This window comes from Mycoplasma sp. 332, from assembly GCF_052378275.1.
GTDB lineage: Bacteria > Bacillota_I > Bacilli_A > Mycoplasmatales > Metamycoplasmataceae > Metamycoplasma.
Map to the genome: position 1 here is coordinate 634,387 of NZ_CP198998.1, position 57,671 is coordinate 692,057.

General features: G+C 27.6%; 45 protein-coding genes (2 of these 45 only partly in view). 28 read left to right on the forward strand and 17 right to left on the reverse strand.

The genetic code is table 4. The annotated features are described in order from the left end of the window. Positions 1–1,390 carry the start of a hypothetical protein gene (locus ACT1UH_RS02595; protein WP_444704864.1) on the reverse strand. The gene continues 7,514 nt to the left of window position 1, outside the view, so the window shows 1,390 of its 8,904 coding nt (coding positions 1–1,390); it begins with the start codon at positions 1,388–1,390; its stop codon lies beyond the left edge, outside the window. Positions 1,391–1,407: 17 nt separating this feature from the next. Then, positions 1,408–1,632, reverse strand: coding sequence for a hypothetical protein (locus tag ACT1UH_RS02600; RefSeq protein ID WP_438340465.1), 225 nt, complete (start codon positions 1,630–1,632; stop codon positions 1,408–1,410). Positions 1,633–2,121: 489 nt separating this feature from the next. Here ACT1UH_RS02600 and gap point away from each other — a divergent pair, with 489 nt between their 5' ends. After that, entirely contained in the window at positions 2,122–3,123 is a 1,002-nt protein-coding gene (gene gap / locus ACT1UH_RS02605) for a type I glyceraldehyde-3-phosphate dehydrogenase (protein WP_444704865.1), read from the forward strand. A gap of 38 nt (positions 3,124–3,161) precedes the next feature. Here gap and lon read toward each other — a convergent pair whose 3' ends face one another. The 5 genes from lon to ACT1UH_RS02630 form a co-directional block, all read right to left on the reverse strand. Then, positions 3,162–5,672 carry an endopeptidase La gene (gene lon, locus ACT1UH_RS02610; protein WP_438340467.1) on the reverse strand — a complete coding sequence of 837 codons (2,511 nt, stop codon included), beginning with the start codon at positions 5,670–5,672 and terminating at the stop codon, positions 3,162–3,164. Positions 5,673–5,736: 64 nt separating this feature from the next. Further along, positions 5,737–6,555, reverse strand: a complete 819-nt coding sequence (locus ACT1UH_RS02615) for a nucleotide exchange factor GrpE (RefSeq protein WP_444704866.1) — start codon at positions 6,553–6,555, stop codon at positions 5,737–5,739. Then, positions 6,555–7,547 carry a heat-inducible transcriptional repressor HrcA gene (gene hrcA, locus ACT1UH_RS02620; RefSeq protein ID WP_444704867.1) on the reverse strand — a complete coding sequence of 331 codons (993 nt, stop codon included), beginning with the start codon at positions 7,545–7,547 and terminating at the stop codon, positions 6,555–6,557. Before hrcA ends, ACT1UH_RS02615 begins: the two co-directional genes overlap by 1 nt. A gap of 67 nt (positions 7,548–7,614) precedes the next feature. Further along, on the reverse strand, positions 7,615–8,292 hold the full coding sequence (gene plsY, locus ACT1UH_RS02625) for a glycerol-3-phosphate 1-O-acyltransferase PlsY (protein WP_444704868.1): 678 nt from the start codon (positions 8,290–8,292) through the stop codon (positions 7,615–7,617). 131 nt (positions 8,293–8,423) lie between these two features. After that, the gene (locus tag ACT1UH_RS02630; RefSeq protein WP_444704869.1) at positions 8,424–9,983 is read right to left on the reverse strand and encodes a M28 family metallopeptidase; all 1,560 of its coding nucleotides are present in this window, start codon (positions 9,981–9,983) and stop codon (positions 8,424–8,426) included. Positions 9,984–10,376: 393 nt separating this feature from the next. Between ACT1UH_RS02630 and ACT1UH_RS02635 the strand changes: the two genes are divergently transcribed. From ACT1UH_RS02635 to ACT1UH_RS02645, 3 genes are read left to right on the forward strand one after another with little or no spacing between them, the layout of a single operon-like run. Further along, positions 10,377–10,967, forward strand: a complete 591-nt coding sequence (locus tag ACT1UH_RS02635; RefSeq protein ID WP_444704870.1) for a hypothetical protein — start codon at positions 10,377–10,379, stop codon at positions 10,965–10,967. 1 nt (position 10,968) lies between these two features. Next, entirely contained in the window at positions 10,969–12,786 is a 1,818-nt protein-coding gene (locus tag ACT1UH_RS02640) for an MAG3240 family lipoprotein (RefSeq protein ID WP_444704871.1), read from the forward strand. Then, positions 12,773–13,555, forward strand: coding sequence for a hypothetical protein (locus ACT1UH_RS02645; protein ID WP_444704872.1), 783 nt, complete (start codon positions 12,773–12,775; stop codon positions 13,553–13,555). Before ACT1UH_RS02640 ends, ACT1UH_RS02645 begins: the two co-directional genes overlap by 14 nt. A 94-nt stretch (positions 13,556–13,649) precedes the next feature. On the opposite strand, the gene ACT1UH_RS02650 is transcribed toward ACT1UH_RS02645, so the two are convergent. Further along, entirely contained in the window at positions 13,650–14,165 is a 516-nt protein-coding gene (locus tag ACT1UH_RS02650; protein ID WP_444704873.1) for a hypothetical protein, read from the reverse strand. Positions 14,166–14,379: 214 nt separating this feature from the next. Between ACT1UH_RS02650 and ACT1UH_RS02655 the strand changes: the two genes are divergently transcribed. Next, positions 14,380–16,119, forward strand: coding sequence for an MIP family Ig-specific serine endopeptidase (locus ACT1UH_RS02655; RefSeq protein WP_444704874.1), 1,740 nt, complete (start codon positions 14,380–14,382; stop codon positions 16,117–16,119). Positions 16,120–16,190: 71 nt separating this feature from the next. Here ACT1UH_RS02655 and ACT1UH_RS02660 read toward each other — a convergent pair whose 3' ends face one another. From ACT1UH_RS02660 to ACT1UH_RS02680, 5 genes are all read right to left on the reverse strand, one after another. Then, the gene (locus tag ACT1UH_RS02660) at positions 16,191–17,114 is read right to left on the reverse strand and encodes a DpnII family type II restriction endonuclease (protein WP_444704875.1); all 924 of its coding nucleotides are present in this window, start codon (positions 17,112–17,114) and stop codon (positions 16,191–16,193) included. Positions 17,115–17,165: 51 nt separating this feature from the next. After that, positions 17,166–17,990 carry a DNA adenine methylase gene (locus ACT1UH_RS02665; protein ID WP_444704876.1) on the reverse strand — a complete coding sequence of 275 codons (825 nt, stop codon included), beginning with the start codon at positions 17,988–17,990 and terminating at the stop codon, positions 17,166–17,168. 146 nt (positions 17,991–18,136) lie between these two features. After that, entirely contained in the window at positions 18,137–18,535 is a 399-nt protein-coding gene (locus tag ACT1UH_RS02670; RefSeq protein WP_438340477.1) for a hypothetical protein, read from the reverse strand. Beyond that, the gene (gltX, locus tag ACT1UH_RS02675; RefSeq protein ID WP_444704877.1) at positions 18,526–19,917 is read right to left on the reverse strand and encodes a glutamate--tRNA ligase; all 1,392 of its coding nucleotides are present in this window, start codon (positions 19,915–19,917) and stop codon (positions 18,526–18,528) included. Before gltX ends, ACT1UH_RS02670 begins: the two co-directional genes overlap by 10 nt. Before the next feature lie 2 nt (positions 19,918–19,919). After that, positions 19,920–20,597, reverse strand: a complete 678-nt coding sequence (locus ACT1UH_RS02680) for a hypothetical protein (protein ID WP_444704878.1) — start codon at positions 20,595–20,597, stop codon at positions 19,920–19,922. A gap of 112 nt (positions 20,598–20,709) precedes the next feature. Here ACT1UH_RS02680 and ACT1UH_RS02685 point away from each other — a divergent pair, with 112 nt between their 5' ends. From ACT1UH_RS02685 to ACT1UH_RS02750, 14 genes are all read left to right on the forward strand, one after another. Next, the gene (locus tag ACT1UH_RS02685) at positions 20,710–22,725 is read left to right on the forward strand and encodes an Mbov_0121 family peptidase domain-containing ABC transporter (protein WP_444704879.1); all 2,016 of its coding nucleotides are present in this window, start codon (positions 20,710–20,712) and stop codon (positions 22,723–22,725) included. 46 nt (positions 22,726–22,771) lie between these two features. Next, a complete protein-coding gene (gene ybeY, locus ACT1UH_RS02690) occupies positions 22,772–23,224 on the forward strand; it encodes an rRNA maturation RNase YbeY (RefSeq protein WP_438340481.1) in 453 nt (150 codons plus the stop codon). A 23-nt stretch (positions 23,225–23,247) separates the two neighbouring features. Next, on the forward strand, positions 23,248–24,135 hold the full coding sequence (gene era / locus ACT1UH_RS02695) for a GTPase Era (RefSeq protein ID WP_444704880.1): 888 nt from the start codon (positions 23,248–23,250) through the stop codon (positions 24,133–24,135). Positions 24,136–24,217: 82 nt separating this feature from the next. Continuing rightward, on the forward strand, positions 24,218–25,780 hold the full coding sequence (locus ACT1UH_RS02700; protein WP_444704881.1) for a hypothetical protein: 1,563 nt from the start codon (positions 24,218–24,220) through the stop codon (positions 25,778–25,780). A 17-nt stretch (positions 25,781–25,797) separates the two neighbouring features. Then, positions 25,798–27,180 carry an ABC transporter ATP-binding protein gene (locus ACT1UH_RS02705; RefSeq protein WP_444704882.1) on the forward strand — a complete coding sequence of 461 codons (1,383 nt, stop codon included), beginning with the start codon at positions 25,798–25,800 and terminating at the stop codon, positions 27,178–27,180. Beyond that, on the forward strand, positions 27,170–28,033 hold the full coding sequence (locus ACT1UH_RS02710; RefSeq protein ID WP_444704883.1) for an ABC transporter permease: 864 nt from the start codon (positions 27,170–27,172) through the stop codon (positions 28,031–28,033). The genes ACT1UH_RS02705 and ACT1UH_RS02710 overlap by 11 nt, the downstream gene beginning before the upstream one ends. Next, positions 28,026–28,889: an ABC transporter permease gene (locus ACT1UH_RS02715; protein ID WP_438340486.1), complete on the forward strand. Its 864-nt coding sequence runs from the start codon at positions 28,026–28,028 to the stop codon at positions 28,887–28,889. The genes ACT1UH_RS02710 and ACT1UH_RS02715 overlap by 8 nt, the downstream gene beginning before the upstream one ends. A gap of 1 nt (position 28,890) precedes the next feature. Further along, entirely contained in the window at positions 28,891–30,645 is a 1,755-nt protein-coding gene (locus tag ACT1UH_RS02720) for a hypothetical protein (RefSeq protein WP_444704884.1), read from the forward strand. 145 nt (positions 30,646–30,790) lie between these two features. Continuing rightward, the gene (asnS, locus tag ACT1UH_RS02725) at positions 30,791–32,134 is read left to right on the forward strand and encodes an asparagine--tRNA ligase (RefSeq protein ID WP_444704885.1); all 1,344 of its coding nucleotides are present in this window, start codon (positions 30,791–30,793) and stop codon (positions 32,132–32,134) included. Positions 32,135–32,145: 11 nt separating this feature from the next. Beyond that, entirely contained in the window at positions 32,146–33,150 is a 1,005-nt protein-coding gene (locus tag ACT1UH_RS02730) for a hypothetical protein (RefSeq protein WP_444704886.1), read from the forward strand. Then, the gene (locus ACT1UH_RS02735; RefSeq protein WP_444704887.1) at positions 33,141–33,800 is read left to right on the forward strand and encodes an RDD family protein; all 660 of its coding nucleotides are present in this window, start codon (positions 33,141–33,143) and stop codon (positions 33,798–33,800) included. Before ACT1UH_RS02730 ends, ACT1UH_RS02735 begins: the two co-directional genes overlap by 10 nt. 89 nt (positions 33,801–33,889) lie before the next feature. Further along, entirely contained in the window at positions 33,890–36,103 is a 2,214-nt protein-coding gene (locus tag ACT1UH_RS02740; protein ID WP_444704888.1) for an ATP-dependent helicase, read from the forward strand. 14 nt (positions 36,104–36,117) lie between these two features. Next, positions 36,118–37,656 carry an MHO_4530 family protein gene (locus ACT1UH_RS02745; protein ID WP_444704889.1) on the forward strand — a complete coding sequence of 513 codons (1,539 nt, stop codon included), beginning with the start codon at positions 36,118–36,120 and terminating at the stop codon, positions 37,654–37,656. Between the two features lie 22 nt (positions 37,657–37,678). Further along, the gene (locus ACT1UH_RS02750; protein ID WP_444704890.1) at positions 37,679–39,589 is read left to right on the forward strand and encodes a M13 family metallopeptidase; all 1,911 of its coding nucleotides are present in this window, start codon (positions 37,679–37,681) and stop codon (positions 39,587–39,589) included. A gap of 42 nt (positions 39,590–39,631) precedes the next feature. On the opposite strand, the gene ACT1UH_RS02755 is transcribed toward ACT1UH_RS02750, so the two are convergent. Beyond that, positions 39,632–40,321 carry a TIGR01906 family membrane protein gene (locus tag ACT1UH_RS02755; RefSeq protein ID WP_444704891.1) on the reverse strand — a complete coding sequence of 230 codons (690 nt, stop codon included), beginning with the start codon at positions 40,319–40,321 and terminating at the stop codon, positions 39,632–39,634. Between the two features lie 282 nt (positions 40,322–40,603). Here ACT1UH_RS02755 and mnmE point away from each other — a divergent pair, with 282 nt between their 5' ends. Continuing rightward, positions 40,604–41,950, forward strand: a complete 1,347-nt coding sequence (mnmE, locus tag ACT1UH_RS02760; protein ID WP_444704892.1) for a tRNA uridine-5-carboxymethylaminomethyl(34) synthesis GTPase MnmE — start codon at positions 40,604–40,606, stop codon at positions 41,948–41,950. A gap of 13 nt (positions 41,951–41,963) precedes the next feature. Next, the gene (gene rlmD, locus ACT1UH_RS02765; RefSeq protein WP_444704893.1) at positions 41,964–43,331 is read left to right on the forward strand and encodes a 23S rRNA (uracil(1939)-C(5))-methyltransferase RlmD; all 1,368 of its coding nucleotides are present in this window, start codon (positions 41,964–41,966) and stop codon (positions 43,329–43,331) included. Between the two features lie 33 nt (positions 43,332–43,364). Here the strand turns inward: rlmD and ACT1UH_RS02770 are convergent, their stop codons facing one another. After that, a complete protein-coding gene (locus tag ACT1UH_RS02770) occupies positions 43,365–43,661 on the reverse strand; it encodes a hypothetical protein (RefSeq protein ID WP_438340497.1) in 297 nt (98 codons plus the stop codon). Between the two features lie 422 nt (positions 43,662–44,083). On the opposite strand from ACT1UH_RS02770, the gene ACT1UH_RS02775 reads away from it, so the two are divergent. Further along, positions 44,084–45,721: a hypothetical protein gene (locus ACT1UH_RS02775; RefSeq protein WP_444704894.1), complete on the forward strand. Its 1,638-nt coding sequence runs from the start codon at positions 44,084–44,086 to the stop codon at positions 45,719–45,721. A 203-nt stretch (positions 45,722–45,924) separates the two neighbouring features. Here the strand turns inward: ACT1UH_RS02775 and ACT1UH_RS02780 are convergent, their stop codons facing one another. Further along, entirely contained in the window at positions 45,925–48,852 is a 2,928-nt protein-coding gene (locus ACT1UH_RS02780; RefSeq protein WP_444704895.1) for an AAA family ATPase, read from the reverse strand. Positions 48,853–49,234: 382 nt separating this feature from the next. Here ACT1UH_RS02780 and ACT1UH_RS02785 point away from each other — a divergent pair, with 382 nt between their 5' ends. The 6 genes from ACT1UH_RS02785 to rnc all read left to right on the forward strand — a co-directional run bounded on the left by ACT1UH_RS02785 (position 49,235) and on the right by rnc (position 54,777). Then, a complete protein-coding gene (locus tag ACT1UH_RS02785) occupies positions 49,235–49,756 on the forward strand; it encodes a hypothetical protein (protein ID WP_438340500.1) in 522 nt (173 codons plus the stop codon). Between the two features lie 81 nt (positions 49,757–49,837). After that, entirely contained in the window at positions 49,838–51,094 is a 1,257-nt protein-coding gene (glyA, locus tag ACT1UH_RS02790; RefSeq protein ID WP_444704896.1) for a serine hydroxymethyltransferase, read from the forward strand. After that, the gene (locus tag ACT1UH_RS02795) at positions 51,094–51,414 is read left to right on the forward strand and encodes a hypothetical protein (RefSeq protein ID WP_444704897.1); all 321 of its coding nucleotides are present in this window, start codon (positions 51,094–51,096) and stop codon (positions 51,412–51,414) included. Before glyA ends, ACT1UH_RS02795 begins: the two co-directional genes overlap by 1 nt. Next, on the forward strand, positions 51,401–53,047 hold the full coding sequence (locus ACT1UH_RS02800) for a DAK2 domain-containing protein (RefSeq protein WP_444704899.1): 1,647 nt from the start codon (positions 51,401–51,403) through the stop codon (positions 53,045–53,047). The genes ACT1UH_RS02795 and ACT1UH_RS02800 overlap by 14 nt, the downstream gene beginning before the upstream one ends. A gap of 10 nt (positions 53,048–53,057) precedes the next feature. Further along, positions 53,058–54,077, forward strand: a complete 1,020-nt coding sequence (gene plsX, locus ACT1UH_RS02805; protein ID WP_444704900.1) for a phosphate acyltransferase PlsX — start codon at positions 53,058–53,060, stop codon at positions 54,075–54,077. Continuing rightward, positions 54,067–54,777, forward strand: coding sequence for a ribonuclease III (gene rnc / locus ACT1UH_RS02810; protein ID WP_438340505.1), 711 nt, complete (start codon positions 54,067–54,069; stop codon positions 54,775–54,777). The genes plsX and rnc overlap by 11 nt, the downstream gene beginning before the upstream one ends. A 66-nt stretch (positions 54,778–54,843) precedes the next feature. Here rnc and ACT1UH_RS02815 read toward each other — a convergent pair whose 3' ends face one another. Next, positions 54,844–57,671: the 3' portion of a PolC-type DNA polymerase III gene (locus tag ACT1UH_RS02815; protein WP_444704901.1), read on the reverse strand. The gene runs 1,507 nt beyond the window's last position; 2,828 of the gene's 4,335 nt are visible here — the last part of the coding sequence; the start codon falls outside the window, past its right edge; its stop codon occupies positions 54,844–54,846.

Sequence of the window (57,671 nt, forward strand, 5' to 3'; positions counted from 1 at the left end):
CATATTCAAAGAAGCCAGCACTACTTTTGAATTCTTGATTTTCAATTTTGTCAATAAGTGCTTGCTTAAAATTTGCATCTTGAATTTTATTAATTTCTTCCTTCGCATCATTAAGTAATTTATTCGCAATAGCTATTTCATTTAACGCCCTATATAAATCGGAATGAATTTTATATGCTGGAGTTTTTAATTTGTTGGTTGAAGGGTCTGTATCTTTAACCTTATTATTTGCTTGAATAATAGCAAAATCAATAGCACCAATAAACTTGCTATCAACCTGTTGTTTAATTTTATCTGCTTGTGCAATTAAGTCTTTTACCTTGTTTAAGGTAGCTTCATCACTGCCAAAATAGTCTGATGTTTTGTTGATTATTGTTGATATATAGTCACTTATAACTTGTGAAGCCGTTATTTTTTTTGAATCTTGCAGTCCTATAACTTCAAATGATAGATTTCCTTTATTTTCTATTACAAACTTCTTAATAGCATCTAGTTCATCATAAATGATTTGTTTTATTGTCTGGTCTAAATCCATTGTTGCAACTTGGTTTTTTGCCTCAACAATTTGTGAATAAATTTTTTGAATTTCACCTTCATTATTAATTGATTCATCTTTAAATAAATCATTACTTTGTGTTGTGAACAATGTATCTAAGACATCAACAACACTATCCCTAGATAAAACATTTTGTTCAAGTTTTCCGTTGATAAAATCAATTAATTTTAGAACCTTAACATTCTTAATACTGATATTAAGTCTATCTGTTTTTTGAATATTCTTTAGGACAAAAACATTCATTTTTAATTCTAGATCAAATGCTATCTTGTCTTGCTTAGCAATTATTTTTTCAACCTCATCAGCAAATTTTTGTTTATCATCATAAGTTTGCTGACTAGCATTATAGATGTCTAGTTGTTTATTAAACTCATTTTTTAAATCTGGTGACTTAACTAAATTGCCTAGTTGTTCTATAGCATCACGTGCTATTTTTGCACTGTTTGAATCAACAAGCATTAAACTGCTTACCATTCTTCTTAAAATATTTCTTTGATCAAGCATATTTCTAATGGCCGAGACAGCATCAGCTGTTTGATTGCTAATTTTATTTGCGATTAATTGATTTGCATAGTTAATTGCTGTTTGTAATTTATTTTTTGATTGCTCCGAAAGCATTTCATCATACTTATTTAAAAATATTCTAGCCTTCTTTTGCTCTTGAACCAAGTCATCATGAGCTTTTGTATCTATTGACTTATATTCAGTATTATGAAGAAAAGGAACAATAGCAGCTAAGGTAATAGCCGGTATTGCAGTTAATAAAGAAGTTACAATAACACCTTTTTTTACTTTTCTATGCTTCTTTTCTAAATCTAAATTTCTTTCATTCATGTTTCCTCCTTTATTATTTAACCAAACAAGTTAAATAAACCTTTACTGCGTTGTGCTACGGTTCATAATAGCCCATCACTATCTGTATTCATGTAAACCAAGTAATCTGCTAAATATGCTATTGCTACACTTAACAAAGCAAGAAATAAAAGAATAAAAATTGTTCCAATGATTATTGATACCTTTATTTTTCGATTTATGGCTTTTTCGCTTGCTAAATGAACAGGCTTTACATTGTCCATAATTTTGCCCTCCTCCATTATTTAAATTGAAAATTTAACTGTTATTGAATACAATAAAATTTTTGTAAATTCATTTAATAGTTTAAACTAAAAAACATATTTTTTAAATAAATACTTATTTAAGTTCGCATTTTTTTGCTTATTTTAAGCGCTTTTTTTAAAAAAATAATTAATTTTTGGGTTAAAAAATGTTTTTTTTTTTTTTTTTAGAGCTTAATTTAAGTTGAAAAATAATTATTTGTAATAATAAAATACTTAATAACAAAAAACAAAATATTTTTTTCTTTTAAAATATAGAATTTATAATTTTTAAGACAAAATTGCTAATTTTGTTAAATTTTAATGTTTAAGAATATAACATAATTTAAGGAATTATCTATATTATAAAAATCCCTAATATTTTGTTTTTTTAAGTTATTTTAGAATTATTTAGAATTATAATTATTAATATTAAATTAATTATTTTATTATTTATGGAGTATAAATAAAATGAAGGCAAAAATAGCAATTAACGGCTTTGGTAGAATAGGCCGCTTAATCTTTAGAAAAATATGAAATGATGCAGATGTTGAAATTGTTGGAATTAACGACCTAACTGATGCAAAAACATTAGCACACTTATTAAAATACGATACAGCTCATGGCGTGTTTCCATTTAGTGTTTCAAACACTGAAAAATCAATAATTGTGGAGGGTAAAGAGTTTCCAATATTTAGTGAAAAAGATCCTGCTCAACTCCCTTGAAAACAGTTGGCAGTCGATGTGGTGGTTGAAGGTACAGGTAGATTCTTAACAACTGAACTAGCCCAACTGCATATTAATGCTGGAGCAAAAAAAGTTTTAATTACGGCCCCTTCAAAAAGTGCAGATGTAAAGACTATAGTTTATTCAGTTAATGAAAATATTTTAACAAAAGACGATGTTGTTGTTTCTGGGGCATCATGTACAACAAACTGTCTAGCACCTGTTCTAAATGTTTTAGAAAATGAATTCGGTATTGAAAAAGGCTTCATGACCACTGTACACTCATTCACTGCAGACCAAAGATTACAAGATGCACCTCATTCAGATTTAAGAAGAGCGAGAGCTGCTTCCTCAAATATGATTCCAACCACAACAGGTGCGGCTAAATCGATAGGTAAGGTTATCCCAACGCTAAAGGGTAAAATGAATGGTATTGCTTTAAGAGTTCCAACTATTACAGGGTCAATTATCGATGTTACTGTTGAACTTAAAAAAGATACAACTGTCGAGGAAATTAATAAGGCAATGAAAAATGCAAGTTCAGAATCTTTTTTCTATACTGAAGATCCTATTGTTTCTAGTGATATTATTGGTTCAACCGCTGGTTCAATATTTGATGCTCAATTAACTCAAGCATTAGAAGTTGATGGCAAAAAATTATACAAAGTTTATGCATGATATGATAACGAATCGTCGTTTGTTAATCAATATATAAGAACATTAAAACATCTAGTTAACATAAAATAAACAATAAAAAACCTGCTTTAAAGCAGGTTTTTTTCTAATTATTTTGTCTTAAAGATATCATCAAATATTTCTTCATAATACTTCACAGGCACAAAAGTAACTTCTTTTTTAACTTCCTCTGGTACATCAACTAAATTTTTTATATTGTCATATGGAATAAATATTTTTTTAATTCCAAATTGACATGCAGCTAATGATTTTTCTTTCAGTCCACCAATTGGTAATACTTTACCTCTCAACGTTATCTCGCCAGTCATACCAATATTTGCGGGAACGGGTTTTCTAGTTAGCGCACTAATTATAGAAGTAGTAAATGTAACACCGGCTGATGGTCCGTCTTTTGGAATAGCGCCCGCTGGTACGTGGATGTGAATTGCCTTATTATCAAAATCAAAATTAATTCCAAATTTTTCAGCATTTGCTCTCACATAACCTAAGGCAATTTGCGCAGATTCCTTCATAACTTCCTTTAAATGACCGGTTAATTTTATCCCATCTTTACCCGGAAATGTAGTAACCTCAATAGCTAGTGTAGAGCCGCCAAAGCTTGTATATGCAAGGCCATTAACAACACCGATTTGATCTCTATTTTCGTTTTCATCATCTTCGAATCTAATTGGGCCTAAGAAATCAACAACAACATCTTTAGAAACTCTAAATTCATCCTTAATTTCATTATCTAATATTTTCACAACTATTTTACGAGCTATATTATCTAATAAACGTTTAAGCTCACGGACACCACTTTCTCTTGTATATGAAAGAATTATAAATTTTATAATCTCATCATCAATTTGGATTTGCGATTCCTTAAGCGAATTCTGTTCTAAAACTTTGGGCATTAAGTGTGCTTTAGCTATTTCTAATTTTTCGGCAGTGGTATATGTTGACAATTCTAGTAATTCAACACGATCAACTAATGCAGGTGGGATCGAATCAAAATAGTTGGCAGTAGCTATAAATAAAACCTTTGATAAATCATATTCAAGGTCAAGATAATGATCTTGAAAATTAGCATTTTGTTCAGGGTCAAGAACCTCCAACATAGCGCTAGTTGGGTCGCCTCTAAAATCAGAAGACATTTTGTCTATTTCGTCAAGAAGAATAACTGGGTTAGAAACACCTGCCTTTTTAATAGCGGAGATAATTTTCCCAGGCATTGCCCCAACATAGGTTTTTCTATGCCCTCTAATTTCACTTTCATCTTTTACACCACCAAGCGATACCTTGATAAATTTTCTTTTTAAAGCTTCTGCAATGGATTTTGCTAATGTGGTTTTTCCTGTTCCTGGAGGACCGATCAAGGTTAAAATAGGGATATTATTAACTGGATTATTCAAGGTATCACCAGTTTTATGAACGAATAATTTTGTATCAATAAAATGGTCAGAATCATTTTTAATAGGCAAATAATCACCAGTTTCTTTTTGATTTTGTTTGTGAGTAAGAACTGAAATAAATTCTAAAATTCTCTTTTTTGGTTTTTCAAGTCCAAAATGGTGTTTATTTAAAACTTCTCTAACATGATTTATATCAATTAATTCTTTGCTTACTTTTCTTCATGGTAATGCCAAAATTAAATCAATGTATGTTTTAGAGATATTTGCCTCTGGACTCGAAGCCATCATGGCAGCCAAGCGAGCTTGTTCAGTCTTTAATGCTTCGATTACATATTTAGGAAACTTGCGACTAGTTTCTGGGTCTTTTTCCATATTTTCGGCATTATTTTGTGATTCATCATTAAGCATTTGTCTTAACTGCTTCATCTTTTCGCGAAGAAGAAAATCTCTTTGTGAGCTTTCCATTTCTTCATTTAATTTCTTAGTTATTTCTATGTCAATATTTGTTGACTCTTTTTTTCAAGCTAATCTATCAGCGATATTTTTAATAAGATCGTAAATATCTAAAGACAAAAAACCTAATAGTTCATCTCGGGTAAAGGCTTCTCTAATAATTGCGAAATTTTTTCATATCAATTCATCGATTTTTTCTTCCTTGTTATATTTAACCAGTGAATTCATTTGCATTGCAAAATCTTTGACTTTTTCAAAGTTAAATACCTGTTTAGAAATTGACGAAAAATTTTTATCTGTTTGCGGTTCAAGTTTTAAAACAAAATTATTTAAGTATTCAATAGAATTTTTTATTTTTTCAATATCAACCTTTTGCCCTTTTTCATTTTTGTATTCAAATGAAGCATATATTAGCGGTGCTTCCGGGTTGGTATCAGACGAATGAATTTCATTGATTTTAACAATTTTATCTGCATCAAGGCTTATTTTATAAACACCTTTATTTTCCGATGATTCTTTGATAAGAGCTACAATGCCATAATCTTCTAGCATTGACGAAGAGGTAATTACTTCGGCATTTATATATTGCTCCTTAATAAAAGTTATTAATATCTTATTATTAGATTCCTTACTATCCAATGCACTTTGTAAGGCAAGAACCGAATTTTTCTTTCCTACTCTTATTTCATCCATTGATTGTGGCAGTATTATCTGCTTCTTAACTGGTATAAAAGGTAATTGCATTTTTTTCCTCATTTCATTTTATTAAATTCTATTTACGTTATTATTTTTATTTGCTAATTTAGGAAAAAATAGCGAATTATTTTGAAACAATAACTAATGCCGGTTTAATAGTTCTATCATTTAGTTTATAACCAATATTTTTTACTTCTAAAATTGTATCTTTTTCTAAATCTGATGCAACCAATTCATAAACTTGATGAATATTAGAATCAAACTTATCACCAACATTTGGAATAATTTTATTCAATCCAAAATCAAACAGAATATTTTCAACCTGATTATATAACATATGAAATCCGACGATAAAATTTTTCAATGTATCATTATCAATTTTTTTAGCAGCAAGAATTGCTTTTTCAAAATTATTTATAGGTTGAATTATATTTTCCATAAAAGATTGAAGTGCATATTTCTTTGCTTCAGCAATTTGTTTTTCTTGATGATCATTATTTTTTTGTTTATGATCACTAATTAAATCTTGGGCCTTCTTTTGAATTGCAATAACCTCATCCTTAAATTTATTAGCTTCGATTATTGATTTAACTCTTAACTCCTCTTTTTCGTTGTTAATTTTTTCGATAGTTTCTTCCAAAGATTTAATTCTATCTTTTTTTTCTGAAAGTTCATTTGTAAGAATGGCATTTTTTTCAATTACTTTTTTTGTTCAATCATCTAGACCAACGACTGAAACCAATTTAAGAACATAACTTTTTTTCTTAATCCTATAACTAAGTAAATCATCAGCTTCACTCTTACCTTTGTTTAATATTTCATTAATAATAGGATCAACATCATCATAATCTCAAACGTATGAAAAGTGTGTTATTTTTTCTTTGTGATTTTCTTTCTCACATAGCTCAAAATTTACTTTTTCGTATTTTTTAAAATCTCACATTATTTATCTCCTTTTTGCACTATTTTTGCCAATATGTCTAACGTTTCTAATGATTCATCAATATCAATATTTTTAGGCCCCATAATTGAGATTTCCTTAATATTTTTATCGTTCTCAAAGTCAATTTTTTTACTAATAATATTTAAATTTTCTCTTGAAAAATCAAGCTTAATTTTATTGTCTTCATCCAAATTATTTTCAATCATTGATCATACCGAATGTTTTTCGATGAGATCTAATAAGTCAACTAATTCTTCACGAGATATATCTTTTGATAAAATCATTGCGTTTTTGTTATAGGTTTTATTTTGAATCTTTTCTTCAAAAACGAAAATAGTTTTTACAAACTTTTCTAATATTTTTTCATAATTGCCTATTCTTTCTTTAAATAAAGGTAACAAAGCCTTAGCTCTTTCGGCCAATTCAATTAAAGGCGTATCAATTAGTCTTTCTTTAAATAGTCGCACAGCAATTCTCAAATCATTTAAAGCAATATCATCGCTAAAATCAAAAATTTTATTTTGCACATTACCACTGCTGGTAACAATAACAATAACTGCTGAAGACGTATCAAGAGGTGTCAATTGAATACTTTTTAATTTTTCATCTTTATTATTAGAAGTTGCAACAACAGTAAAATGTGCCATTTTACTAATCAAATTAGCAGCTTCATCTAATGTAGAATCTACACTCAATCTTTTCTTTGCAAGAATGTCACTCAAACTTTTATTAAAAAACTTTTTTGGATTATATGCAATATATTTCGTATAGTATTCAAGACCTTTAGTTGAAGGTATTCTTCCACCGGATACATGCGGTTTTTCTAGAAAACCAATCTTTTCAAGATCAGACATAATATTTCTAATAGTTGCAGATGAAGAAGTCAAGTGTTTTGATTCAACTAATTTTTTAGATCCAACAGGTTCTCCTGTCTCAAAAAATTTTTCAACAATCATCTTAAAAATTTCTATGTGGCGTGCCTTTAATTCCATAAAACAAAAAACACCTCCTTAAAATTTAATAATATATATTTTAGCACTATTTTAGCACTTTATAAAGTTAATTGCTAATTTTACTACTAAATAAGTTAAGTTTCTTTTCTTCTTTATTTGATAATCTAATGTAATTTGGGATGTGTTTCAACAAAATTAATATAGAAGCAAAAACTAAAATGTAACTATGTGATCATAGTGGAATATTATGGTTTATAAACGAAAGAATTCAAGATGTATAAAAATAAGGAATAAATGAATAAAAAGCAAAAATAATTGATATAACCACGGATGAAATCGAAATATATCTTATGATTAAAACTAAGGTTATATAAACCAATACAAGCAATAAAAATGTTGGAAAATCAAATGCCAAAATCATTCCAAAAAATGAAGCAACACCTTTGCCGCCTTTAAAATTAAAGTAACAAGGAAAAATATGTCCTATTAATGCTCCCAAACCTGCAAATAAAGGAATTATAAAATTACTATTTACTCCTTTTTTGATAGCAAAAACAATGATTGTGGGAATAAAAGACTTAAAAATATCAAAGCAAAAAACAAATAATGCAAATTTAAAACCAAAGACTCTTAAAGCGTTTGTCGCACCTGCATTTTTTGAACCAAAATTTCTAATATCACGATTTTTTCTTTTTGAAATAATTATGCTAATATTAATCGAGCCAATTAAGTAGCCTAGTATTAAAATTATTAAATTAACTCACACGTATTTTCAATTGAACATAAATAAAATAATACATTATTTTAGTAAATCATTATTCAAAATTAAGACAAGTATACACCAAAAAAAATTAAACAAAAAACATTACCTGCTTAGTAATTAGGTAATGTTTTTTGAAAACAAGGATTTTTAGCTTATAGCTTAATGTAACTAAAGTTATTTCCTTCAATTTTATGTAATGATGTTACTGTTGCCTTTAAAGTTTGAAATACAGTATCTAGTTGTTTATAAAATTTTGGACCAATGTTATCATTAACCCATTTTAGAGTATCTAAATCACTGTGTCAAATATCTCCAAGGATCGCAAAATCTTCTTTCTTTAATCCATCAGGTCAATCATGAACAATTTGGCCATTTTCTAATTTTCTTTCTTTTAATTTTTCTATTGTTTTACCGTCTTTTAATACCCAAGCCTTAGGATTAATAGTTTGAGCATATCCATCATATAAGCCTGATTTTGCCTTAATTGCAAAGTTTGTTGATTCAACATAAGCCACTGGTAACTTAGCGATTTGATAGAATGGAGCATGGTCTGATCAGTCTCCAGTTTCGCCTTCTTTATATTCGGTTTTAACAAATTGCGGATGAATTTTTAATTCTTGATCAGCATCCTTTATTTTGTTAGCTCTTTCTTTTGAAAGCATGTTGATGTGGTTACGTAGTAATGGAGATAAATTTCATTCATCCTTTTTAACCTTGCCATTGTCATTCAGAGCATCAACAGTATTAGGAGAGTGAATATACATATAATCACCGCCTGCAACTGTATCCATATTAATCATTCCTAATGAATTATCACGTAATTCATTTTTTTCGCCAGTTAAGAATTGTTTTACGAATGCTTCTGAGCCTAGTTTTCCAAGCTCTTCACCATCAACAAAAATTAAATGTAATCTAACACTTAGATTATCTCTATTTTTAGGATCTGAGAAATACTTTAATAAATTTAAATTAACAGTAACACCGGTAGCATTATCAGTTGCACCTCATGAAATACCTTCTGGTCCTACATTATTCATTGAGTCATAATGAGAAACAATGTAAAAATCTTTAATTTTTCTTTTACCATTATCAGTTAATTTAGCACTTGGGTTAATTGTTACCACAATATTATTACCCACATTATTGTATCCATTATTTGCAAATAAAAAACCTTGTGTAAAGAAGCCATCATTCTTTAAATTTTGCTTCATTGAATCAACTATTGCTTTATCTTTGGTTTCATCGTATTGCACAGTTCTTGCATGAGCATATTCAGGATATGTGATTCCATTTGGAGTGTAATTAGTATAACCCATATCTGCGATTTCTTTAACTAAATATTTATATGCATAATAGCTACCATAATTATTAACTTTTTGATCTACTTTTTCGCCAAATTTGTATAGTAAATTCTTTTCAACTATTTCTGTTGTTAATCTTTTATCTTTTTCTAACTTTATTCCATCATTCAAAAGTTTTTTAGGGTTGTACTTAAGAGTTGTAGTTGCTAATGATGCTTTTTTAAAGTTATTATCATCTCCTGCTTTTCTACCATGAACAGTAGTCAAGAAATTTGTAAATGTATTTCTTAGCCCTACTTCATCAGTGGATTTTGGATTATTTGGATTTGAACATGAGATTGCCATTATTGGTAGTGCAATGCCAGTTAGTGCCCCCCCCATGGCAATTAGTCCCTTAATTGAACGTTTCATAAACTATTTCCTTTCTTAATTTGTTTTATATTTGTACAAAATAACATTCAGCAATTTGTAAAATATAAATATATTTTAAACTATATTATTTTTTTATACACAAAAATCGACCAGATTAAACAAAAAAATATTTATAATAAATATATTAATAATAACGATTTTTCAATTAAAATTAAGATATCTTTTAAAAAAGCATGATGCAAACTTCTTAATTAAATTAAGCAATATTCGTTTTCCAATATAAGATTTACATAATAAAAATATTAACAGTTTGACAAATATAATCTAGTTGTGCTTTAATAAATAATGCAAATTTTCCAAAATTTCAGTGTTTTATTTTTTTATATATCTTTTCTAAAAAGTTTATAATTATGTTAAAAGAGGTATTAAATTATGAAAACATTTAAAAAGAAGAAGACTATATTGAAACTTTTTTTATCTGCAACGCCTGTTATTACAGGAGCTATTTTGCTAACTAGCTGTAGTCAAACTACAAATAAACAAGAAAAAGATAGTGGCGTTCAACAAAGTAATAGCATTGATGCTTCTATTAATCGCGATGGTTCCTTAATTGGGGAAGAATTGCGAGCTAAAGTAAATGATACAATTGCTAACGCTAACTTCACTATGACTGACAAGGCTAGGGATGAGTATAGCAGCCTTACTGACGATATTGCAAGAGATGAATATATTAATGGTTTATGAGAAAAAATTATAAAATGATTCTCTAAAAATCAAGATTCAGATGATAAAGATAGATTCTTTTTTACACCTGAAGACTTACGCAATGCAGATTTTAATGAATACATAAAAGTTTATATTCCTAATTTAGAATATTTTGCTGGAAACCATAATGTAAAATGCTACTTCGGTTATAATAGCGAAAAAAGAAATATTTTTTACTTCTTTAAAATTAAATGTTTGGATGGAAAACAAACTGAAGGGCATGGTTTTGTAGATTTAACACTACCTATTGATAAATAATATGAAAACAAGTAAATTAATACTTGCTGGAATAATTGGAAGTTTAGCGCTTCCAATTATTTCTATATCATGCGCAAGACAACAAAAAATTCTAATTGATGAATCAAAAATTAACACTAAATACTTAACAAAACTAAATGCTCAACAACTAGCATCACTGCACAATTTTGAACCCATTTTTATTAATCAAAATCAATCTAGCAAAACTTATTTAAAATATTTGGGTCAAGTTAAAAAGGTTACAAATAACAATGAATTAGAATTTAACCCCACTCTCAAATTTAAACCAGAATTCAAATTGCAAAAATCGTGAAAACAAATAAGAACCAAATATGATAATTACAAAATAGAACGGACAAATAACTCTACTTTTAAAAATTTTGATGACTTATTTACTCAATATGACTTTAAGGAAATAAGAAAAGCAGGAGGATATTCTAACCTTTGATTTTATTTCCTTGCTAACAAAAACAAAGATACAGATTATTATCGCGTTTATGATCCATATTTTTTTGATTTTCAAACAGTAATATTTCGTCTTGTTAACGATATAAAAACAAACAGTGGATTAATGAATAAAAATTCCCTTTTAAATAAAGCAGGTGAAGCCTTTATTACGCGTAATATTTTTAACAATGAATTCATTCAAGCCAGTTCTTGATTAAGGCCTGAAAATGAAATTTTTAGAAATACATTTATTAATTTTCTTATTTTATATTTAAATAAATTTGACCTTAATATTAAAAAAATTAACATAGATTGAACAAAGGCAAGAGTTCAGGAAAATGATTTTTCAAACCAAAGTTTTATTAGTTTTCAAATTGAAGACATTATTGATTTTGATGATAAAAGCATTATAAATAATGCAATTAAAAATAAAACCTTTTATATTAATGGTTTTAGAAATTATGCCACTGAACAAAAGTTCGGTGTTGGCAATAATGGCCTTAGCGAAACACTACCTTTATTTAATGATTATGTAAAAAATCCATTTTTAATCATAAAACAAAATGAAAACATAAACCTAGGAAAGGATATAAATTCATTTATCAAAGGCTATAATAGCATCGATTATTGAAACTCGAGAGGTTTGGTATATTTATTTTCTAATTTTAAAGATTACCTAGAATTCGATATTCCAGACATATATAAAAATATTGATGAAAAATATAAAGTAATAGATATTCAATTTACAAATTACTATGAAACTAGCCAATTAATCAAAATGATTATTAGGGTTTTTAAAAAAGATAAAACAACAAAAGACTACGTACTATTAAGTTCAAACTTTGACGACCATGGACACTTTTTAAAGGCTATATCAACTAAGCTGGCAGCTGTTGATAAATTAGAAAGTAGTGACTATGCAATATATAGAAAAGAAAAAAAACCAACCTTCAACGGCATAAAACTAGAAGATTTTGTTAATAACCCCTTATTTAATTCGCTAATAAATTATGCCTTAATAAATTGAAAAAAACACATTGTTAATCCGAATAGCAATACACAGGATCAATTAAAACTCTTAACTGCTTATTTAAACAATTACCTTCTTGCATATGCTCTCGAAATTCAAAATTCAAATCTTAATACCGGAATCAAAAAGATAGAATTAGCTAAAAATGAAACCGTTGGAGATGAAACTACTTTAAAATTTTATTTTTACAAGTTTAACTCAGAAAAGGATTTTCTTTACAAAAACAAGGGCGAGAAACCTTTTTATTATATAGATATAAAAGTAAAAAATTTATTTGAATTTAGTAACGAAACACCAGTTTTTACAATTGTTTCTAAAGGACACTATAATGAAAAAATATAATATTTTAGCTTCCCTATTAATTCCTTCAATCGGGTTACTAACTATCTCATGCAACGCAACAAGCACCGAAATAAAATCGTCAAAAAATTTACAAGGTTTTAAGGCAAATGAAGATCTCAATCCCTTAGAAATGCAATTTGATAAAAAAATAACAAAAACCGCTTTAGAAATAAAAAAAACAATGCGGGCTTTTAATTATGCTTACTATACCTTTTTTGAAAACTATGATATAGTCAAAGATAAACTAAAAGAATTAATTGAAGAGCAAAGCATAAGTCAAAATAAAGATGGGCTAACAAAATATTACAATTCTTTTTGACATAACAAAAATCCTGAATTACTCAATGATTTTTCAAGGCTACTTGATGATTTTTACAATCTTTTTAATTCAGCTATTAAATCTCTATCAAATCTTAATTTTTATTTGGAACAATTCAAATTTGATAATGATAACTTAAAAAAACTGACAAAAGACCAATATACTAACAAACTAGATGATGATTTTAAACAATATATCTATAACAAGGATTTTGCTGATAACATTTACACAGCTAAAAAAATACCAATTAAAAATTTAATGATTGCCTTAAAAGAAAAACTAGCGCAAATATCAAACATGATAAAGAAACAAGAACTTAAAAACTTCTTAAATGAATATCACAAGGCAAAAATTTTCATTTATGACAATATCAACCATGTAAATCTTGACGTTAATATTGATTTAATAATTTCTAATCTTGAAGAAAACAACCAACAAGAATTCTTTTAACTTCTACTATAGGTCTAAAAAATTTATTAAATATAGCTTGTAGTCCAATTGACTACAAGCTATTAAAATAAATAAAAAACTTAAGAGAAAAAACTTAATCAATTTCCATTGGGATTTTTGCATTAACTTCCTCGTTAACACGTAAATCAAAACAAATTACATCATAAAATAAATCGATCTGTCTCGTAATAGTATCAACCTTAAATCTAATATCAATCCGATGAGATTTGCTAACTTTTGTTATATCGGGTTTATGAAGAAAAAAATACTTTTTAAATTCAACATCATTAGCAATCTTATCACCATCATCATGTTTCTTATTATTGTATTTTTTGTTAAGCTTTTCTATTACTTGAATAAATCTCGCCATTGCATTATCTTGCTCGGCATTATATTCTTTTTGTGCTTCATCAGATAACTTAAAAACAAATTCATTTCTAATGCTTGATAGTTGCGAAGCATTAAGTAACATAGGTTTTTGTCGCTGACTATCATCTATTTTATTAGAATTAGCACATGATATCAAAACAGGACTAATTGCTATGCATAACCCGATCGATAAAAAACTTAATTTTTTATTAAATAAAGATTTTCTTATTATTGATTTCATAACACATATTTTAATACAACAAAAAATTATGTTTTATTTTTTTTAAAAAGAGCATACTTATGTTTTTATTTAAATAATTTTTAAATACTAAAATATTTTTATTAATTATTGTGTAAAAAAATAAGATTAGCCAAATTAAGGAAACCTAAATTATTTTATTAGAAAAAATAATATAAAATTATTGTAAAAAATAATAAGTAAAAATAGGAGCAATATGAAAAAGAAATTATTATTACTTAGTTGAATTCCTACATTAGCACTGTTAACCACTTCATGTATCGAAACTAAACAACCAAACCATGAATCGAAGTCTGAAGATGATAATAAAAAAGAAAAAAATGATAATTCAAATACTGATTCTATAAATTCAAACAAAAAGTCAGAAAACCAAGAACCAATTCCGTTACCGTTGCCAACACCTAAGCAACCCGAAATTTCTAAAGAGCAATCTTCGCCGGAAAATCCATTAAATCCGCATAGTAAAAAAGACAATAGCACCCCTCAAATACCTCAATTCCCTATAATACCGCCAAACTTCCCAGGATTGCAAAAACCAAAACCAGCAATTAATAAACCGGAGTTAGAGATAAAACAAACTGAAGCATATAGAAAAATATTAGACAGATCTTTTGCTATTTCATTTAATACGATTACACAAAGTCTTGATGATGGAAAAAGAGATAAGGATGAAATTCCTTTCTTATCAACTGGAACTGGTTGAATACTTGATTATGCTTGAAAAAATGGAGTTGAAAATTCTGAAGAACTAATGTTATATATAGCAACAAATGCTCATGTATATCAATATGCATACAATGCATTAGACAATAAATTAAAAGAAACGTTTCCGGAATATTTTACTAGCGAAGAGCAAAAAGATGCTAGAGTTGTTTCATTTGGTATTGGCATACCTTTAGGTGATGCTAATTTAGAACCTATCGAGTCAGGAAAACACGAAGGCAATGAAAATATTGTTAGCTATTTTATAAATTCAAATGATCAAAAATATAAAAAAGATGTAAGAGATGTAAAACTTGTTGGAGATCAAATTTTTTCAAATCCAAAAACTGTTTTTGTCGCAACGGACTTCTTTGATAAGAAAACAAATGAAGAAATATTAAAGAAGCATCCAAACTATCAACCTAATATCAATAAAACCCAAAGAATTGGAAAAGACTTTGCTGTATTTGCTATAAAAATTAAATTCAACGAACTTAAAAAACAAGCCGAAACAAATCAAGATTTAAAGAAATTACTAGAACATATTAATAAAGGCATCAACAGCATTAATAATGATGTAACATTATTTTCATCAAAGCAATATCCTAACCATGATAAATCAAAAGTTCCCTATATTGCATATGACTACTACTCAGTCTATCTTCACAAGGAACAATATAAAAACCTTGATAGCGAAAATGAAATTTTAAGTCCAAATGCAAAAAGAATATATATAGCAGGTTTCCCTTCTGATAATGATAGTGGAAATAATCAATACTTCTGAAAAAACTATCCTAAGAACATAAAAATCGAAGATTACACTTTCACAAATAAAAGCTTCTTAAGTAGTGCGCCAGTTGAAAATCTATTATCTGAAAAAACCATATCATATGGCATCGGTGTACAGGCACAAGTTCTAAATAGCAGTTTATATTATGGGGCAAGTGGTTCTCTTGCTGTAAATGAATTTGGAATGCCTGTTGGAATATATTCATCTCTTTCAGCACTAACCCCCAACATTAAAGATACAACAAAATGAGGCGCCTTTACTTTCTTAGTTCAAAATTCAAATGATTTATTCTATGGACCAAAACATAATTTAATAGATGGAAGTAATAAAGAGTTATATCCAAACCAAGAAAAATCTTTCAGACAAAATCTTAAAATTTTATCTGAACAAGATGATTTCTTTAAAGGTTTTAATAAAACGGTTTTATTTGAAAACGGTGTATAGTTTCTTATAAAGACTAAAAAACCAATCATAGCTTTTATGTTTGGTTTTTATTTTAAAAGTTTTTATAATAATTAATCCAATTCAAAAATTTTCTTAATCATATCAATTAAATAGCCCTCACTTGCCATCTTATAATTTATTAGTTTAATATATCTAAAAGCTTTATTTAATTGACTCTTATTTTCATCTTTCCAACAGTTGCCATCAGTAATTAATATAAAATCAATATTATTAATATTTAAATCTTTTTGCCTATTAATATAGCTATCAATAATTTCCTCGGGTTTTGAACCAGGACCATAAAAATAATTTGTTTCAATATTCAAAGCTTTTTTATCCTTGACTAATATAAAATCAGCCTTTCGATTAGCAATATCATCACCTATATTAAAACCGTATTCTTTTAATACATTAAATTGTTTTTGTAATAAAAGCGTAATACCATAATTCTTGCAAACTGAAGCAACTAACCTCTCACAAATTTTTTCAAAAGAGCTACCACTTCTATTTTTTCTGCCGTTAGAATCTAGACCAACTAAAACGCCCACAATATAATCGTTGCAACTTTTTTCAATAAAATTGTCAAATAGTTTTTTTAAACCAGTATTTACAAAAAAACTATAATATTGTTCTTTTTCCACATCACTTATTTTTTCATTATTTTCTTTAATGCAAAAAGAAAAGCTTTCAATTTTGTTTTTTAAATAATTATTTATTAATAAACTTGTTTTTCCTTTTTTTAACTTTTCCCTTTCTATTTTACTAACTGCAATAAGTAGTGGAAATGTAGTAATTATAGAAGGGACTTTATCTAGTAAATCAAAAAATCTTTCCTTAAAATTATGGCTTTTAATTAATGAATCCATTGCATGCAATTCAACTGCATATTTCTCAATTTCACTAATATTTTCTCAATCCACAAAAAAGTCATATCCTCGATTAGTAACTAGTAATCTATCAATAAAAATTTCTAATAGTTCATTTTTTACGTTCATTATATTTTTCATCCTCTTTCTACAGCAAAGCTCTAAACAAATTTTAATGATTTAATAATTAGTTATAATCACTTCTTTGCCGACTCTTTTATTACCGTTGCTATTTATATTTCGTTTTACATTAACAACCTTAATATTAAATTTAGAATATAAATCTCTAATTAAATCTGTGTCGTGGTTAGTTAACATTAGGAAACATCCTTTTTTATCTAAAATTCTAAACACCTTAGCAAGTCTAATATGACAATCTTCACCAAATTTTTCCTTTGTGTAGGATTCGAAGGAAGTTGGATTTAATGGTACATAAGGACTATCGATAAATACAAAATCCCCTTTGTTAGCTTTTTTTAAACTCTCTTCAAAATCAAGGTTTTCAATTTCCACATTTTTAAGGTATTGTGAAATCTCTAAAATATTATCCCTATTATAGGAATCACATTTAATTTTATTATTAAATGGAACATTAAAAAAACCGTTTGAATTTACTCTATATAGTCCATTGAAACATCTTTTATTTAAAAAAATAAATAATGCGGCTAATTCTAGATCATACTCATTTAATTTTAATTTATTATTAAATTTGGTCCTTAACTCATAATATTCTTCTTTTTTGCATTCCTTTTGATCTAATACATTAAGAATTTCTATCATTTGTTGTGGTTTATTTTTTATCATATTATATGCATTAATAAGAACTCTATTAATATCATTTATGTGGGCTTTTTGCGGTTTAAGATAAAACAAAACCGCGCCACCGCCAACGAAAGGTTCATAATAATCGTTGAAATATTTGGGCATTCGTTTTTTAATTTCATCTATAAGTTGGCCTTTCCCTCCGACTCATTTTACAAATGGTTTAATTTCTTTTTTTTGCATATACTGGGCCTTATATAAAATTCTAAATAATAAATATTATTTTAGCAAGTTTTCAATATTTTAAAAATGTTTTTTCTTTGAAAATTAATTTAGGCAAAAAATTAAAAAAATAAAAATCTAATCGGAATTATCGATTAGATTTTTGTTTATTCAAAGACTAGTTTAACAGTGTTTCTTACAAGAATTTTTTTTGATTGTAAAATGTCATACATAAATGATATTTCTTTATTAGATATTTTTGTTTCAATTAAATATATATCAATATGAATTTGCTGAATGTTATTTGTCTTATTCTTTGGATCAAATGAAACAATAAGTTTATTGGGCACAAATTCATTCTGCTTCATTTCTAAATATTGACCGGCATATGAGATTCTTACTTCATCATTTTTAATATCTAAAATACAGTCCATAACTTTTTCATCAGTAAATTCAATATGTGTAAATTCAGTGCTATTACTTTCTTTAAAATCGACAAAATCAGTCTCCACTTTGCTTAATATTTCGCCTTCTTGTTCTGAAATTAAAATATATTTTAGCTTCATTTTTTTAGTCTTTCAAATACAATGTCTTTGCCAAAAAGATAGATAGCCTTAGCTAATTCTGGTCCATGCTCCTCATATGTTGCAGCAATTCTAATAGGCATAAATAAATCCTTACCTTTTACATTTAATTCCTGCTTTGTGCGTTCAATACACATTTGAATGTTTTGAATATCAAAATCATTTTGATGCAATAATTTACTAAATGTTTTTACAACATCTATATTGGATATCACCAATGTAGTATTATCTTTTGGCTTGGTATATATTTTTAAATTATTTTTGATCTCGTTGATTGTTGACGCTGATTGCTTGTAAGTTTCAACAAATAAATTGTTTCATTCGTCAGAAAATGGTGAATTAATTAATTTTATAATTTCTTGGTTTTCCACTTTTTTCATATATTGTTTTGAAAATCAATCCATCTTAACTATATCAAATTTAGAAGGTGATTTAGATAACCTTTCTGGATCAAATTTTTCAATTAATTCCTCATGACTCATTATTTCCTGGCTATCTTTTGAAGTTCAACCTAATAAAGATAAAAAGTTAAAAATTGCATGGCTGTTATATCCCTCATTCTTGTAATCTTCAATAAATTGCTTCAAAGTTTTATCTCTTTTTGAAAGTTTTTTACCTTCCATATTAGTAATAATGGTTAAATGTCCGAATACAGGAGGAGTTCAATTTAAAGACTCATATATTGCTAATTGCTTAGGCGTATTTGTTATATGTTCTTCGCCTCTTAGAACATGGCTAATTTCCATTTGGTGATCATCGACGACAACAGCAAAGTTGTATGTCGGATAACCATCGCTCTTAATAATAACAAAATCACCAATATCATCGCTATTAACTTCTATTCAACCTCTAACTAAATCGTTTCATCCATAAATAGTATTTTTTTTCAATCTTAGCCTTATTGAATATTCATTATTCTCATCCCTGCGTTTCTTTTCTTCATCAGAAATTTTCAATCAATTAGGGTCATATCTAAACGAAGCAATTTTAGCTTCCTCTTGTTCTTTATGCTGTTGCTCTAATTCCTGCGAATTATCATATGCCTTATAAGCGAAACCTTTGGCAATTAACTTATTAGCGATGTCTCTATAAATTGCTAATTTTTCAGATTGTCGATAATTGCCGTATTTTTTATTAGGTTTTAGCGGGCTTTCATCTGGTATTATACCCAGTCAAGCAAGGTTTTCAAGCTGACTCTCTTCCCCACCCTCGACATTTCTAGCAACATCAGTATCTTCTAATCTAAAAATAAAAGTTCCATTAAAATGTTTTGCAAATAAATAATTAAATAGAGCGGTTCTAGCACCGCCAATATGTAAATAACCTGTTGGACTTGGGGCGTATCTTGTTCTTATTGTTTTCATAATTATTCCTCTTCAAAAAGTAAAACTAATGGTTCAGTAACATCTTGTCAAAAGCCTTTTAACGAAGGTGAAGTATTTCTAACGAAAGCTCATGGTGCTTCTTCGATTTCAGGGCGAGATTCTGGAAATCGAGATTTTGATGGACTAATAACATCATTAATAAAATTAGGTGCTGCTTCAACATTTTTTCTAATTCAATATAACATAATAAAAACTGCCTTAGGGTTATGTTTATATTGAGAATATTTGGGAATAGCAGCGCCAGGAATGTTTGCGACTAATTCATCATATCTAAATGAAAAAAGGCGATAATCATATTGACCGGATAAATTAGCAAATTTTAAAAACTGAAAATCAGGTTTAATCTTATAAACATGAGATGTATCATGTGTATTATTTAATTTCCTATCATTTGTGAATAGCCTATATTTATCATCAAACTGGCTAATTGGATTAAATAAACGTTTTGAATTTAATTCGTAAAATGAACTAGCACTACGTTTTTTAATTATTTTTTCTCCTTTTTCATTTATGCTAACAAAATTTGGATCATCAACAATTGATATAACCGGTAAATCAAACGTGCAAGCCGCTGATAAAACAGAGGGAGCTAAGACCGCGCCCAATGATCCTAATAAAGAAAAAATTAACATTTTTCTTTTAATTTTAGATTTTTTCATAATTATTAATTTTACTAAAATTTAAAATTTTAATGTTGTTAAGTAATTAGAATTTCTCTTTTTTTTCTTTATTTAGACATAGTTAAAATTAAATAATGAAACAATTGAATATATGAAAATTCGGTTCCAAGAAGATATTAAAGATTGTGGACTTTATGTATTACAATCATTACACAAATTTTATTGAAAAAAATGAGTTGATATAAATTTTTTAAAATATGAATCAACCTATTCTGAGGATGGGATTAATATTACCAATCTTTGTTTGTTGGCTAGTAAAATTGGCCTTCATACAGAAGCATTTAAAATTGAATGAGAAGAAATATTAAAACTCAAAACTTCTTTTCCATTAATTGCTATTTCAAAGATAGACAATTTTCTACATTATGTAATTATTGAAAACATAAGTGATAATTTTGTATTTACTTTAGATTCAACAAAAGGAAAAAGAAAAATAGAGATTAAGCAATTTAAAAAACAATTTACTGGCCTAATTATAATAGTTAAAAAACAGCAAGAATGTAATCAAAAAAATATTTATGAAAAGTTTTTTTCTTTTAAATTTAAACTTAATTTAAAGCCCTTAGTCATTGGTGTCCTATTTAGTTTCATTACTATCTTTTTAAATTTTTTACTTTCATTTATTAATAAAAATATATTTGCAAGTATTCAACAAATAAAAATATCGGAAGGACAAAAAACAATAATGTTTTTCTTTTGAATTTCAACGGTTTTGCTTGTTGTTTCCTTATTAAATAATTTTTTATTAACAAAATTAAAAAATTTAATATCAGCAACAATAAAAGAACAATTTATAAATAGCATTGAAGGAGCGGAATACAAACAAATTTTAAAAATTAGTAAGAATGAAATTCTCTTAAGATATCTATCAATTGAATCAATGGCCGGTTTTTTATCGTTTATGATTTCTTTTATCTCTTCCTTTTTATTTTCTATTATCTTAGTTATACCTTTATTATTTTTTATAAAAATAAAATTCATATTAATAGTAATACTTGTTAATATAATCAAGACCATGGTTAGCTATTTTATAAACAATAAAATTAGCCTTTTATCAAAAAAACTAACGCAAAAAAGCATTGAAGAAATAAATGAACTTTCGTTTATAGTAAAAAATGAAGATTCTTATGGACTAATGCTGTGAGAAAATCTTGAAAAACAAAGTTTTTTAAACAATATAAAAAGTTACAGAAATGATGATCTTAATATCAATAAATTAAGTTCAATAAAAAATTTAATTTTAAGGTTTTTAAATTTGATGACAACAATAATAATTTATTGCTTTTTTTTATTACAAAAAACATCTGACCTAGGCCAATTATTTTTTATTTTGCAAATACAAACAATTATTTCTGAACCAAGCAATAATCTTCAAGAATTTTTTATAGGATGAAAAATCTTTAGGAATGGTTCAACTAGATTAAATTTTATAATCAATATTCCACAATCAAGATTAAGAAATTCTATTAATAATATAATAGATTTAAAAACAATTAAATTCAAAGGGCTTTGCTTTGGATTTGAACGTCGCAATATAATTAATGATTTAAATTTTATTATTGATAAAGGTGCGAAATTGCAAGGACCAAACGGTTCCGGAAAAAGTACTTTGTTTAAATTATTAAGTGGATTTTATTTAAATTACAAAGGGTCAATTATTTTTAATAATATTGAAATCAAAGAGATAAATAAGTCTTGATTTAAGGAAAAAATTTATTTTTCAGGCAATGAATTTAATATGCCAAACATAGATTTATATACATATTTATTTTCAGATGTTAATAATAAGGAAAAAGAAAAAATATTAAAAGATACAGATTTCATCAGTGTTATAAATTCGCTAAATATAAATATATTTTCTAATCTACTTTTAAACTCAAATAAGTTTTCTATGGGACAAAAACAAATTATAAAATTATTGCCTCTATTAATAAAAAAATATCAATTGGTTTTGCTTGATGAAAGTTTTGAATTTTTATCACAGCAAATGTTTGAACTTATATCTAGATTAATATGTAAAAAACAAGAAAATTCTATTATTATTGAAACAAGCCATAATAAAAGATTTTTACTAAAAAATTCCCCAACTATTTTTCTAAAAAAATAAAATTCAATTTTTTTCATTTTTTTTGTGTTAATTTATAATTATTTTTATGAATAAATTAACCATTAAAAATAACAGTTTTAGCACGTTTAAATTTGAGAAGGATTTTTGCAATATACTCAATGAAGCAAAGGTAGAGTTTAATAGTACAAAAGATTTGTCTGTTGACCTTCTTTTTGTTAATAGATTCAAAATGAAAAAACTTAATAATTTGCATAGAAACAAAAACTATACAACTGATATTTTAAGCTTCCCACTAGAAGCAGCTAATGAGTTAGATTTTCTTGAAAATTTAGAGCTTGGTCAAATAATTATTTCGCCATGAAAAATTAAAAAACAAGCAAAAAAATTTAATCATAGTTTAAAAAGAGAATATTGCTATATTTTTGCCCATGGAGTTGCACACCTTTTTGGTTTTGACCACCAAACAGAAGCAGAAACTTTAGTTATGAATACACATGTAGAAAACATTATGAAACGTTTAAACATCACTAGATATTAATAAAATTTTTATGAGGTTTATAAATGAAAAAAATTTGTTATGTTGGTTTAGTAGGAAGACCAAATGTAGGAAAAAGTACGCTAATAAATAACATTTTAGATTTTGAGTTAGCAATAGTTTCCAATGTTGCCCAAACAACAAGAGATAATATTAAAGGTATATACAATGATGATGAAGTCCAAATAATTTTTATTGATACCCCTGGAGTCCATAAAGCAGAATTCTTATTATCAGAAAAGCTAAATCAAAAAAGTTATGAGACAATGAAGGCTGTTGATATTGTCTTATTTTTAACGCCAGCTAATGAAGAAATAGGAAAAGGCGATAAATTTATTATTAACAAAATTAAGGAAACAACAGATAGCGAAATAATAGCAATAATAACTAAAATTGATTTAATTGATAACAAAATAAAATTAGATGAAAAAGCTCATGAATTAAAAAGTTTGGGAATTAATACCGTTTTGGGTATTGGCAAAGATTATAAGCAATCCTATATTGATTTAATTGATGAAATTAAAAAATATTCTTATGAAGATGATTTGCCTTTTGAGGAAGATCAATTAAGCGATGTCTCTCTTAGATTTATAGCTAAAGAAATTATTAGAGAATATGCAATTAAAAATTTATATCATGAAGTGCCGCATTCAATCGCTGTGCTAATTGATGAATTTAAAGAAAATGATAGCGAAACAATTCCGTATACAATTTCAGCTACTATTTATGTAAAAAGCGAATCACAAAAAGGTATTGTAATTGGTAAAGGGGCGCAAAAAATAAAAACAATTTCAATGTCTTCAAGAGAAAAAATTGCTAGTGTTTTAAAACATCCTATTAATTTGTTTTTAAGAGTTAAAGTTGATGAGGATTGAGTGGATAAAGAGGAAAAAATTAAGAAAGCTGGATATTAAAATGAAAATTCAAATAACTCATAAATTAAAGCTTTCACTCCTCTTTATTTTAATTAGCATTATTTTTGTGTTTTTTATTATTATGCTTTTTTTAAAAATAAGCAACCCTTATAAAATAAGTATTTATAACTATGAATCATACCTTAATAAAAATACTATTAACAAGATCAAAAAAAACTATTCATATCATACATTTAAGAATCTTGATGAATTTACAAGAGCAATAAAAAATAAAAAAGCTGTAGCAGGGGTAAATTCTGATTATCAAATAGCTCAACTTATCGTTGAAAACAAATTAAAAAAGATTAATTTTAAAAAAGTTTTTGATGTTAATTATGATGCAAAAAATAAAAAAGAGATCATATTAAATCTTTATACTAATGACGTAAAAAAACAATTTGATTTTTTTGATAGTTGAATAATAAAGGAAATAAAGAGAATTAATCCAAATAATAAAATTGACAAGTTAAACTTTAAACCTTTTCTTTATTATAAAGATAAGGAAGTTATTGGCTTCGAAGCAGATAATAAAGAAGGTATGGACCATTTTTATGAATTTTTAATTCCTTATTTTACTCTTGACAAAGGTATAGCCTATAATCCTGAAAATTCAGAAATTTCAAAATCTACAAGAAATAATATTAAGGAAAATGCTGATTTTAGTGATATTAAAGACGGAAAAAATTGATTTGATCTAATAAATTCATTATCAAAAAAATATAAAAATCCAAAATTTTACTGAACTGATTGATTTCTTGACAATGCCATGATTGGTCAATTTTATAAAAATCTAATTGACAATGGAAGCCAAAAAAACTCATTCGGAAAATGAAAAGATTTAAACAAAGAGAACTACAAAAATATTATTGATCACTTTGCGAAATTTGTCAATGTTTCAACTGGCAATAATATAAAAGACACAAAAAGAAATAAACTTATAACTGATGGACAGGAAATTGTATCGGGCATAATTGAGCCAGCACGTGGAAAAGCTGATGTTGCAATAATGTATAATGGTGATGCACTTGATGCTTATTATGGAAAGGATAACTTTGCAAATTTAAATCAAAGTAATAATATATCGTTTGTTCGGCCTAAAAATACATATAAAAATATTGATGCATGAATCATTTCACAAGACACAGATGATAAAGAATCAGACGCTCTTCTGGAAACACTAAAAAACCTTGTTTTTGGGGATGTTAGTTTAAGCTACCAACAAATATATAATAAATACATAAATAATGTTTATAAAGAAATTAAAAATAGTGGGATTTCAGAAGAAGAAATAGAAAAAAATCTTTTTAACAAAAAAGATAAAAATAAAATTGCCAAATCATTAAAAGACATTGATTTATCATTTTATAAAAAATACTATAGATTTTTTAGAAATGCCTTTTCAAACGAAAATTTACAAAATGTTGCAAACTTTGATGTAATAAATTACACACCTAGTTTTAAGACTATAAAGTTCTTTTTATTAGAAACTTATTTCATTGATAGCAATAAAAATCAAGATCAAAAAGCAATTTCTATTTTTGATATAAAAGAAAACAAAGACATAAATTTTAGACCATATCAGCCGCTCAATCCTGAATTGAGAACAAAAATGATTGATTACTATTATCAAATAACCAAATCATAATGGTGAAAGGAATAATTATGGAAAAAAAGAAAGTTAAAAAGACAAACTCAGCAATCATTGAACTTGTTGATGTTGTTAAAGAGTTTGAAGACAAACTAGTTTTAGACAATGTCAATCTTAGTATCGAAAAAGGTGAATTTATTACTCTTTTAGGACCTTCTGGATCTGGCAAAACTACTATTTTAAGAATTATTGGTGGTTTTGAATGGGTTACTCGTGGAGAAGTTAAACTTCATGGCAAAGATATTAAGGATCTTTCCCCACATAAAAGGGATGTTTCTACTATATTCCAAGACTATGCCCTATTTCCGCACTTAAATGTTGAAAACAATATTAAATACGGTCTAAGACTTAAGAGAATTAACAAAGAAAATCTTCCAAAATCATTTCATAATAAATTAACACTGCAAAGAAGAAAATGAAGAAAATTTGCCGATCAAAAAATGAAAAATCTCGACAAAGAATTCGAATTATATGAAAGAGAATTAAATAATAATTCATCGCTTTCAAAAAGAAAGAAACAAAAATACCAACAATGAATTGATGATATGGACTTTAAATATTCATATTGAGAAAACTATGTTGACTTAAAAACTGAGGCATTTGAAAAAAGATACCTAACTAGAAAAATTACTAATGAAGAAATGGACAAAGAAGTTAAACAAATTATGGATCTCGTTGGCTTAAGCGGCAACGAAAAGAAAAACGTTAACTTTTTATCAGGTGGTATGAAACAAAGAGTAGCGCTCGCAAGATCACTAGTTATTGAACCCGAAATTCTCTTATTAGACGAACCATTAAGTGCTCTTGATGCTAAAATAAGAGAAAAAATGCAAACTCTTTTAAGGGATATTCAACAAAAGCTGAAACTTACTTTTATTTTTGTAACTCATGACCGAAATGAAGCACTGCAACTGAGCGATAGAATTGCTGTTATTCGTGATGGAAAAGTAGAACAATTTACCACTCCGAAGGAACTCTATGATTTTCCAGTTAATAAATGAGTAGCAAACTTTATTGGAGATTCAAACTTTTTTAACGCTACTTTCATAAAAGCAAACAAGGTAAAATTTATGTCAAGGACTTTTGACACTATTCATGACGAATTTGAGCCCGGGGAAAGTTTGGATGCCCTAATAAGACCAGAAGATATTATTATAACAAGAGTAAAATCAAAAGCTAAACTAACGGGAGAAATTATAAAATCAACCTATGGAGGCAGCTACTATAATTATGAGGTTCAATGTAAGGATAAAATTATTTATGTAGAAACTTCTTCAAAATACGCTGTCGGCAAAGAGGTATTTTTGGATTGGGATATTGATGCTATCCACCTAATGAAGAAAGATAAAAAACTTGAATTATTAGAAAATGAATTAGGTCAAACAAATGAAGTCTAGTACAAGAAATGTAAAAAAAATCAAAAAACTTTCTTCACCGATGTCAAAATTGCAATTTACATTTATAGTTCCATATGTTGTTTTTGCAGTTTTATTTATTATCCTACCTATGGTGTTTGTATGCATTTATGCATTTAAACCGTTAGAAGGACAAACAAAACTAGAAAATTGAGAAATTGCTCTAAAACCTTCAACATGGGTAATAATAGGAAGGTCTCTGCTGACTGGATTATTTGCTGCAACTGTATCACTAATAATCGGTTTCCCGTATGCATATATTGTTTCAAGATCTAAATATAAGATTATTAAAATATTGGGTTTAACTCTAATTCTTAGTCCCTTAGCTATTTTTACAATATCAAAAGCTTTAGCAGTTAGAGGTTTATTCTCGGCAATTTTCGATGAAAATCAGTTAAATAACAATTTCTTTATTGTTTTTGGTATGGTTTATCTTTATCTACCATTCATGGTTCTACCATTGTACCAGGTTATTAAAGATATGCCAAATAACATTTTGGAAGCCTCGGAGGATTTAGGGTATTCAAAATTTAAAACAGTTTTTAAAGTTATAATTCCTTACACATCCAAAGCAATATTAAGTGGTTTCGGAATTGTTTTAATGATATCTGCAACCTCTATTATTATTTCAGACAAACTCTTACCAAATGGCAGTCAAAAACAACTAATTGGTAACCTAATAAACCAGTTTGCCAACACAGCCAACCCGTTTGATTTAGCAAATTCTTCAACATTAGTTATTATCACTCTTGCAGTCCTATTATCAATATATGCAATCATTTATGGAATACCATTCTTAATTAGAAAAAAAAGACAAGGAGGAAATTATGACTAAATTTAAAAACTTTTTAAAATATTCATATGTTTTTGTGATTCTTGCTTTTCTTTATATACCAATAATTTTTGGAACGATTTACAGTTTTAATTCTCCTTCAGATAAAGGAATTTTTTCAGTAACAACTTGAAATAGAACTTCTTTTGATGCATACAAGGAATTGTTTTCTAAATCACATAGTCTAGCATTTGTTAACTCATTTCTTCTTGGGATCGCAACTTCTGTCCTTGTTATTAGTATCTCCTTACTAACTGTTTTTGCTCTATGAAGACACAAGAATAAAGGGGCAAGATCTTTTGTGCAAGCAACCTCAAATGTGCCTATGATAAATCCTGACGTTATTACAGGATTGACACTTGCTATTGTTCTAAACTTCTTATTTTTTGGAACCCTAAAAGCAACGAGTGAAGGTTTTTTTAGATCTATTATTGGACATACTGTTATGTGTCTTCCATACGGAATTTTAATAATGCTACCTAAAAGCGATAAATTTTCCAAAAATATTTTTGAAGCAAGTCAGGATTTAGGATATTCAAAATTTAGAACATGATTTAAAACATATTTTATTTATATGCTAGGATCTATAATTTTTACATTTGTTATGACTATGACTTTGTCATTTGATGATTTTATTATTACAAGAATTGTTTCTAATACAGAAACGTTAGGAACACAATTGTATGAAGGTCAATTTCAGGCATGATCGCTGGCTATTGGTGCAATATCACTTCTAATAGTAATATTTATAAATACACTATATATTATTTTTAAAGGAACACAAAATAAATTAGCTAAAAAATCCCTAGTTTTAAGTAAAAAACAAGCACAAAAGGATTTTTATAAGGAGGTCTTATAAATTGAACAAAAGAATTTTTAAGGTCTTAATATTTATACTTTCCTTTTTTGTTATAACCATAATTTTTATTTTTGCAATCTCAATTAAACTTTCAAATAAGTACCGGCCAAGTATTTATAATTACGAATCTTATTTAGCGCCTTCTATAAAAGAAAAACTAAAAAAAGACTACAACTATAAAGAATTCAAGGAAATCAACGAATTTACCCAAGCATTAACCCAAGACAAAGCGATTGCTGGTGTTGGGAGTGATTTTCAAACAGCACAACTCATTATAGAAAAAAAAGTCAGAAAAGTTGATTTTGCTAGATTATACGGAAAAAGTGATGCCAATGACTGAAATGTTAGAAAGTTTTTTTACACAGAAAATGTTAGAAAACACCTTGAAAACTTTGATAATCTAATATACAATAAGCTAGTAAACCTACCTAAACACGAATTAGATTCAAAAGGTTTTATTTTAGACAAAAATAAAAAACTTTGAAAAAGTAATACTAGCACCCAATGAGAACATTTTTATGACTTCTTTATACCTTATTATGCGCAAGACAAGGGAGTTGCATATAATGTTAATAAAAATAGTAGACCTAATTTAACACTAAACAATTCCTCAATTCAAGAATTAGAAAATAAATCAATGCAACTCGATTGAAATCAAATTTTTGATACCCTAAAGGAAAATAAATATCAACACATTGGTTGAACTAATGCGTTTGTTGATAACTTAATGATTGGGGCCATCAATTATAAATCGCGAGACAACAAAAATTGAAAACAATTATTCACCTTCAATGGAGAGGGAAAACTCTTTGACTTTAACGAGAATAATTACAAGCTAGCAATTGATTCTTTCGTAGAATTTGTCAAAAATTCTTCTGGTTATGATATTAAAAACACAGCATATAATCACCTAAGTGGCGATGGATTAGAATTGCTTAACTACCTTATTGAACCAAAACAAGGACGCTCAGATTCATCAGTTATTTATAATGGCGATGCCTTAGACGCTTATTATTCAGAAGATAATTTTGCTTCAGTTGAAGAAGGAACAATTAGGTTTGTGCGCCCTAAAAACAATTATTACCTTGTCGATGGTTGAATTATATCCCATAAGCTAAGCGATGAAGACACTTCCAAATTTTTAGATAGCATTAGCTCTTTGATATATAATAACAACAACGTTATTATCAGATCGGCCGAGAGCATTGAAAAAAGATTGAAATTACTAGAAAAGCGTTTCTTTGAAACATTAAAAAAATTCCTGACCAATGAAGACCTAAATAGTTCCATCGATACTTTAACGTTAATTTTCAACAGTGATAGCAGACAAGAAATTATCAAACTTCTTTCAAAATCACAAAAATTAAAAAGTATTGATTGAAACAATCTGGAAAATTGAAAAAAATTCTTAAGAAGTTTTAAAAGTAAAATTACTGAGGATAATATTGAATTTTTACGAATTATAAGAAATAATTCTGATAAGGGAACAGATATTTTTTCAGATAGTTTTGAAGAAGTTTTTACTAAAAGCGACTTAGGTGAACTAATAAACTTTGAATATATTTCATATACACCAACAGATCTTTTAACATATAAATTTTTAGATGAATGGTATTTTGGAAATGATGAAATTGCCAAATCTATTTTCAAGCAACCCTCGACAAATGAGAATTATCATTTATTCACATATCCAATTATCGAAAACAACCTGCGAACAAAGATTGCAGCCTACTATTTCGAAGCAACAAAATCATAAATAGGTTAATCCTATTTTTTCTTTTAAATTTAAGAATAAAAACATTTAAACATTTAATAATGTTATCAAAAATTAAATAGTAACAAAATTTAAGTATAATTATAAATTATAAATTAGATTAAAAGAATTGGTTAGGAGCAATGTTATGACAATTAAAAAGTTATTACAAAACATTGAAACAATAAGAGAAAATGAAAAGTTTGAGGTTAAAGGTTGATTAGTTTCTAATAGAGGAAATGAAAAAATTAGATTCTTAACTATTAATGATGGGAGTACTGTTGCAACATTACAAATAGTAGTTAAAGGAGAAATGATTCAAAAACTCAATGTCGCGCAAATTTCACTAGGAACCTCATTAATTGCTAGAGGAATTATTCACCTCACACCAGATGCCCAACAACCGCTTGAACTTATTTTAGAAACATTAATTGTTATCAATCAAGTTGACAACGATTTTCCTATACAAAAAAAAGAAACTTCACTTGATTTTTTAAGAGAAATTCCTCACTTAAGAAATAGAACAAGCTTATTCAAAAGTATAATGTTAATAAGAAATACTCTTTCTTTTGAAATCCACAAATATTTTCAAGAACACGAATTTCTTTACATGGCATCACCAATTATCACTTCAAATGATGGTGAAGGAGCTGGCGAAACTTTGTTGGTTGATGATGAAACAAAAGAGTACTTTTTCAAGCAAAAAGCATTCCTAGGAGTTACGGGGCAACTTCATGCTGAAGCATATGCGGCTAGTTTTAAGAAGGTTTATACCTTTGGGCCTACATTTCGAGCCGAAAATTCGCACACATCACGCCATTTAGCTGAGTTTTGAATGATTGAACCTGAGGTTGCTTTTTATGAATTAAAAGATATTATTAACCTTGCAGATGATTTATTAAAAACTGTCATTAAAAACACCATAAGCAAACATTTAGATGAAATGAAGGTATTGCAATCTTACAATCCTGATCTACTAGAAACATTAAACAGATTTCTTGATAACAAACTAACAGTTATTGATTATAAAGATGTGGTTGAAAAACTTAAACCTTTTAGCGACCAATTTGAAGAAAAAAACATTTTTTTTGGTATGGATCTAGCTTCAGAACATGAAAAATTCCTTTCTGAAAAAATTGTAAATGGGCCAGTCGCTGTTACAAATTATCCAAAAGATATTAAAGCTTTTTATATGTACCAAAATGATGACAACAAAACTGTTGCAGCTTTTGATTTATTAGTTCCAGGGATAGGGGAATTAATTGGCGGTAGTCAAAGAGAATCAAGATATAGCAAACTTGTTCAAAGAATGCATGACTTAAAAATTTCACAAGAACCCTTGCAATGATACATAGACTTGCGTAGATTTGGATATGCACCATCAAGTGGTTTTGGCATTGGTTTTGAAAGACTAGTGATGTATGTGACAGGTATTGCTAACATTAAGGATGTCATCCCCTTCCCAAGAGTTGCTGGACAAATTAAAATGTAACAAGGATATTAATGAAAAAAAATCTAACTATAATTATTCCTATTTACAACGTAAAAATACCTCTAAATGAAATTTTTTACAATATCTATAAACAAAAATCACAAAATTTTAATATCATTTTGACCTTTGATAGACCGAAAGAAAAGGATTATATAGAAATTGATAAACTACAATCAAAGCTAGGCGAAAGATTAAAAATTATCTTTAATTCGGGCCATCAACATTTCGATGTTGTAATAAAACAAGCTTTAGATCTTATTGAAACCCCTTATACGTTTATTCTTTACTCATATGCCAATTTAAAAAATGAGTTTATTCAAAGATTTGATAATTTTATTAAATCTTCGCCCAAAAAAGCAGATTTCATACAAGTTCCCGGATATAACCAAGTAATAAACAAATTATTATTTAAGTCAGCCCACTTATCAATGTTAGGTTTAGTCAATTTAGAAACCAATAAACTACCTTTTATATTAACTAGCCCTTTTATGTTCAATTCAATTGTTAAGACAAATATTTTAAAGAAAGTTTTTTTCTTACCTAAAACAAAGGATCTCAATCTAGAATATTCACCCAATCCTGTTTTTCAAAGCCTTCTTTATTCAAAAACATATGCTTTTTTCGAAGACACATGAATCATTAATAATAATGATAATCCATTAATTTTTAACCCTAAATCCTTGACTCGCAATTGAAATAATATATTCAATTCCTTTAATACAATAGATATTGAAACTAAAAATGCTCTTGAATTGGCTAAATGTCTAAATTATTGCTATTATATTGCTGCAATTGTCGGCTCATTAAAACATAATAAGAATCCATTAGATGAAAAAACACTAATTAGCATTAAAAACTCTCTTATTCAAGAAATTTCAATACTAAGACCTTTTTGAGTAGAGCAACTCCAAATAAATCACTTTTTTAAAGAATTTAATATTCAAAAACTTTATGATTTAACGTCTGGTTTTAGTAAAAAATGAGACCACATTATTAAAAAATTTATATGACCATAAAGCAAAATGTTAAGGCTAATTTTTGAATAAGATTATTAGCTACATTAATTGATCTTCTTATTTTCATAGTTTTAATTGTAGCGACTTCTTTTATAATATTCAATTACAAAAAAGCTGAATTTCGCACACAAAGTACCACACTAAAAGAAATATACTTTCGCCTTTGACTATTATTGATGATTTTTTTATGTATATTTGAATACATTGTTATTCCAACAATACTAAAAGGCCAAACAATTGGAATGTTAATATGTAAAATCAAAATTCTTTCCGATGAAGAAAAAAGAAGAACTTCTAAATTTATTTTTGATCGGCAAAGACTATTTGCATTCTTATGAATTTTTGTTTTTATGAGTTTCATGTTAATGTCTACTGATGCATTTTTAAAAGCTGCTCGCGGTGGAAAATTAAATAATGTTGAAAAGCTTGTTGTTATATTACCAACAGCACTAGCTACGATTTCTATAAATCTTCAAATACTGCTAATTATTTCTGGTATTTCATCAACAAGACTAAGTTGAAATGATAAATTATCGCGAACAAAAACCGTTTGAAAAAATAGATATGAAGATATTATTGAAGATGAAAATTTAATGTTTAAAATTAAACCAAAAAAACGTGAACTTCCTAAAATCAATATCACAAAATAGCCAAAAATTAAGGCTATTTTTTATTACTAAATATTAATAGGTTTAATTAGGTTATAATTATAAAGTATATTTAATTATAAGGGGTGAAGATGATAGAACTAGAAAAACTAAATAAACAACAACGAGAAGCAGTAGAATACAATGACGGACCACTTCGTATAATTGCTGGTGCAGGTTCAGGAAAAACAAGAGTTTTAACATATAAAATATCTTATTTAATTGATGAATTGGGAATAAAACCTTCACGCGTTTTAGCTCTAACTTTTTCAAACAAAGCAGCTAACGAAATGAAACAACGCGTTATCACAATGGTGAATAATCCCGAACAACTTCCTGTCATAAGTACTTTCCATGCTATTTGTGCAAAAATATTAAGATATGAAATTCATTTGCTAGGTTATGAGAACGATTTCCAAATTATTGACGAAATAGACCAAAAAGCAATCCTTAAATCAGTCTATAATGAATTAGAAATATCTAATAATGAATTCAGTTATAGTTCAATCATTTCATTCATTCAAAACAAAAAGAATTCATTATTTGAATTTTTAAATATTGAAAACGAAAATATTGACACATCTTTATCTCTACAAGAAAGAAAAGCTATCGAAACAAAGGAATTGATTTACAAACATTATCAAGAAAGATTGCAACGATCAAAAGCGCTTGATTTTGATGACTTACTAGTTTTTGTTTACAAACTTTTTTATGACCCAAAATATGAGCATATAGCCAACAAATGGGCTAAACGATATGACTATTTATTAATTGATGAATTTCAAGACACAAGCATTATTCAATACAAAATACTACAAAAACTTTGTTCAACAAATAAATTAACAATTGTAGGAGATCCCGACCAAACAATCTATAGTTGAAGAAATGCTGATATCAATATAATTATTAATTTTCACAAGGATTATCCAGATGCTATCACAATTAAACTTGAAGAAAATTATCGATCAACTAAAAAAATTCTTTATTACGCAAATAAATTAATCATTAAAAATAAATTAAGACTAGAAAAAAACTTATATACAGAAAATGAAGAAGGAGAAGATGTTGAATTTTACTGTGGCCATAGCGAAGAAGCTGAAGCCCGGTGAATAGCACGAAAAATTTCAGAATTAAAACGTTCGAGAGTGCAATTAAAAAATATTGCTATTTTATTTAGAACCAATAGCTACTCAAGAGCAATTGAAGAAGCTTTGATTAGAGAAAGTACAATATACAAGCTTTTTGGCTCAATCAAATTTTATCAACGTGAAGAAATTAAAGATGCTTTAGCATACTTAAGAGTTATTCATGATGGTAGTGAAATTATGCTTCTACGTATCATAAATAAACCTTCAAGAAAAATTGGGGAGGTAACCGTTGATAAGTTAATTGAATTTGCAAGAAATAAGGGTACAACATTATTCAATGCAATTGAAGCGCATATTGATGAACTACAAGAAACTTTAAGTATTTCAACAACTACACTTCAAAAATTAGCTTCACTAATTAATGATATTCGGTGAGCAAGAGCAGCCTTAAAAACTAATTCAATAAGCAGCACGCTCAAAGAGTTTATGTATAAAAAAATAAACTATTTTGATACATTTAAAATTTCCGAAGAAGATTATGAATCAAAACAAGAAAATTTTCAAAGTTTAATAAATGCTATTGAGTTATGGGAAAAAAACAATTCCCACGGTACTATAGATGAATATCTACAAGAAATTACACTAATAACAGATAGAGATGTCGAAAACGATGCAACAAGTTTTGTTTCATTGATGACAGTGCACAATGCTAAGGGATTAGAATTTGATTATGTTTTTATTTGTGGGCTTGCTGAAGGTTTATTCCCTCTAAAAAGAGCAATTTCTATTTCACCAAGTAAAGATTTTACATTTTTAACTAATTCAAATACACATGAAGAAAATATTGAAGGTCTTGAAGAAGAAAGACGGCTTGCATACGTTGCAATTACAAGAGCTAAGAAAAAGCTTTTCCTTTCATTTGCAATTAATAGATCTGGTTTTACTAAACGTAGCAGGTTTTTATCAGAGGCAGGTATAAAAGAACAAAATGGTTCTGTAACACTTGCAAATGATTTTTCTATTGCTGAAGAAAATCACCAAAACAACAGCCATTTAGTTGTCGGAGATTATATAATGCATAAAATCTATGGACGCGGCGAAATTATTGATATGGTTGACTCAATAATTACTGTAACCTTTCCACAACAAAAAACCACAAAACAATTTGAAAAATCGCATCACTCAATTAAAAAATGAGATGGTGACCTTAATGACTAAGGAGTTAATTTAATTTGCTAATCTGAATTATTGCATTCTCTTCCATAATATTCATTTTTTCTTTTTGATTTATTTTATTTTTAATAAGAACACAAAATAATATTAAAAACGAAAGTGGTTTCCTCTGTTTAGAAATTGATTTGAAACAAAATAGAATTAAACATCTGAATGGTATTCCCAACATTTCAAATGAACCCACATTTATAAAAAAATTAAACCTTCTAAATAATAAATGAAGAAAATTAGATGACTTATGTGAGATTTTAGAAAAAAAATATAAACTTCTTTTTTTAAGTGCTTTAAAAAATAAAGAGAATACGATTATTAGTTTTGAAACAACACATAACAAGCATTCAACATTCAAAACAAAGGTTAGTTTTGAAATAAATTTCATAAATGATCAAAAAGCTTTTATGACAGTTAATTGAAACAGAAATGATACTATTAAAAATGAAGTTTTCGAGGCTTTAAACACCAACATTTCTTACCTTTTTTCGCCAAACAACAAATATATAGCATGTGGTTTTATTTTAAACATAAAAAATATTAATAGTATTAATAACTTTATAAAACTTTTCCAAGATAGTTGCGTTTATAATCAAATAAAAGGCGTCAAGGTTTTTCTTGATTGAAATAAGATCTTTTTCGTCTTTCCCTCTGATAGATTTCAAAGCGGCCATTCTTACTATGCGACTAAAATCTTTGCAAACACTGCTACTCTTTACAAAAATCTTTACTCTACCTTTTTTTCATTTAACAATGAGCTTTTAACCAACAAAAATCAATTGTATTATGAAACGGTCTTTGACTTTATCAAAACACTTACACCTATGGTTGATTATTGAATTCCAAATAACATAGAAGATAACAAAGATTTTAAAATTTTTAAAGAAAAATATGAATATACACTTGACGAAATAAAACAAAGCAATAATATTGATTTTAAAACTGTGTCTATAAATAATTTTGGCGATGAAAACACTAAACTCAATTTATTATTAGTTAAAAGAAAATTTGAAATTTTAAATATAAAAGATGAAAATATCATAGCTTCCTTAGACATTTATAAAAATTTTTTTATGCAAATATATGAAAACATCAAATCACAAGATATTCATGGAAAAGTTTTAAATATACAAGATTTTATTTTTAATTATATTGATAATAAAAGTATTGAAAATTCTATTAAAATTGATCGTTCCTTTGTTCAATTAGTTTCACTTAATTCAAAAAAAAGTATGTTAAGAGTTAAGAAAAAAATAGAACAAATTAAAGAAAACTATCCAAAGGCGGCTATAGGAATAAAATTAACCGAAATCAATAATGATATTATTTCACTAATTGGTAAATGAGTGGGAATTATATGATTTGATAAGTCGCTTACCAAAATGCTTAATAACCCAGAAACAATGTTATATATTGGTCTTATACTCAAAAAGGCGGAGCATTTAAAAATCTCAATTGTTTTTGAGAATTTAGATTTTAAAAACTATAAAAAAGTTTTATTTAACAAAAAAATTAAAATGTTTTACTCAAGCGAAAGAAAAAAATAACATTAAATTTGAAAGGTAAATTATGAATAAAGCTAAAATTAAAGAAAATTTTTTTGAGGCAATTAATGGAGAATGATTAGATAAGCATAAAATTGCTGATAACAAAACTTCAGTCGGCACGTTTGAAAGATTAGATGAAAGTTTAACAAGATTAAAAACTAAACTTATAACAAAATGATCAATCGACTCATCTGAAATAACTGAAAATAAAATTCTTCTAGAAATGGTTAGATTTTATAATTTAGTTAATAATTGAAACGATAGAAAAAAACACTCAATAAAGCCTATTATTCCAATACTAAAAGAAATAGAATCATATCAATCATGAAATGATATTGAAAATAACTACACTAGCTTATGCTTAAGAAATTTTGAAGTTCCTATTCCTTTTTTTATACACACAGATTTTAAAAACCACGAAAAACAAACCCTTTTTGTTTCGACCCCTTCTGTTATCCTTCCAGAAAAAAGTTATTATAATGATGAAGAAAAAAAGAACTCATTTTATAGAATTTGAGTTAATATGGTTAAAAAAATGCTGTTAAAAGTAAATAATGATGAAAAATGAGCAAATGATTTAGTTAACAAAGCCCTCCTATGAGATAACGAGGCATCAAAATATATTCTTTCAGCACAAGAATGAGCAATTATAACTAACATTTATCACCCTAGAAAAGTTGATGATTTCAATAAAAAAATAAAAGAAATAAATTTATCTAATATTTTGAATTCATTAATCAATGATAGCATTAGTGAAGTTATTTGCGTTTCGAAAGATTTAGTTGACAATTATTCGAAATTATTAACAAAAGAAAATTTTGAACTTTATAAAGCTTTTCTATATATTTCATCATTAATTGAATTATCTCGCTTATTAGATTATGAAAGCTTAGTAATTTCTGGGGAATTTTCAAGAGCTTTAAGTGGTCAAAGAAAACCTTTTAGCAAGAAAAAAATAGCCGTAAAATTTGTTGTTGATAATGTTTTTTCTATGCCTTTTGGTAAATATTACGGTGAAACATATTTTGGTCCCCAAAACAAAAAGAATGTCGAGCAAATGATTCATAAAATGGTCAAAATATACGAGGACCGCCTAAAAGAAAACACCTGACTATCAAAACAAACAAAAGACAAAGCTATATTAAAACTTTCTAAAATCGGCGTTTATGTAGGCTACCCAGAAATTATTGAAGATTTTTATAAGGAATTTATTGTTCAAAAGTATAATGGCTATGATGATCTAATAACAAATGCCCTTAATTTCACAATGGCTGTTCAAAAAGCGAAATTTGCTGAATATGGTAAAAAGAAAGATATTAATCTTTGGTCAATGTCTCCGGCTATAATTAATGCTTATTATAACCCTTCAAGTAATAAAATAGTTTTCCCAGCAGGCATTTTACAATCTCCATTTTATAGTTCAAAACAATCCTCTTCTTCAAACTACGGTGGTATAGGGGCAGTTATTGCTCATGAAATATCACATGCCTTTGATAATAATGGGGCTAACTTTGATGAAGTAGGTAATATGGTAAATTGGTGAACCGAAGATGATAAAAAAGAATTTAACAAAAGAGCTGAAAAAATGGTTAAATTATTTGATAATAAAAAAACAGAAGTTGGTAAATGTGACGGAAGACTAACAGTATCCGAAAACATCGCAGATGCAGGTGGGTTATCATGTGCCCTTGAAGCAGCAAAAAGCGAAAAAGATTACAACCCAAAACATTTTTACATAAACTATGCTATCACCTGAAGATCTAAACAAAGACCTGAACTTCAAAAATTACTATTAGCTTCTGATGTTCATGCTCCTGCTATATTGAGAACAAACATTCAGGTACAAAACTCTGACGATTTTTATAAGACTTTTAAAATATCAGAGTCTGACCAAATGTTCCTAAGCCCGAAAAAAAGAGTAAAAATTTGATAATTAAAACCCCCTTCTTGTATTTTAAAAAAGAAGGAGGTTTTTTTAATGCAACAAAACGGATTGTTTTCTTTTTCGTTTTAAAAATAAAATCAATTGTAAAAAAACAAAAAGCGAAATTCAAAAAATAATTACTGATGCTATAAAAATAGCGCTGTTCTTAAAAAAAGTAGAAGGTAAAATTTTAATAATTTCATCTTTTGAAGGTTCAAATATTCAATTTGTTTTACCAGCAAAAAATAATTCATGAAACTTACGGAAAGCAACATCATAATTACTAATTACCAACCCTATAACAATAATCAGCACCCCTAGTAAAATTGTCGAAGCAATAAAACAAGATTTAATAATTTTTATTCTTATTTTTGCAAATTTTGATATTAAAAAAACTAAAAGAATTGTAAATAAAGAAAAACCCAAAATAATAAAATCTATTAAAATCAGTCTTTTCACATCTGCGAAATGCGCCATCCCTAAAGATGAATAATCTAATTTCCCAGTTCCAAATTTTTTAAACAAAACTAAATAATCAAAAAGTTCGTTATATGCTAATTTAAGTTGATCATAATTTAGTTCACCATTATTAAATTTGATATTTTTGTAATCCAGATTAGATAAATGATAATAGTAAAAAGGTTTAATAACTATTGGTAACATAATCGAAAAACTTAAGATAAATAGCATAATACTTATTATCAAAAAAACATACAAAAAATATTTACATTTTTTCCACATTGCTTATATTAGTATAGCATTAATTAACAAAATGCTTTTTAAAAAAATAATTCTGTTTTTAGCAATAAAGTAACAAAGAATAGAAATGTTATTAAATAGCAAATAAAAAACAAAACAATTGACACTAAAAAAACTTTTTTTCTTTTAAAATTAAGGTTTTTTTATTTTTTTCGACTTATCGACATTTATTATCTTTATTATTAATTAAACAAAATAATAAACATATATTTTTCTTTTTTATTTTAAATTATTTTCGAATAATTTTAATATAATTAAAATTCTATGAATATTAATTATTATAATGATACTATAGCAGCTATTTCTTCTGGTAATATTAATCAAGCCATATCAATTATAAGAATATCGGGACCTGAGGCAATAAGTATAATTAAAAAAATTTATACAGGAAAAATCGGAAAAGATAAAACAATAACTTATGGATTTATAATAGACCCAATAACCAACAAAAAAATAGATGAAGTATTAGTTAGTTTTTTTATCGGTAATAAAAACTATGTAGGAGAAGATACAATAGAAATAAATGCTCATGGTGGGATAATTGTTACGAATAAAATTTTAAATTTAATAATTTCAAATGGAGCAAGATTAGCAACCCGCGGTGAATTTACAAGACGAGCATTCATAAATGGGAAAATTAGTCTTGAAAAAGCAGAAGCTATAAATTCTCTTATACATGCAAAAACTAATATACAAGCAGAAATTGCTATTAATCAATTTGAAGATAAAGATAATGAATTAATTAATAAATTAGAAGAGCAACTAATTAATATTATTTCAATTATAGAAATAAACATTGACTACTCAGAATATAATGATATTGAGCAAATGGATAAAACAAAACTTTTAAAGTTAATAACAAATTTAAAACAATATATTGAAATAATAATAAAAAAATCAGAATTTGCAACTGATGTATATAATGGAATAAAAGTAGCTATCGTCGGAAGACCTAATACCGGGAAATCTTCAATTTTAAATTTATTATTAAATAAAGAAAAAGCAATTGTTACAGATATCGAAGGAACAACAAGAGATATTATTGAAGGCGATTATGAAATAAATGGAATTCCTTTTAAAATAATAGATACTGCAGGAATTAGAAAAACTCAAGATAAAATAGAATCAATCGGAATAGATCGTTCATTAAATGCAATTAAAGAAGCAAAAATTATTGTCCATTTATTTAACCCAGGTCAAAAAGAAAACAAAGAAGATGAATTAATAAAAGAAATGTCAAAAGGAAAAATATATATTCCAGTATTGAATAAAAGTGATTTATTAAATGATAAAGTTTCATCTGATTATATATTAACATCAGCAAAAAATAAAAATATTTGAGAGTTAAAGAATAGTTTGGTAAAAAACTATTTAAATCTTGATTATAATGACAGGGAATTAATTTATAATACTAGAAGATTAGGTTTGTTAAAGCAATGCTATATTGAATTAAATAATGCGATTTTAAGCATGGATAAAGGTTTCGGCCCTGAGATTGTAATACTCGATATTAATAAAGCATGGTCACTACTTAGAGAAATTTTAAACAAAGAGCATGATAACGAATCTCTATTGGATAATATGTTTAATAAATTTTGTTTAGGAAAGTAAAAAAAGGTGAAAAATGGGTTATAGTAGAAAAGTCGAACTAAAAGAAGGACAAATATTAAAATGGGTTAAAAATGAATCAAAACCCTTTTATTTAGGTCTTTCATATGAAGGTTTAGGGATAATAAGAGATTTTAAAGTTCCTATATTTGTTTATAATTTACTACCTGACGAAGAAGTTGATATCGAAATAACATATTGCTCTAAAAAATGTTGTTTTGCAAAAGTAAAAAAATATAGAACTTGTTCATTATTGAGAGAAAAAATGGAACCTTCGAGAGTTTTATTGTATGAAACAGGTTCTACTCCACTAGCTGGGATTAATTATGAAAACCAGTTAAAATTTAAGCAATATATTATTAAGAATTTATTTGAAAGAAATTTAAATTACACAAAAGTTTTACCTATACTTGAATCAAATTGCCAATGGTTTTACCGCAATAAAATTTCGTTGCAAATAAAATATGATGAAAAAGGTCCAAAAATAGGTTTTTTTAAAAAATATAGCCATGATCTAGTTGAGCAAACAGAAATGGAACTTGCGGTTGTTGCAATTAGGGAATTTTATAAAAAAGTGCTAATTAGTCCAAAAACAGATTTTGAAAAAGATTTTAAAAATCTTATATTTCAGGTTAAACCATTTAAAATTACTTTAAGATCGCCAAAAAGCTCATTTTGTTGTATTGAAATCATTCTTCATATTAAGGAAGATTTAAGTCCTGAGAATATAAAATTATTTGAAGCCTTATTAAAGGACAATCTAAGCTATAAAGTAACTTTCTTTAATACAACTTCTAATAAGTGGATTAATTTGCTAAATCATAATGGTATAAAATATGAACTTGGAAAATTAGTGTTTAATGTTGTTAATGATACTTTTTATCAAATAAACGAAACAGTTATGAATAATATATATAAAAAGATAAGTGATTGAATACCTAGTAATGAATTGAACGTTTTGGATGCTTTTGGTGGAGTTGGTACAATCGCTTGCTTTATTGCGCATAAATGTCGTAAGGTTTATTCGGTTGAGATAAACAAAAAATCATCATTAATGGCTATGGAAAATATTAAAGAAAATAAAATTTCTAATATCGAAGTAATAAATGATGATGCAAATAAGTGGCTTATTTTAAATAAAGAAAAAATTGATCTAGTGATTTTTGATCCGCCTCGAGAAGGTTTAGATTCAGAAACTATTAAATCAATTAAGGATTCTGATATTAAGAAAATAATATATTTAAGTTGTGAGCCTAAAACATTAGTTCGTGATCTACAGAATATAACAAGTTTCGGATATGAATTAATAGAAGTACAGCCTTATGATATGTTTCCACAAACTCAACATATTGAAACTCTAGTTTTACTAGAAAAGAAATCTTAATAAAATTTAAATTTAAAAAAGTAAGTCAAAAACTTACTTTTCATCAATTATATATTCAGTAAAGTTTGATAAGTCTTCCATTTTAAAAACATGAAGCGAAACGAGTGATTTTTTAAATCAAGGAATAGTTTTTATATGTTGTAAGGCTTTTGTAATTTGTAATAAATTATTTATTGAACGCGAGAAATAAAAGCTGTTTGACAATCAGTGAAAACCATAGTGTCTTAAAATATCCCTTATTTCTTCATATGCTTGTTTATAATTTTCTTCGCCGACTCCATATTCTCTAATTAATAATTCTTTTTTTAGATAAAAAACAAGACCGTACATATATACCTCTATAATGTAAAAAATATATATTTAATTATACCACCATTACCCTTAAAAATATACCCTTAAAAAAGTAGTTACTTCTTATTAAATTTAAAAATTAATAAGAAAATTAAAAAACCTGATGAAACAAAAAACTTGAAAGTTTTATTGAATTCAAGCCTTTTTTATTTTTATTAATTTTTAAAAAAATATTAACACAAAGTAAATCATAGAAATAGCTTCAATAAATATGGGTTTTTGTTAAAAAAATATAGATAAGAATATATTTTTAATAATTGATTATTGACTTTAAAATCTTTTTAAAAAGTGAATTGTTTTTATTTGTTATGTCTTACGTATCAAAATTGCATAAAAATGCAACATATATATATATATATATAATATTACAATAAATATTTTTTATATTAAGGAGTAATAAGATGACAAAAAAATCTAAACTTTTTCTTTTAGGAACTTCATCTGCATTATTAGTTCCTATTATGACAATATCTTGTGCTACAAAAAAAGAACCAAATAAACCAAATAACCCATCAAATCCAGTTAATCCGCAAGATTCTCAAAAACCAAAAAAGACACCCCAAACACCTTCATCAATTGAACTGTTAGGTTTTGATAAAGAAGAATTAAATAAGCCTTCTATCGATAAATCGATTACAGAAGAGGATTTTAATAGACAAATAGGAAAACAAAATTCACAAAAACAAACAAATCCTTCAACAGATGATAAAAAACCTCATAAACCATCTATAAAGTTAGACGAGAATGCTTTCAAAAACATTGCTCCAGATATTATTTTTGATTATAATGAGCCTTCAAATGAACAAATTCAAAAGATAGTTAATAATTATTATAATCAATATCTATATCAAAAATACGACCCCTCAAAAGAGGAAAAGGGAATTAGATTTTCTTTTTCATTAGAAGAAGAAAATAAAAATCCATTAAATACTGATAAGATTATTTTTAATAAAGACATCATTATCGATGGTAAAAAACAAAAGCAAAAACAACAAGAATATTTAAAACAATTATCCAAAATCATTGTTTCTGATTTAAAAAATAACACACAAGCCTCTTTAAATGGTAATAATAACAATATAACATTATCTTTATTCGAAAAAGAACAACAAGAAGAAATTTTGAATACCTTTGAGGAACATATTAAAAATAAATGAAATGGTATAACAAGTTCTTTTGTTTATGATGAAACATTATTCACTTCTAACAATCTTAGTGTTGAAACTTTTAAAAACAGCATAAGTGAATATTACAAAGCAGCTGATCCTGCAATGAGAACTATTAAACAACTATTGCAAGACAAAGCAGACGTTGATAGATATTTCAATATGCTACAACCTTTGTTGGGTGGGTTTGTAGATTTAAAAGAATTTGGAGATAAGTTTGTATTATTTAACCAAAATAAATTTATTACCCAAGAAGAAATAAAGCGCAAAAAAATTACCCACGGAGATTTTAATAAATTAATTCAATATCGTAAAGATGCAATTCGAGAATTAAGTGAAAAAATCACCTATAAAACTTGATTAAAAAATAAAAATGATGAATATTACACTTTATTAAGAAACCCAAAAATTCATAAAATGCACAATTACAATATTGCACTAACACAATTGTGAACGCTTATCGCAGAATTAAATAAAGGTTCAAATTTAATAAAAATAGATAAAGAAAAATTAGACCCTGCCTTGCATACTCAAGCCGAAGTTATTGCAATGTTAAAAAATCCCGAAACTAAAAAGAAAACAGAAAATGCATTTTATGCACAATATATGGATAAAATTTTTACAAATATTTTTAACGCAGGTGAAAAAGAAACAAGATGAGACAAAAATCAAAATTACGTTTTAGAATATAAAGCACAGACACATCATTATAAAAAAGAGGAAAAATCTGAGAAAATATATCTTTTGACTAGATTGGTTTTTGATAATAAAGAAACAGATGAATTTTTGATTAAATATACATTCCGTTGAAGAAAAAATGCAGATCACCTTCATTTTAAAGAATCAAAGCCAGCACTTAAAGCAAACCGGTAGTGTAGTAAATTTTGTGTAAATTTATCTCTTGCTTACTTTTTGAGTAAGAGATTTGAGAATAGAAATTACACAAATCTAAATTTATTTTAATTATTTATAGTGCCTAAAAAAAGTAGACACCTCATAGGAGGAATGTCTACTTTTTTATCTTGCTATTTTTGCACATAACAAACCTATATTGCATCTTTTTTAATTGCTTTAATTTAATTCTTTTCAATTAATCTTGATGCTTCGGCTAAGTTTACGCTAAAGAAAGTTGTAACACCTCTTTTTTGCATTGTTGCACCATAAAGTTTATCAACCCTTTCCATTGTGCCTTGGCGATGAGTGATAACGATAAATTGTGTTTTTTCTTTAAGATTTTGTAAGAATTCTGCAAAACGGATTACATTTGCTTCATCAAGTGCAGCTTCTACTTCATCTAATATACATAATGGCAATGGCTTTGCTTTTAATAGCGAGAACAACAGAGAAATTGCAATAAGTGCTTTCTCACCCCCAGAAAAAAGTTTTAAATTTTTGATAGATTTGCCAGGCGGCTGTGCCACAACATCAATTCCACTATCTAGAAGATTCTCTGGATCTGTGTATCTGATTTCTGCCATTCCACCACCGAACATTTTTGAGAAAACAAACTTTATTTCCTTATTTGCAAGATCAACGGTGTTAGTTATTCTTTCAATTATTATCTTATCCATTTCGCTAATAACTTCTTCAATTGTTGTTTTTGCTTCAACAATATCTTTTTCTTGCTTTTTGACTTCATCGTATCTATCCTCTGTTTCTTTGAGTTGTTCGATTGAGTCCAAACTTACATGGCCAAGATCTTTTATATCATTTTTTAAATCAGAAACAATTTTTCTTGCTATTTCGAAATCTAAATCTGCTATATAAAACTCTTTTGCTGTCTCAAAAAGCATATTATATTGTTCTGAAAGTCTTTGTTTTGCATAATTAATAGCTGCTTCTGATTTTGCTTTTTCTGCTATTTGGATAGCATTTTCACTAATGAGTTTATTTAAATCATTATTAGCCGCGCTTTGTTTTGCGTTTGCTTCTGCAAACTCTTTTTTAGCAACTTGTAATAATTCATTTTGAGAAGTTTTGTTTGTTAAAAGATGGCTTCTTTCAAGTACTAGTTTTTGAATTTCATATGCAATGTTAACAGTCTCTAGCTCTTCTATTTTTTCTTTTGATATATTTTCATATTGAATTCTTAATTCATCAAATTTTGCCAAATCATCGTTTTGTATAAGCTCTTGTTTTGATAAATTAAGGCTTAAGTTTGAGAATAAACTAAGTAATTTTTGAATTTCTTGTTCTAGATCATTTAATTTTGTTTGTCGTTCAGAAATTATTTTTAACAGTTCTGGTTTCAGTGATTCAATCTTTTTTATTTGCTCATCAAGGCCAAATGCTGATATGTTGTCGCTTTTTTGCCCCCCACTTAAAACACCACCAACTCTAATTATGTCTCCTTCGAGAGTGACAACCATATAACGTTTTTCAAGTAGCTGTGATAATCTATTAGCATTTTCAATATTATCCGCAATCAAGATATTGCCTAATAAAAATTTTCTTAAAATATCAAACTCACGTTCAGTATAAACCAACTCTGATGCAATACCTAAAAATCCTTTTTGAGTTTGGGCTACAACAATATGATGTTCCGAAACGTATTTAGGATTTATGGACGCTAATGGAATGAAAGTTGCTCTACCACCATTATTTTCTTTTAGGAATTCAATAGCCTTAACAGCTGTTTCAGAATTATCAACAACTATATGTTGTAAGGCTCCTGCTAGAATTGTTTCAATAGCAAGGCCAAATTTAGCATCAACGCTTATAATTTCTGAAACTAGAGCCTTATATCCTTTAAATAAATGTGAGTTTTCAACAATATTTTTTGTCCCTTTTTGTAAATTGCTTTTGCTTTGCTTTACTTCATGAATATAATCTAATTTTGAATTTATTTTTTGTAGCTTTTCTTTGTCGTTATCTAGTTCTCTTTTAAGGTCATTTTTTTGAGCTGAAATATTTAAGATAGATTGATTAATGGTGTTGATTTTTTCTTTTTGTTGTTTAATAAAATTTTTAGAAAGTGAAATTTTTGTATTTAGGCTACTTAATTCGTCTTTTAGGGCTTCTCTTTTTTGCTCTACGTTTGCTTCAATACTTCCACTAATAAGCATTTCACGTTGTTTTGATTCCCTAGCAGATCTTATTTCTAAATCGTTAATTTCTCTACTTATTTCATCAATGCGAGAAGTTAGATTAATAATCGCAGCATCGAGTTCGACCATGAGATCGTTTTTTTGCTTTGTTATATCATTGTAAAGTTTGATTTTTATTTCAAGGTCCTCTTTTTTTTGACTATAAATCATTGAATTAGCGTTTAGTTCATCTAACTTTTCTGAATGAGCCATAAAATCGTGAACTAACAATGAGACTTCAACTTCTTTAAGTTGTTCGCTCATTATTTTATATTTCTTTGCTTTCTCAGCCTGTTTTTGCAAAGGTTTTATTTGTTTTTCTAATTCCTGTACAACAATTGCTATTTGATCTAAGGCTTCTTGCGTTCTTTCTAATTTGCGCAATGCTTCTTGTTTTTTTGAGCGATACATCGATGTTCCAGATGCTTCCTCAAAAATTTCTCTTCTTCTTTCAGGTGTTGCCTCAGCGATATCAGAAATAGTTCCTTGCCCTATAATTGCTAATGATGATTTTGAAATGCCACTTTGCATAGCAATTTCTTTAATGTCCTTTTGTCTTGCTACTTCGCCATTTATATAGTACTCATTGGCACCTTTTCCTCTATTTAAGACACGAGAAATTGTAAAAAAATCATGGGGAATATTAGCGGCACGATCACGATTATCAAAAGTAAGTATGACTTCTGCGCGATTCATTTCCTTTTCCGTTTTTGAGCCCGCAAAAATTACGTCCTCCATATTGTCACCACGTAAAACTTTTGAACTAGTTTCACCTAAAACTCATCTGATAGCATCATTAATGTTTGATTTACCTGAGCCATTTGGTCCAATAATTGCAACAACACCGCCGTCGAATTTTAATGTAACCTTATCAGCAAAGGATTTAAAACCATGTGATTCAACTTGAATTAATTTCATTATTTTCCTTTCCGTTTTTCAATGAAGACTTAAAAATAATAATATAAATTATTATAATAACTATTTTTAAAAAGGCTTAGCAAAAAATATTTTTTTCAATGTTGTTGTTATAAAAGCCATTTTTGATAATAAATTTATAATGAATTAATAAATTGTTTTCATTTTATTTTAAGCACGATTATTCATTTTACAATACAAGTTTGTTAGTAATTTTTATTAAAGTTTTAAGAGTAAAAATAAGAATAAAAATTAATCCTTAAAACATATAAAATTAGTTTTTAAAAGAAGTGTAAGTTTATTGTAAAAAGCCTTATAGTTAAATATTTTTTTAATTTTGATAAAATTAATAAAAATAAAGCTTTATTAGTATTGAGGTACCAATATGTCCAATAATAAAAAATGAAAAAATAAAAAAATTAACATTAATAACTATAGAACACTTGAGGTTCAAAAGCAAAGAAAAGCATTATCTAGCTCTTGAAAGATAGCTTTAACTGGTTTATTCCTAGTAGCAATTCCTTCATTTATTTTATTTATTTTGCTCGGCCGAGATGGATGGGCATTTGAAATAACAAAAAAAATGGAAAGATGGTCTATGCTCTTGCCTATTGCTATTGGTATTGTTATTATTCAAACTGCAGTTGTTTCTTTAATAGTTTTTAAATTTAAGGTTTATAGCAGTAGTTCATTCGTTTTTTTAGTTCCATTCGCAATTGCTATGGCTTCGTTCTTAGTTTCATCAGGCGTTGAAGAGTGGCCTTACAGAGTCATGCCAGCTGTTGGTCTTGCATTTTTATCGTTACCAATATTGCTTGTGTTTAAACATATTGAAAAAAAGAAAAAAGAAAAACAAAAATTACAGTTTGAACAAGAAGAAAGAGCAAAAAGAACATTACTAGACTAAATTAAGTTTAGTTTTTTATTTTATATCTAAATTAGTTTTAAATTAAGCCAAAATAAAATATTTACTTTCCAAGGAGATTATATGTATAAGAAAATTTCGCTAATTGATAAAGAAATTGCAGAAATAATCAATAATGAAGCAAAGAGACAAACTGACCATATTGAATTAATTGCCTCAGAAAATTACGTTTCTGAGCAAGTACTAAATGCTGTTGGATCGTGTTTGACAAATAAATATGGTGAAGGATACCCTAATAAAAGATACTATGGAGGCTGTGAATTTATTGACCAAATTGAAACATTAGCACAGGAAAGGGCAAAAAAACTCTTTGGTACTAAATTTGCAAATGTTCAACCATATTCAGGATCAGTTGCTAACGCTGCTGTTTACATGGCCTTGTTAAAACCGGGCGATAGAGTATTAGGTCTTTCTCTTGATTCAGGAGGTCATTTGACTCATGGTTACAAAATCTCTTTTAGCGGAATTTTTTATGAATCATATACTTATTCAGTTGACGAAAATGGAGTAATAGACTTTAATGAAGTCTTAAAAATAGCTAAAAAGGTTAAACCTAAAATGATTATATGCGGATACTCAGCCTATTCGCAAATTGTAGAATTTGATAGATTTCGAGATATTGCAGATGAAGTAGGTGCATATTTATTTGCAGACATATCGCATATCTCGGGGTTAGTGATAGCAAAATTGCATCCATCACCAGTAGGTTATGCCGATGTTATTATGACAACAACTCATAAAACACTAAGAGGGACAAGAGGTGCAATTATTCTAACAAATGATGAAGAATTGGCTAAAAAGATTGATAAGGCAGTTTTTCCTGGTTGCCAAGGGGGAGCCTTGTTTCATCAAATTGCTGGTAAAGCTGTTTCTTTTTATGAAGCGCTTCAACCTGAATTTATTGATTATCAAAAACAGTTATTGATTAATTCAAAAGTTTTTTGTCAAACTTTTATGAATAAAGGAGCGAAAGTTATTTCTGGTTTAACAGCAAATCATCTTTTTATGATTGATGTTAAAAGTACATATGGTTTAACTGGCAAAGAAGCATCAAGAGTATTACAAGAATGCAATATCACCGTTAATAAGAATTCAATACCGAACGATACAGAAACACCATTAGTATCTAGCGGCATTAGATTAGGATCGGCCGCCATGACTTCTCGTGGTTTTGGAGAAGATGAATTTATCATTTTAGCTAACCTAATGGATAAGTTGTTAAGAGATCCAAATAATGAGAATTTAAAAACAGTTATTAAAAAAGAAGTAGCTAAACTAACTAATATGTTTCCAATAAAAAGAAGTTACATCAAAAATTAATGTTAGAGGTTTCAATGTTAGAAAAATTAGAAACAGATATTAAGAACTGAATTGGTTCAATTGCTGGTGTAGTTGATTTTAAGGCTTTGGATGAAACAAATATGGTTAATTTTGCTAATACAGGAATAGTTGTGGAAAAGATGCCGAAACAAAAAAACGGAATTTCTGTAACTATTGGATTAATAATTTTGATAAACTTAAATGCAAAAAACCTAGTGGAAGAAATATACCAAATCTTAACCTATAAACTAAAAAGCGAAAATATAAAATTATCAAAACTTTGTGTTTTTATAAAAGGAATAAGTAATGAAAAAAATTAACGGAAAACAATGGCTGGGCGCTATTTTGTCTGGTGCTTATAATTTAAGCAACAAGCAAAATCTTATTAATGCATTGAATGTTTTCCCTGTGCCTGATGGTGATACAGGATCGAATATGACATCAACAATTATTGCAGTTGAAAATATTAAGGCAGATGAATTTAGCAATATTTCTGATATTTCCAGTCAAATAGGTCAATCATTATTATTTTCCGCCAGAGGTAACTCTGGGGTAATTTTAAGCCAAATTTTTAAAGGTTTCGCAGTTGCTTTCAAGGATAAAAAAGAGATAAATTCTTATGATTTGGTAAAAGGGTTTGAGGAAGCTTATAAATACGCTTACAAAGCTGTTTTAAAACCTGTTGAGGGGACAATATTAACTGTTATCAGACAAACATCAGAAGGGTTAAAAGAAAAAATTCTTATTGATAGTGATATTACTGACGTTTCACGTGTTGCCGTGGAACTTGCCAGAATAAGTTGCGATCATACACCTGATCTATTACCGGTTTTAAAAGAAGTTGAGGTTACTGATTCAGGAGGTGAAGGTTTGTATGCTATTCTTGAGGGAATGCATTTATACTTTCAAGGTCAACCTATTACACTTTTGGAAAAACAAACTGAGGTAAATAAATTTATATCTGATAATGAAGTTTTTGATGGTGAGTTTGGTTATTGCACCGAGTTTATTGTCGAATTAAAAAATAAGAAAAAATTCAAAAAGGATTTATTAATTTCGAAATTAGAGAAACATGGTAGTTCAATGGTTCTTGTGCAGGATGACTCATTTTTAAAGGTTCATATTCATGTCACTAGACCTGGTGATGTTTTAAATATTGCCAATAGCTTAGGACAATTTATAAAAATTAAGATTGAAAATATGACCTTACAAGCTAATGATAGTAAAAGAAATAAAAATGATAATAATAGTAATGATCAATGTTGTGACGATAATCAACATGATTGCGGTCCAATAAAAAAGACCGCTGTAATCTCATGCAATTCTGGAACTGGCATTATTGATCTTTTGAAAGAAAATGGTGTCTCGTATATTGTTGAAGGTGGGCAAACTAATAACCCATCAATAAATGACATTGTATCCGCTATTAACGCCGTAAGAGCTGAAACTATTTTTATTCTTCCAAATAATAAAAATATTATCCTCTCAGCCCAACAAGCCTCAACTATCGTGCAAGATAAAGAAATTATAGTAATTCCAACAAAATCACAGGCCCAAACACTAAGTATTTTATTTAACTATAGTGAGGAAAATAGTGTTTCTGATAATCAACAACTAATGAATGATGCTCTTTTAAATATTCATTATGGCGAGGTTTCTCCTTCAATTAAAACTACTAAACTCAACGGTATTAAGGTTAAAGCCGGTGATTTCATGGCTATAAAAGAAGGGAGATTGAAAGATACAGATCCAACATTTAATGGTGCAGCAATAAAATTACTTCATGAATTAATTACTCCCGAAACGCAATTAGTTAACATTTTTTATGGCCAAGATGTTACTGAGTCAGATATAGATGAATTACAAAATTATATTGAAATAAATTTTGATGTAGATATCGAAATACACAATGGTGGTCAAAGTATTTATCCTTATTTAATTTCAGCGGAATAGGAGAATTGAAATGAAAAAAATAGTTTTCGATGTAATGAATAATGATAATGGTTATAAAGAAGCAATCCAAGGCGCATTGGCCTTTATGAGTAAAAATAAGGATTATCAAATTGCCTTAGTTGGCGATAAAAAACTTATTGAAAAAGAAATTAAAAACAATACTTATTTAATAAAAAAAGAAGATTTTATAATTATTGATTCACCCAATTTAGCAACCATCAATTCTTCAATAAGAGACGTTTTAAAAAAGCCATCATCAATGTTGGATGCTTTTAATTATTTAAATGAGAATGATTTTGATGCAATCTTGAGCAGCGGTGATAGCGGGTCTTTTATTTCATTAGCAACCCTAAAAACAAAAAGATTACCAAACGTTTTTAGACCTGCTTTTATGCCCATATTGCCTACAATGTCTGACCATTTTTCCCTGTTATTAGATGCCGGCGCAAATATTGATACACCAGCTCAATATATTAACAACTGAGCTATTGTAGCTAGTAAATATTTTGAATTAATTTTTAAAAAATTTAACCCAAGTATTGGATTGTTAAATGTTGGCACTGAGGAATATAAGGGTAGCCAAAATATCAAAAACGCTTACACGCTATTAAAGGAAAATAAGAAAATTAATTTTTATGGATTTATTGAGCCTAACGATGCTATTGCCGGAAAGGTTGATATTATTTTAGCTGAAGGACAACAAGGAAATATATTTCTAAAAACTCTTGAATCTTCATTTATTAATTTTGGGAAACTTCTCAAGAAAATAATTTATAAAAATATAAAAACAAAGATAGCGGGTCTTTTTTTGAAAAATGATTTGAAAAAATTTAAAGAAAAATTTGACTACCGAAATATTGGCGGTGCATATATAATTGGTTTAGAAAAAATTGTTGTTAAAGCTCACGGCGGTTCTGATGAATTAGCATTTGAAAACGCATTAAACCAAATTAAGCTTTTGCTAGAAAAGGAAGATTTTATAAAGAACCTTTCAAAGCAATTGGGGGATATTGAAAATAATGAAATTTAATGGTAGTGATTTAAAAATCCTAGATAATGTCTTGCCCTTTTTAAAACAATTGGGAGTAAAAACAAAAGAATTAAGTGATGAACATTTGTTTATTTTAATAACTGCATTTACACATAAATCTTTTACGAACGAACATAAGACAAGACCTCATAATGAATATCTTGAATTCATTGGAGATGGTGTATTACAATTTGTTGTAACAAGTTGAATTGCCAATAAATTTCCGCAATATGAGGCAGGTTTAGCAAGTAAATTAAGAAGTAGTATAGTAGATAAAAATAACCTTGCCAAAATTGTTGAAAAGTACTCATTATTTAAATGATTAAGATATGGTAATTCTGCATTTTCTAATGGAACTAATATCAAAACGAAATCTAATCTTTATGAAGCATTTATAGGTGCTATATATTTGGTTTATGGTATTGAGGGGGTAAAGAAAATTACTGACCTAACATTATGAGAATCATTTAATTTGCAATGTAACAAAACCCATGTGCATCCTAAAAGCGAGTTGCAAGAATTATTACAACAATTTAGTCATTCTAGAATTGAGTATGTTACCGAAATGCTTCCTAACAATGAATTTGGTTCTATTGTGTTGCATGAATCTCAAAGATATGGCGAGGGTTATGGTAAATCTAAAAAAGAAGCCGAAACCAATGCTGCAATTAATGCGTTGAAAAAATTAAGAAGAAAATAAATAAAAACGTCTTTTATGTTGAATACATACAAGACGTTTTTTAATTATAATTAAAAGGTTATTTTGTTAAAATAATTCAACTTGATTTGTATCATTTAAATTATCTAATATACCTAGTTTTTTTAGTTCGGAACAAATCTTAGAATTTACTTTTCCTCTCTGGCAAAGATCTTCGATAGATAAAAATTCTTGCTGATTTCGAGCATTAACTATTTGTTCTGCAACGGTATCACCTAGTCCATCAACAACAATAAATGGCGGTATTAAGGATTTGGTTTTTTCATCAACAATTCAATCCTTGGAATGAGATATTGATAAAGAAACGTTTTGAATTTTAAATCCCCGAGCATACATTTCCTTTGTTATTTCAAATGTGGTAATTAATGCTGACTCTTTTGTTGAAAGCGCATTACTTATATCGTTCTTCCTCTTTTTTAAATTCATTAGTTTTATATCAACGCTAGTATACCCTTTTGACATTGTTTCAATATCAATTGCATCTGGTCTTATTGAAAAATATGAAGCGTAAAATTGTAGAGGATAATAAAGTTTATACCAAGCAATTCTTCAGGCCATAATAACATAAGCCGTTGCATGAGCCTTAGGAAACATATATTCAATTTTTTTTAGTGAATTAATGTATCAGTCTGGAACATTATTTTTTATTAATAGTTCTTCTTGCTCTGCGGATAAGCCCTTACCCTTACGGACTTTTTCCATTATTTCAAAGGCTTTTAATGGCTCGATATTTTTTCTTATTAATTCTTGCATAATATCATCACGACAACATACACAGTCTTTTAATTTAAACCCTTTTTTGACTAACTCTTCAGCATTTCCGGCCCACACATTAGTTCCGTGACTTAGACCACTTAATAAGATTAAATCATTAAATGTGCGTGGTTGCGCTTCTCTTAACATGTTTCTAACAAAACCCGTTCCAAACTCTGGCAAACCATAAGCACCTGTAGTTTCACCATCAATCATTTTTGGATCGATTTTTAGCGATTCAGTTGTATAGAATAACTTCATAACTTCTGGATCAGATTTTGGTATGTCTTTGGCATTTGTTTTTGTTAAATCTTCAAGCATTTTTATTGTTGTTGGATCATCATGACCTAGTAAATCAAGTTTTAAAACATTATCATGAATGGATTCAAAATTAAGGTGTGTAGTTTTTCATGAACTATTAACATCATTTGCGGGATAATTAACAGGTGTAAAGTCCTCAACATCAAATTCCTTGGGAATAATAATAATTCCTCCCGGGTGTTGCCCTGTTGTCCTTTTAACCCCGGCCGATTTATTTGCTAAGAAATCAAGAAAAGTTCTTGATCACGGCGTTTCACTTAATCGCACTTCTTCCATATATTTTCGGCAAAAACCATATGCGGTTTTTAAGGCAATTTTAGATATAGTTCCGGCCCTGAATGAATGATTTTCACCAAATAATTCCTTAACTAAATTGTGAATTTTTGGTTGATAATCACCACTGAAATTTAAATCAATGTCCGGAACTTTGTTAGCTTCAAAACCTAAAAAGGTTTCGAAAGGTATATTATGCCCATCTTTTGAGAGTTTTTTATTGCAATTTGGACAATTCTTATTAGGGAGATCCCATCCTGAATATATATTGGGATCATTATTTCATTCAAAATATTTGCATTCCAAACATAAATAATGTGGTTCAAGTGGATTAACTTCTGATATTTCTGATAGGTTAGCTACTATCGAGGAACCTACTGAGCCACGACTGCCCACTTGATAACCATCTTCATTTGAACGTTTAACTAATTTATGGCTAATTCAATAAATTACTGAGTAACCATACTTAATAATAGGGTTTAACTCTTTTTCTATTCTTTCAATGATTATTGGATCGGGACTTTTTCCATATTTTTTATAAAGATTTTCATATACTAAATTACGCAATTTAGTTGGTGAATCATCAAAGGTCGGAACATACAATTTATCTTTAATAACTTGTATGTTCTCAATTTGATTAGCAATTTTTTTGGGATTATAAATAACAATATCTTTAATTAATTTTTCATCGCCTAAAAAAGCGAATTCATCTAACATTTGTCTAGTTGTTAGATATTGCAACTTTGGTTGTGTTTTTCTTTTTAATCAATGTACCCCACCGCCAAGCGAAGGAGCGTTAATGTAAATGGCATGAATAGTTTTTTGAAAATCATAAACATATCTTGAATCAGATGTTGCAACACACATTTTGTTAAGCTTTTTGCATTTTTCGATTAAGTCATGATATGCGAATTTAAGATTTTCTCATGAGATAAGTTCCTCACCCTCTACTAAATACACAAAAGATGAAATCGGTGGCAATTCAATATAATCAAAGTTAACAATTTCTTTTTCTATTGATTCATTTGTACCCAGGATTATTTTGTCCCATAATTTTGAGCGATGTGCCCCTGAACCAAACAAAATATTATTGTATTTTATTTTATCCTCAATGTAAAACTTTGGACCGTCATTATAATTTTTTGTTAGTGATAAAGATAGAATATTGAATAACTCTTTAAGGCCTCTTTGGTTTTTTGCTAATACTCTTATTTCGGAAGACATTATTCTGTTTGATCATTGTGTAGCATCAACATTTAACAGCTCGGATGCACTAAAGATGTTTTTTTCAACGGCTAATCTTGTGATCATTTTTAATCAGACTTGAGCCAAAGCATGAGCATCATAATCAGCCCTATGGGCATCGCTAAATGTATAAATAACATTATGTCTCTTACATACATAATTCATTTTATGCCTTGCTTCACTTTTATCTAAAAAATATGAAACCCACAAGGAGTCAACACAAATTAGATTGCTTGTATCAAGACCTAATTGTCTAAATTTTTCCATACACATATTTATATCAA